This is a genomic window from Colwellia sp. 1_MG-2023, assembly GCF_030546755.1.
Taxonomy (GTDB): domain Bacteria; phylum Pseudomonadota; class Gammaproteobacteria; order Enterobacterales; family Alteromonadaceae; genus Thalassotalea_H.
This window is the reverse complement of sequence record NZ_JAUOPE010000004.1, coordinates 1-57,671: the sequence shown is the minus strand read 5'-3', so window position 1 is coordinate 57,671 and position 57,671 is coordinate 1. Positions and strand designations below refer to the sequence as shown.

Below are 57,671 nucleotides of genomic sequence, written 5' to 3'. Positions count from 1 at the left end.
TTATAATTTACGCAAATTAAGTACAATTGATCTGAGAACCGATTTTTTATTGCCTGGCAAAGGTAAAGAATTTATTGCTACTGCACGTATTATCAGAAGTGGTAGTAAAGTGGCTGTCGCTCGTATGGAATTGCATAACGAGAGAAATGACCATATCGCCTTTGGTACAGGTACATATATGATAGGATAAATGAACGCAGTGCAATTTAGTTTACGTCTCGTTTAGTAAGTTTTATTCACGCAAAAAGTCGTTATGCCTCTCCATCATGTTATTATTAAGAATGCTCGCTATTTTCGATAATATTTATGAACAACCAAGCTAATAATGACACGCGTAACGGCGTATTCAATGCAATTAGTGCTTATTTCCTTTGGGGATTAGCACCGATATATTTCAAGCTCATAAAAGAAGTTTCTCCCGATGAAATCATGATTCATCGCATTGTTTGGTCATGTCTTTTATTATTTATTTTTATCTTTTTATCTAAAAAGTTACCGGCGCTTATCTCGGTCATAAAGCAACCTAAACTATTACTTAAGCTTACCATTACTGCGACATTTCTAGGCGTTAATTGGTTTATGTTTATTTGGGCTGTTAATAATGATCACTTATTAGATGCCAGTTTAGGTTATTTTATTAATCCACTGTTTAGTGTTGCCTTGGCAGTAATATTTTTAGGCGAAAGATTACGGAAGTGGCAAATCATAGCCGTTGCATTAGCAATTATCGGAGTGTTAATACAATTGGTATACATAGGCTCTTTACCTATTATTTCGCTCGTTTTAGCGGGAACATTCGGGATATACGGCCTATTACGTAAAAAGTTATCGATTGACTCTTTTATCGGCTTACTCGTGGAGTCAGCCTTAATGCTGCCTTTAGCGTTATTTTATTGGCAATTTTTTGTCAGCAGCGACACCAGTAATATGTTCAGTAATACTATGTCTTTAAACTCGTTATTAATTTTTGCTGGGGTAGTGACTACAGCCCCACTACTTTGCTTTACTGCAGCAGCGAAACGCTTAACTTTATCAACCGTCGGTTTCTTCCAATATATCGGCCCGAGTATAATGTTTATTTTAGCAATCACTTATTATCATGAAGTACTTGTGGTAGAAAAGCTGATCACCTTTGTATTCATTTGGGCAGCACTATTTATTTATAGTATCGACTCACTAAAAGCGCATAAACAAAAGAAAAAACTAGCAGTTTTATAAAACGCAGAAACCTAAATTGAAATTATGATAAAGAAGCGATCATAGTTTGAGCACACTGTCATTGTTTCAATGTAGCGATTAAAAGTTGGATTTAATGACTATAAACTTTTAGCTAAGTGGAGATTACAATTTGATTTCTGCCATTCTCTTTTGCGCTATATAATGCAATGTCGGCTTGATTTAATTGATCTTCTAAACTTGAAACACTATTAAAAACAACACCAATACTTACCGTAAAATTAATGTAATGTTCATCGTGATTAAACTGTGCACTCGCTATTTTCTCACGAAAAACATCGAGTTGTTGATAAATTGCCGCTTGATCTGAACCTGGCAGCAAAATGGCAAACTCTTCACCACCAAAACGAGCTAACGAAGCTTCAGTTAAACATTTTTCCATATTTTCAGCTAACATTTTTAAAATATGATCACCTGCTTCATGGCCATATGTATCATTTACCGTTTTGAAAAAATCAATATCTATCATCGCCAAGCCGTAGGGAATCTTATTTTCAGCATAATAGGCGATAGATTTTCTCGCTTTCTTAAAAAAAGCACGTCTGTTGGGCAGTTCGGTTAAATAATCAGTATTCGCGGCTTTCTGAATTTTCACAATATTGTGCAAGTTTTCAACATGCTGGGTAATACGGCAATAAAATTCTTCAGGGCAAAATGGTTTACGGATAAAGTCATCTGCGCCATTTTTTATGATACGGGCAGAATAAGTCGCATTATCAGCCCCTGAAATGCCAATAACTGTCATTTGATCTCGGTTGTATACCTTTCTTATTTCATTGGTTAATTCAATACCGTCCATTCCTGGCATTTCAAGATCAGTGATCACCATTTTAATATCATTTTGTTTCTGGAGTATCTTTAACGCTTCAACACCACTTTCCGCTGCATAAACAGTAAAATTACGCCTTTTTAATAATTCAGATATATGATTTCTTGCTGTAACCGAATCATCAACGACAAGCACGCCAGTACCGATGTTAGCGCTTTGCCAATACAAAATGCGCTTTAAATACATAAAAGCTTGGCTATTTTCTTTTGGAATATAATCTATGACAGGTTGATCAAGAATTTTCTTACGAGTTTCATCATCCATCTTCCCGGTCATCACAACACCAGGAATACCATGTGAAAGTATTGTTGCAATTGCTTCACCATTTTCAGCATCAGGTAAAGCGTAATCTATAGTAGCGGCAAAGTATTCGGTATTACTTTGCATTAAGGTTTCAACTTCAGCGAGGCTTTCCGCGATGCTAACTTCATAACCCAAGGATTCACCTATTTTTTTAATGATGCTGACAATGGCTTTACTATCTTCAACCACTAAAAGTTTTTTTGACATACTACCTACATATTTTTATAACGCTTGTAAATTAGCATAGGCTACTACCAGCCATTTGCTACCTACCTCAGCAAAATTTACTTGAATTCGGCTTTGTGCCCCATTTCCTTCATAATTTAATACAACACCTTCACCAAACTTTTGATGAAGTACAGACTGCCCTAATTTAAAGCCCGAATTATCAAAAGACTCTAAGGTAATGGTATTGGCAAATCGTCCGGTACTTGCTGGCCTTGACACTTGGCTTTGTAGACGAATTTCGTCAACACAATCACTGGGTAATTCACGTAAAAATCGACTAGGTTTATGGTACTTTTCTTGTCCATATAAACGTCGACTCTCCGCATGGCATAAATACAGCTTTTCCATGGCACGTGTCATACCAACATAACATAAGCGTCGCTCTTCTTCTAATCGACCAATTTCTTCAACTGATTGCTGAGATGGAAACATCCCTTCTTCAAGCCCTGCGATAAATACCAGCTTAAACTCTAAGCCCTTAGCAGAATGCATGGTCATAAGTTGCACTGCAGGTTCATAATCATCGGCTTGCGACTCTCCTGACTCTAACGCTGCATGGGTTAAAAATCCAGTTAACTGACTTTGCTCATCTTCTAATTCTGGATCCATTTCAAAGGTTTGACATGCTGTAACTAGCTCATTTAAGTTTTCAATTCTTGCTTCAGCACGTTCACCTTTCTCAGCTTGATACATAGCTTTTAAGCCACTTTGCTGAATAACAAAATTAGCTTGTTGGTCTAAATCTAGATTGCCAGAATCATCTTCTAATTGATCAATTAAATCGACAAATGTTTGAATAACTTTAGCGCTGCGCCCTTTTAATTCGTTATTTTGTAACATGGTTTGACAAGCCTGCCACAAGGTTACTTCAAGACTTCGTGCGGCATCTCGTACTAAAGCAACCGTAGTATTACCAATACCACGAGTGGGTGTATTAATAATGCGCTCAAAAGCCGCATCATCATCTCGGTTATTGATCAAACGCAAGTAAGCTAAGGCATCTTTAATTTCTTGTCGTTCAAAAAATCGCAAACCACCATAAATGCGATAAGGTAATTTCGCTTGTAGTAAGGCTTCTTCTAATAAACGCGATTGAGCATTACTGCGATATAAAATAGCGACGTCATCTAAGGAGTCTTCACTGGAAGATAAATCTCTTTTTAACCATTCAGTGATTCTGCCAGAGATAAAACGTGCCTCATCGATTTCATTAAAGGCGGTGTAAACTGAAATTTTTTCGCCCGCATCATCTTTTGTCCATAAATCTTTGCCTAATCGCCCATTATTATTGGCAATTAGCTGGTTAGCTGCGGTTAGAATGTTCGCCGTAGAACGATAGTTTTGTTCCAAACGGATTGTTTGTGCATTGTCAAATTCTTTTAAAAAGCGTTGAATATTTTCAATTTTTGCACCGCGCCAGCCATAAATAGATTGATCATCATCACCAACAATCATCACCTTACTTTGCTCTCGGCCAAGCATATTTAACCATGCATATTGAATGGCATTGGTATCTTGAAATTCATCCACTAACACGTGTGAGAAACGCTGTTGATAATGCTGAAGTAGTGCTGGATTATTTAGCCATAATTCATGAGCACGCAATAACAATTCAGCAAAGTCGACTAACCCTGCGCGATCACAAGCGTCTTGGTAACCTTGATAAACCTTAACAAAGGTTTCTTCTGTGGGATCATAATGGGTTTCAATATGCTTTGGACGTAAGCCCTCATCTTTTTTACCGTTGATATACCATTGCATTTGCTTGGCAGGCCAACGTTTTTCATCTAAATTCAACGCGCGAATAATACGTTTCACTAATCTAAGTTGATCATCAGAATCTAGCACTTGGAACGATTGCGGTAAGTTTGCTTCTTGAAAATGCATACGCAGTAACCGATGAGCTAAGCCATGGAAGGTTCCTATCCACATACCGTGAATATTGCCGCCAACGGTTTGCTCTACCCTAGCGCGCATTTCGGCCGCGGCCTTATTCGTAAAAGTTACCGCTAAAATACTATGAGGAGAAGCATGCTCCACCTTCATTAACCATGCGATTCGTTGTACTAAAACACGAGTTTTACCACTGCCAGCGCCCGCTAAAACCAACATATTTTGCAAAGGTGCGGCAACGACATCACGTTGCTTGTCGTTTAATGCATCAAGTAATTCTGATACGTCCATAGGGTAAAAACTCGAAATAAAATTAAAAGAAAGTAGGCTAATTATATACTGGTTATCAGTCGCTGTAATTCAACAACATCAGTTAATTCAATTGTGGGCAATGATGTTATCGGTTGCCCCACATCATAACTTGACACCCAAGCTGTTTGACAGCCAAAGCGAATAGCGCCATATACATCATTCACGCCGCAGTCACCGACATGCAACAGTTGCTCTGGTTGTATATTAAATTGCTGACAAGTACGTTGAAACATATCGGCATCCGGTTTTTGTTTTAACTGTAACCCTTGATGTGCCCCAGCATGGTAAATGGCATCAAAATAATGATGAATACCTATAGCCTTAGTATCAACATTTCCGTTACTTATCGCGATTATCGGCCAGTGCTTTTTCAATTGTTCAAGTAAATGATGAACAGCGTTGGGTACGGTAAAATTGCTGCGCTGCTTTACAAAAAAATCGAGTGCTTGTTCTGCCATTTGCATAGCAACTCGCGATGAGAATCCTAATGATTGAATACCTAAAAAATAACTTTTTAAACGTAATTCACCAACATCATGAGTTAATTCAGGATTTAAACTTAATGCCTGTTCGCGAAAAACAAACCAAAAATGATAATCATAATCACCATCTGGTTTGGGTGGTAACTGCTTAGCAAAGTAGTCAATCATTTTGCCATCGGTTGCCATCATTACCGGATAGTTACTATATAGCGTGTCATCTAAATCAAAGCTGATCGCTTTAAATGGCGTGAGTCGACGATAGAAACGCATAAAGATAAAAGCTAACGTTAGGCAGTAAATAGATGTTGGTACAATAACTTAGCGACCAATTTTCTGAACTGGCTTAATAATAATGTGTCCATTCTTGGGTCAAAATGCTCCGCATCTTTACTACTTATCGCTAAAAAGCCAATCTCCTGTTGATGATGCTGAAGCTTGATCAAAACAACAGAGCCTTCGCATTGTTCTGAAAACACCAATTCTTGTTCGCTTTGTTGAATGCGACCAAAATAATATTCGTCTTTAGTTAAACGGTTTTGTAAAACACCACCGCAATCTTTATCAATTAAGCAATTGTGCGATAACGTTACTGGTTGATTTAACCATAATTTGAAATCAGATAACGATAATAACTCCGTTGTCGCCTGATATAAGCAATCAAGTAATTCATCGGCAGAATGACAATCCAACAAACGTAAGTAAAGATCGCTATACAAAGCAAATAATTGCTCATTTTGATTAGCAATTGCCATCAACTGAGTTATTTCTTCTTCTAAAGCGTGTACTTTTTGACGAAGTTGCTGTTGTTGACGTTCAACCAAAGATACAGTGCCTCGTTGATTGTCATTCAAACGTAAGCTCGTGACTAATGCAGGGTGACGATTAAAAAATTCAGGATTCTCTTCTAAAAAGCTCACAATAATATCGTCTGATAACGAAATTTCTTCAGTTTGTAGCAGTTGTTGATTGGCTAACATTTCAGCAGTGATTGCTTGTTCTTTTTCATTACTCATAATTGTATTTGTCCATCAAAAACATGTACGGCAGGTCCGGTCATCTTCACGGGGTTTCCTGGTCCTTTCCAATAAATACGTAATTTTCCGCCCGGTAGCTCTACGGTTACCTGCTTGGCTAATTTTTTCTGTGTTTGACCAATCACCACTGCTGCACAAGCGCCACTGCCGCAAGCTAATGTTTCAGCTGCACCACGTTCATAAACGCGTAATTTGACATAATCAGGAGAGACCACTTCCATAAAACCAACATTAACCCCTTTAGGAAAACGTTCATGGTTAGTTAATTTTGCCCCTAACTCATTCACCGGTGCGGTTAATACATCGTCAACAGTTAACACACAATGAGGGTTTCCCATTGAAACCGCACCACAAAGTACGGTGTCTTCTTCACTGCGAAGAATATAAGTGCCTTCAACCTTTTGCGCAGAAAATGGAATTTTCGCAGGTTCAAACTGAGGTACAGGCATAGTAACGGTGACGTTACCATCGCGTTCAATAAATAAGGTCATTTTACCGGCATGGGTAGAAACACGAATTTTGTTGCGGTTTATTAAGCCTTTCATACGAACAAAACGCGCAAAACAACGGGCGCCATTACCACATTGACTCACTTCACTACCGTCAGCATTAAAAATACGGTAATGAAAATCTAAATCGGGATCATAAGGCGGCTCAACGACTAATAATTGGTCGAAGCCGATCCCAAAGTTTCTATCCGCCAATTGGCGAATTTGATCATTGGGCAAATAAACATTTTGGGTAACATTATCTAATACTAAAAAGTCGTTACCTAACCCCTGCATTTTCGAAAAATTTACTAACATTTTTTTACTAACATTTAAGTTCTCTTTCACTACCTTCCTCAAAGGATTAAGGCAGTACGCTTTCACCTTGCCATAAGCTTTCAAGGGATTCTCGCTGACGGATCACATACGAATTTTCGCCATCAACCATAATTTCTGCAGCGCGTGGGCGACTATTATAATTAGAGCTCATAGTAAAACCATAAGCTCCTGATGAACGAATCGCTAATAAGTCACCGGCTTCTATGGCTAACTCACGTGCTTTTCCTAAAAAGTCACCCGTTTCACAAACTGGACCAACAATATCATATGTTTTTGCTGGCACTTTCGCTTGCGCTTGTACAGGAATTATTTTTTGCCACGCTTGGTACAAAGAAGGACGAATTAAATCATTCATCGCACCGTCAACAATGGCAAAATGACGATCTTGATTGGTTTTCAAAAACTCAACTTCTGTCACTAAAATGCCAGCATTCGCCATAATTGCACGACCGGGTTCATAGATCAGAGAAATATCTCGCCCTTCTAGTTTACTCGCTATCGCTTTCGCGTATTCATTAGGATGAGGCGGTTGTTCATTATCGTAACAAACCCCTAGGCCACCGCCTACATCAATGTGCGAAAGTTTAATGCCCTGTTCAGCTAAGTTATCAACCAATAAGAGTACGCGGTCTAGCGCGTCTAAAAATGGCTGAATTTCGGTTAATTGTGAACCGATATGGCTATCAATTCCTTTAACAGTAATATGTGAATATTTTGCGGCTTTCGCATAAATTTGATAAGCATCTTCAATACTCACACCAAACTTATTTTCTTTTAAACCTGTTGAAATATAAGGATGAGTACCGGCATCAACGTCTGGGTTTACCCGTAATGAAATAGGCGCTATTTTGTCTAATTGCTTCGCTACCGCTTGAATACGATCTAATTCAGCTTCTGATTCAACATTAAAACAATGAATGTTTTTCTCTAACGCGTAAGCAATTTCTGCTGATTTTTTACCAACGCCAGAAAATACCACTTTACTCGCATCGCCGCCTGCTTGCAGCACTCTCGCTAATTCACCTTTCGAAACAATATCAAATCCAGAGCCCAAGCGCGCCATAACATTTAACACCGCTAAGTTACTATTAGCTTTAACGGCATAACAAACTAAGTGAGGGCGTTCACCTGCCGCTTGGTCAAAAGCATGCCAATGACGCTCTATGGTTGCACGGGAATAAATATATAAAGGCGTGCCGTGTGTTTTCGCTAAATCGGTGACGCTACACTCTTCGGCATATAACTGGTTTTCGTTATAATTAAAAAAATCCACAACTACTGTTCCTGTTGATCGGTTTGACGGTTTTGGCTACTGGGTTCTATTGAACTATTCGCTTGTTTTTCAGAGGGTTGATATAATGGCCCAGACATACCACAACCGGATATATTCGCCAAAATCAATAAACAACCGAAAATAATTGAATTTTGTTTACGCATTTTTGATTAATTCGATTTTTTTCCCATGATAGACGTTTTATAATCCAATGACTATAGATTACAAGCTAAACCAAACTTATCGATAAAGTTTTTCTCAAAAGGGCGAATAAATGAACGATTCACAGTATAACATTATGGCCGAAGACTTATTATTAGCACTTGAAGAGGCTATTGAAGATTGTGGTGTCGACATTGACTATGAAGGCGTTGGCGGCATGTTAACATTAACCTTTAAAAACGCATCTAAAATCATCATCAATAAACAAGCACCTTTACACGAAATATGGGTGGCAACGAAGTTTAATGGCCATCATTTTCACTTTGAAAATGAGCAATGGATAGATAAACGTGGTGGTGATGAATTTTGGTCATTTATATCAGCAGCTGTCAGCACCCAAGCAGAAGCACAAATCACCCTTAGTGCAGAATAAGTAGGAAAAAACATGACTCAAACAACGGTACGCATTGCCACCAGAAAAAGTGCACTCGCGTTATGGCAAGCTGAATATGTTAAAGCCAAACTCGAACATTTCCATCCTGACATTCTGGTTGAATTGGTACCAATGACCACCAAAGGCGATGTCATTTTAGATACCCCTTTAGCGAAAGTTGGCGGTAAAGGGCTTTTTGTAAAAGAACTTGAAATCGCCATGTTAGAAAATCGTGCCGATATTGCCGTACATTCAATGAAAGATGTGCCGGTGGAGTTTCCAGAAGGTTTAGGTTTAGAAGTAATTTGTCCGCGAGAAGACCCTCGTGATGCCTTTATTTCAAACACAATTAACAGTTTTGCTGAATTACCCCAAGGCGCAATAGTTGGCACCTCGAGTTTACGTCGTCAATGCCAAATAAAAGCCTTACGTCCTGATCTAGACATTCGTGACTTACGTGGCAATGTTAATACCCGTTTAGCAAAATTAGATAATGGTGAATACGATGCCATTATTTTAGCGGCAGCAGGCATGATCCGCTTAAAAATGCCTGAACGTATTCAAGAATTTATTGAGCCTGAAGTCATGTTACCTGCCAATGGCCAAGGTGCGGTAGGCATTGAGTGTCGAACCCATGATGACACAATCAAAGCATTACTTGCGCCACTCGGTTGTGAAACAACTCGTATTCGCGTATTAGCTGAACGCGCAATGAATCGTGCTTTAGAAGGCGGTTGCCAAGTGCCCATTGGCAGTTATGCGGTAATAGAAAACAAGCAGGTTTATTTACGTGGCTTAGTAGGTGCGGTAGATGGCTCAAAAATAATTACGGACAATGTCACTGGCGCCACTGACAATGCTGAACAATTAGGCCTTACACTTGCAGAAAAGTTATTAGCGCAAGGCGCCGATGTGATTTTAAAACAGGTTTACGAGCAGCAATAAATGTCAAAACCGTTAAAGGTAGCGATCACAAGACCACAACAACAAGGCCTAGCTTTACAACAAGCGCTGCTCGAGGTTGGTATATCATCAATATGCCAACCGCTATTTGATTACCGTTTAAATATCACTGAGTCAGCCATCGCGGGGCAAGTTGAAAAACTTCAGCCGAGTATGGTAATTTTTATTAGTGCAGCGGCGGTAGAATTTGCCAATCAGGCCTCTCCTTTAACAACTTGGTTGGATAGCAAACAGCTGATTGTCGCTGTCGGTAAAAATACGTTAACGGCATTAGCCGCGTTAGGTATTCAAGCGATTTGTCCTGATATCCATAACAGTGAAGGTATTTTAGCTTTACCTCAATGCGCGCCAGATCAAATCAGGCAACATTATAAAAATATTCTAATTGTTAGAGGCGATGGCGGCCGAGAATTTTTGGCTGAACAACTCCACGTAAGCGGCGCTCATGTTGAGTATTTAGAGAGTTATCGCCGCGAATGGTTAGCACTTACCCCACAAAACTTTAACCTTTGGCAGCAGCAAAATATTAATACTATTATTATTACCAGTAACGCTTTATTAAAACGTGTAGTAGAATTAATAGACATTACTGATAATTACTGGCAAAACACATGCTTATGGCTAGTAGTAAGTGAACGTATTGCACAAACTGCCCAACAACTGGGCTTAAAAAATATTGTGAATGCGAACAGTGCAAATAATCAATCAATACTCTCAACCTTGCTGAATATGGAATCCAAGAATGACTGACACCAACAAACCAGAAGACAGTAAAAATTCAGCAAAAGCCTCATCCCCTTCCGATGAAAGTACACAAGAGAAATTAGCTAAAATTGCTGCGAGTCTCGAAAATACCCCTGACTCTAGCAAAGCCGACGCTTCTTCAAGTACGGCCACTGATAAACATTCAGCCACTGTAGCAAAAAATAGCAAAACATCGACGACCACTCGCAATATGAAACCGACTCAAAAGCACGAAAATAAAATCTCTAAAACCGCAATAGTTGCTTTATTAATAGCAATAATCGCTCTCTTAGGTATTGGCGGCCTGCATTATTTCCATGATATGCAAAATAAAACTCAAAATGATGCTTTAGCACAGCAGTTAATTGCGTTAAATGCTGAAAGTGAACAACGTATCAATCGATTGATTTCAGAGCAAAAATCAACCTTTGAAACGCAAGTTAACCATAAACTTAACGCTATCACTGAGCAAAGCGAACAACGCATTGCACAACTTACAACGCAACTCGATGCATTAAAACAAAATCAGCCAAGTGATTGGCTTATTCATGAAGCGGAGTATTTAATTCGTATTGCAAGTAGAACTATTTGGTTAGAGCATGACACAACGGCAGCAATCAATTTATTAGAAGATGCCGACGCTCGTATTAAAGAGTTAAACAACCCTGAATTTTTACCGATACGCCAGCTTATTCGTGAAGATACTGTCGCCTTAAAACTGATGCCGACGTTAAACACGGAAGAAGTAATCTTGTCATTATTAGCATTAAGCAAACAAATCCCGCAATTAAGTTTTGCGATGGCAAAAATTCCAGACAGTAACGAACAAAATCAAAGTTTAGAATTATCTGAAGATACAGCTGACTGGCAAAGTAATTTAGCGAAAACCTGGCAACGATTTTTGGCAGATTTTATTACGGTTCGCCGCAGAGAAGGTAATGTTGAACCTTTGATGTCGGCAAGAAATCAGCAACATTTAAAAGAAAACTTAGCGTTAAAAATTCAACAAGCACAATGGGCTGCCAGTGAAGAAAAGGCGCTATTATATAGCGAAACCTTAGCGGATATTTCACAATGGTTGAGTGAATATTTTGATATGGGACACCTTGAAACGGCTAAATTTTATCAGAGCATTCAAATGCTCAAAGATGAAACGATCAGTTATGCTTATCCAAGCAAATTAAGTTCTTTAGGTGCGATTCGCCAAATTATCGCAAATAAATCGCAGCCAAGCATTATAGAAAATGAGCTTAAAGAGAGCGAAAAAAATAGCTCTCAACAAACCACTATTTCTGAAGAGGAGATAAATGAGCCGGTTCCTGAAAAACCTCTCAACAGCAAAGAGCAACAACCTAGTCAACAAACGCCTAAAACACAAAGCACCCCTAAACAAAAAACTATTTTAGAGGATGCCTAATGAAACGGATTATTCTACTTATAGTATTGTTTTTTGCTGCGATCGCTATCAGCCCAATGTTAATTGGTGAAAAAGGTTATATTTTAATCGCACTTGGAAACATAACGATTGAGTCTACCGTTGTCACTGCAACCTTAATGTTAATCACATTATTTATTGTCTTGCTGATCGCAATTAGGCTGTTACGAGGAGGGTTAAATTTAAGCTTAGGAGCATGGAATAAATTTGCTTTTGCTAGCCAACGTCGTGCATTAAGAAATTTAAAAAAGGGTATCGCCGCTTATATCCTTGGAGATAATCAACAAGCAGAGCATTTGCTAGTTAAGAGCGCCGAGCCAAGTCACTTTGAACAAATTGCCTATTTGTTAGCTGCCAGTGCCGCCGACAAACAAGGGCTAACAGCCAACACCAAGCACTACCTCGCTCAGTTAGCAGAAAATCAAGAGAATCTGAAAGATGTTGGCTTAGAATCAATATTAGTAACGATTCAACTGCTTATTAACAATGAAGAATTCAGCCAAGCTCGTCAGTTAATTGATAGCCATCATAAACATATTGGTCATGATGATAGATTACTCGCGCAGGAAATTACCTTAAGCCTGATTGAAAATCGCTTTAGTTATGTAGTTGAGCAATTAATTGCCGCAAGAAAAAGTAAAATCATCACCAATGACACCATTGAAAAATGGGAAGCCGCCGCGTTTTATGGTGTATTCAATGAGCAAATACAGCAACATGACAGCGAAGCACTCAATGCTTATTGGAACAATCTCAGCAGAAAAATAAAACAACGCGAACAGGTCGTTTTTGCCTATTGTCGTGTATTAGCTGCACACCAAATAATTCAACCATTAAGTAAAATTTTACTGCCCGTTATCAAAAAAGGCGCAAATGAACAGCTACTTAAACAAATGCGAAGTTTACCTTTAACTTCGTCAGATGAATTGATCAAAACGGTACAAAAACACTTACACCAAGATCAACACAATGCAAAATGGCTAAGTTGCTTAGCGCATTTAGCAGCTAATTCACAACAATGGTCCATGGCTGAAAAAGCGTTTAATTCACTCGTACATTTAGAAGGTGAGCAATACGATAGGGTTGATTTAATTGCCTTTGCTCACGTGCTTGAAAAACAAAATGAATTAACAAAAGCCATTGAAGTGTTAAATAAACTAGTCGTAAAAAACAACTAGCTTAGGTTTCCATATTTATTCTCGTGAGATCGCAAGTGAGTTATTTACACCGATAAACAACTCACTTGTTTTCCCGTTCGATTCTATTGCTTAAAGTAACCAAAACTCTTATTTAATAAACGCTTACATATCATTAAATGATAATAAATTAAACGACCATTAAATAAGAGTCTTGCCCTTTGTAACTGCCTTTATGCTTTTCTTTACGCTGAAAAGAGCCTTTACCTTTTTTCGCTTTAACAACTTGTAACTTATACATTTTTGACGTCACGATAGCGGCTAAAAAGTTATCTTTAATTGAGCCACGCCCAACATCTGTTTGACTTGTTAACGTAGAATTATTACTACGTTTCCCCTTGTTTTTACTCATTTTATTTTCCTTTTTCAACAAAATTTTGTCAGTAGTTAATTACCGCCTAAAAGGCCGGCACGTTTGATTAGAGAATCAATACTTTTATCAATGTCAAAAAAGCTTCGCAACCTATAGACGTAGTAATCACAGTATTAATATCTACAAATATAACCGGAATATTATGAGGGCGAATATCGGCTTTTACTAGCTAAACGACTAAAATTTATTTTATGCGAAAAAAAGCCACCTATGAATAGTGGCTTAATATGCTAAATTTTTGTTCCAACGCCAATCAAATATAGGCGAAGGCATCACCATACAAATGATTGATATTTGCTCCGCGTGCAATAAAGTCATCGCGAACTGCGCCTACCATATCAAATCGGCCGGCAATATAAATATCATAATCACCTAGGTTATCAATATCTTTCATTACGACTTTATGCACCATACCGATTCTACCTTGCCAATCATCATGAGGCGTTTCAACAACAGGATTAAATTTTCCGTGAGGTAAGGTATTAATCGTTGCAGTTGTTTTATCTAGCTCATAACAAGCGCTTGGGTCACGTAATCCCCAATAAACCAGGATTTCTCTGGTTGATTCTTGTTTAGCTAAATACTCAAACATTGACTTTATATAAGAAAATCCTGTGCCGCCGGCAATTAATAATGCTGGTCGTTCACTGTCAGTAATTAAGGCAGCATTTCCTAGAGGCATTTCGATAGTAACATGAGAGTTTTCTTTAATACGCTCAATTACTTGCATTGGATAACTATCAGCACCAAAAGCACCAATTTGTAATTCAATCAGCTCATCACCTGGCGAACTAGCGATAGAAAATGGTCTTTTATCTTCATCGCTCATGACAAAATTCAAGTATTGTCCCGGTAAAAAAGCAACTTGTTCAGCCGGCTTTAATAACACTTTATAAACATATTCAGTTAATGCCGTTATTGACTGAACCTGACACTGTATTTCTTTCATTTATTAACCTATATATCACAGCTCAAAGCTGTTAAATTTTAAATATTTTGCGTTACTCAAAAATATTGAGTTCATTCCAAAGTTCATCTACTGCGTTTTTGACGCTTTCATCCATCACTATGGGCTCTCCCCATTCTCGATTTGTTTCACCCGGCCATTTATTGGTCGCATCCATTCCCATTTTTGAACCAAGTCCTGAAACTGGCGAGGCAAAATCTAAATAATCAATTGGGGTATTTTCAATTAATACAGTGTCTCTACTAGGATCCATGCGAGTGGTCATCGCCCAAATGACATCTTTCCAATCACGGGCGTTCACATCGTCATCACACACGATAACAAACTTAGTATACATAAACTGACGAAGGAATGACCAAACGCCCATCATCACTCTTTTCGCATGTCCCGCGTATTGCTTCTTAATAGTGACCACAGCTAAACGATATGAACATCCCTCTGGTGGCAAATAAAAATCCTGAATCTCTGGGAATTGTTTTTGCAAAATTGGCACAAACACTTCGTTAAGTGCAACACCTAAAATTGCCGGCTCATCAGGCGGACGACCTGTATAAGTGCTGTGATAAATAGGGTCTTTTCGTTGCGTGATATGCGTCACTGTCATGACTGGAAAATCATCTACTTCATTATAGTAACCGGTATGATCGCCATATGGACCTTCAGGTGCCATTTCATTAGGGTTAATATAGCCTTCTAAAATAATCTCAGCCGTTGCCGGTACTTCTAAATCATTACTAATACATTTCGCGACTTCTGTTTTCGCACCTCTTAGCAAACCCGCAAAAGCATATTCTGAAAGCGTATCAGGTACAGGGGTTACTGCACCTAAAATGGTTGCAGGATCAGCTCCTAAGGCTACAGAAACCGGATAATTTTCACCGGGGTTTTCTTTTTTAAATTCTTGAAAGTCTAACGCGCCACCACGATGTGATAACCAGCGCATAATTATTTTGTTTTTGGCAATTAATTGTTGACGATAAATACCTAAGTTTTGACGCTCTTTATGAGGACCACGTGTTACCGTTAACCCCCACGTAATAAGAGGAGCAACATCACCTGGCCAACATTTTTGAATCGGTAACTTAGTTAAATCAACGTCATCACCACTAAATACTTGCTGCTGGCAAAGCGGCTTTTTAATGACTTTTACCGGCATATTGAGCACTTGCTTATACAAAGGCAACTTATCCATTGCATCACGAAAGCCCTTTGGAGGCTCAGGCTCTTTAAGGGTTGCTAGTAACTTACCAACATCTCGAAGGGCATTTACATCTTCTTGCCCCATAGCTAATGCAACCCGTTCAGGCGTACCAAATAGATTAGTAAGCACGGGCACACCACTTGGTTCGCCATGCTCATTTACCGGATTTTCGAATAACAGCGCAGGACCTTCTTGACGTAAGGTTCGATCACTGATCTCCGTCATCACTAAATGAGTAGATATTGGTTGTGTAATACGCTTTAACTGGCCCAATTTTTCGAGCTGGGCGATAAAATCTCTTAAATCACTGTATTTCATTATCGTTTTTACTGAGAATTTTTCGTTATTATACTGATATGTACATTAAAGACATCATTATTAGCTGAACTTAAGTCACTCTAATAATCAGAACGTTGTGTAATCCTTTGATATGCTGATGTTATTTTATTAACAACCTCATTATCTGTTTGATTACTTAAGGCAAAATATAGTGACGTTGATAGTTCTTCTAAATGATAAAACGGTTTTATTTGTTGGCAATCAACTTTCAAATGTAAGCATGACAATTGAAAACTTGAATAGTTTGTTGGAAATAAATCAATTCGTCCAAGTTTTAACATATTAATACTTTGTGATGGCTTACTAACGCTATACAAGTTTTTAAAACCTTGCGAGATTAAATACTGCTCAGTAGCACTATCGCGTATAACACCAATTTTGAGTTTTTTGAGTGACTCCAAAGTAACTGGCGAAGGTAAGGTTAACGACTCCATACCCACCAAATAAAAATTTAAACGTAATACACTACCTATCCATTGAAATTGCTTCTCTCGCTGATCAGTTCTGGCTAACGAGTAAATTAACGTGTTTGGTTGAGTTAATGCAATTTTATAAGCTCTTGCCCAAGGCAGCATTTCTATTGAATACTCCAGTTTGGCTTCTTCAAGCACAGCTTTAACTAAATCAGTTGCTGGGCCTAATATAATGCCCTGTTCAATATATTGAATGGGGTAAGAATCTTCTGTGACTACTTTAATAATAAGTGGATTATCAAAAGTTGATTGGCTTAGTGGTTCTTGTGCGAAGACAAAAATAGCGCTTAATTGAATAAACAACAGAAAAATACAACTCAAAAAATTCCGCAGCATGCCCAACACCACTAGCAAAGATTGTAAAAACCACATTCTACAATATCTACGGCTATTTGTCGTATAAAAAACGAGCGACAGGCTTTAAAGTCTTCATATTTTCAGCAAAAAAAAGCGTTAGTTTTTCAACTAACGCTTTTATCATTGCTTTATCAGTAAAACTGATTACTTACGTTTCATCGAATCAAAGAAATCGTTATTAGTTTTTGTCATGGCAAGTTTATCAATCATAAACTCCATGGCGTCAATTTCACCCATTTCATGAACAATTTTGCGTAATATCCACATTTTTTGCAGTTCATCTGGCTTAGTTAATTTCTCTTCGCGACGCGTGCCACTGCGGTTAAAATGAATAGCAGGGAAAACACGCTTCTCAGCAATTTTACGAGAAAGGTGTAATTCCATATTACCGGTACCTTTAAATTCTTCGTAAATAACTTCATCCATTTTAGAACCAGTATCTACTAGGGCTGTGGCGATAATGGTTAAGCTTCCACCTTCTTCAATGTTACGCGCCGCACCAAAGAATCGCTTCGGACGATGCAAAGCATTCGCATCAACACCACCGGTTAATATCTTACCTGATGAAGGGATCACCGTATTATATGCACGCGCTAAACGAGTGATTGAATCAAGTAAGATAACCACATCTTTTTTATGCTCAACTAAACGTTTCGCTTTTTCAATCACCATTTCTGCGACTTGAACGTGACGGTTGGCAGGCTCATCAAATGTTGAAGCAACCACTTCACCTTTCACCAAACGTTGCATCTCGGTCACTTCTTCAGGACGCTCATCAATCAGCAACACCATTAACTCACATTCAGGGTGATTATAAGCAATACTTTGCGCAATGTTTTGTAGTAAAAGTGTTTTACCTGCTTTTGGTGGCGCAACAATTAAACCACGTTGACCTTTACCAATAGGAGAAGCTAAATCCAATACTCGAGCAGTAATATCTTCAGTAGAACCGTTACCGCGTTCCATTGTTACTCGTTGATTTGGATGAATTGGTGTTAAGTTTTCGAAAAGAATTTTATTGCGAGAGTTTTCAGGTTTATCAAAGTTAACTTCATTCACTTTTAATAAGGCAAAATAACGTTCGCCATCTTTCGGGGGACGAATCTTTCCGTGAATCGTATCACCGGTGCGCATACTGAAACGGCGAATTTGGCTTGGTGATACATAAATATCATCTGGACCGGCTAAGTATGATGAATCTGCAGATCGTAAAAAGCCGAAACCATCTTGAAGGATTTCAAGTACACCACCACCAAAAATATCTTCGCCGCTTTTAGCATGGGCTTTTAATATAGCAAAAATAATATCTTGTTTACGATTACGAGCAAGATGCTCAAGTTTCATTGATTCAGCTAATTTTACAAGTTCACTGATGGATTTTTCTTTGAGTTCGGTAAGATTCATATTAGAGGTTCTTAGATGTTTAACGTTGTTTGAGTTTGCCAATTTGGCATAGTTTTAATGGATAGAATTTGAATTTAGAAATGTTATTTTTCCGTTGAGATATAAAGTTAGCACTAAATATCCAATAGGTAAAGTAACAAAATATTTCTTTGGTTATTTAATAATCAAAAGCCGTTTAACAAAAAGACCCGTATCAAACGAGCCTTTTTATCATTATAAGTTGTTATCGATAAACTCTTTTAATTGAGTTTTTGATAAAGCACCAACTTTGGTATCGGCTACAACGCCATCTTTAAACAATAAAAGCGTTGGGATACCACGAATACCATATTTAGGTGGTGTTGCCTCGTTTTGATCAATGTTTAATTTACCAACAGTCACTTGACCTGCATATTCGTCTGCAATGTCATTTAATAAAGGCGCAATCATTTTACATGGACCACACCATTCAGCCCAAAAATCAACCAAAACTAAGCCTGATGCGGTTAATACATCAGCTTCAAAGCTGTCATCTGATAACTGAACAATTTTATCGCTCATTTTTCTCTCCGTTAATGGTGGCATTTATCGCCAAACTGAGCAGGATTATACCCGCAACAAAATGAATTACCAATAGTCTTGCACTATTCACATAATCTATCACGCTTTTGATAGTTTTTTCATGATCAAAAACTACATTTGTTAAAATTTATACAATCGCATTATCGAGATAGTATTTATTAACCAGATAACCTGTTAAGCTTAGCGCCATGAATAATACACACTTATCAGATACAAAGTTCACAGAGCTTAATTTAGCACCTCAAGTCGTTGCCGGATTAAATGCCATGGGCTTTGAACAATGCACAACCATACAAGCAAAATCTTTACCTGTATTACTTGAAGGCAAAGATATCGCCGGACAAGCGCAAACAGGCGAAGGTAAAACTATTGCCTTTTTAGCAGCAACCTTTCACCACTTATTGCAAAAAACAGCCAAAGTTGAAAAACAGCCAAGAGCCTTAATAATGGCACCAACTCGAGAGCTTGCCATTCAAATTCATCGCGATGCTCTAGAAATGGCTAAAAGTACTGGCCTTCGCTTAGGCGTTGTTTATGGCGGTGAAGGTTATGACAGCCAACGTCAAGAATTGGAAGCAGGCGTCGATATTTTAATCGGCACATGTGGTCGATTACTCGATTATATGAAGCAAGGCATATACAACTTAAAGCACATCGAAGTTGTCGTGCTAGATGAAGCCGATCGCATGTTCGATTTAGGCTTTATCAAAGATATTCGTTATATGTTTAATCGTATGCCAGCGGCAACAGAACGATTAAGTATGTTGTTTTCTGCCACCTTGTCATTTCGTGTCAAAGAGCTTGCCTTTGAACATATGAATGACCCTGTAAGTGTGGAAGTTGAACCTGAGCAAAAAACCAACTTGCGTATCTCAGAAGAGCTTTTTTATCCTTCTAACGAAGATAAAATGAATTTGCTGCAAACGCTTATTGAAGAAGACTGGCCAGAAAAAGCCATTATTTTTGCCAATACCAAACATAGCTGTGAAAATATTCATGCGCATTTAGACGCAGATAAAGTCCGTGTTGGGCTACTAACGGGCGATGTAGTTCAAAAACGTCGTCTAAAAATATTAGAGCAATTTACCAATGGTCAACTTGATGTATTAGTGGCGACAGACGTTGCTGCACGTGGTTTACATATTCCACAAGTGACGCATGTATTTAACTATGACTTGCCTGATGACTGTGAAGATTATGTGCATCGGATTGGTCGTACTGGCCGAGCGGGTGCAACCGGTCATGCTATTAGTTTTGCTTGTGAAGAATATGTGTTCAATTTACCCGCTATTGAAACCTATATCGAGCACACCTTACCGGTCAGTAAATATGATCATGAATCATTAATTACTGACTTCCCGAAACCTAAGCCTCGCCAACGTCGCCATAAACCACATAATGGTGGTCAAAACCGTGGTAGAACAGGTGGCAATCGCAACCGTAGATAACATTTAGGTGTAGCGTTGATTAGCAATAACCCTACAGATTCACCTTTGTATGCCATCATAGATTTAGGCTCAAACAGCTTTCATATGATGATCACCCGACAACTTGCTGACAGTGTGCAAGTTGTCGACAAGGTTAAAAGAAAAGTTCGTTTAGCGGCAGGACTAAACAGTGACAATATTTTAAGTGAAGAAGCGATGGCACGCGGCTTAGAATGTTTAAGTTTTTTTGCCGAACGCTTACAAGACATTCCCACAGAAAATGTTCGCATTGTCGCAACCGCCACCCTGAGACTTGCTCAAAACAGCCAAGATTTTATCCATCGAGCTAATAAAGTACTTGGTCAAGCAATTAAACTCATATCAGGTGAGCAAGAAGCTGAATTAATTTACCTTGGTGTTGCACATACCAGTTGTTGCCAAGAAAAACGCTTTGTCATTGATATAGGTGGCGCCAGTACCGAACTGGTTGTTGGCACAGGATTTCAACCTCAAAAAATAACTAGCCTTGATATTGGCTGCGTCACCTTTAATCGTCAATTTTTTGCTGATGGTTTATTAACACAAGTAAACTTCGACCAAGCAATTGCCGCCGCCAAGAAAATCTTATTGCCATTAATAGCCCCTTATTCATCGATAGGCTGGCAAAGCGTATTGGGTGGTTCAGGTACCATGCAAGCCCTAGCTGAAGTATTACTGTTTCAAAACAGACCCAGCATTATTTCTTATCACTTTCTCAAAGAAATTCAGCAGCAACTTATTGCAAATCAGTCAGTCAATAATATCAATATTGCGGGCTTAACTAGCGAAAGAACGCCAGTTATTGCTAGCGGTCTGTCGATATTAATCGCCATTTTTGAAAGTTTTGCTATTGAGCAATTGCAACTTTCTTGTGGCGCGTTACGTGAAGGCCTTCTGTATGAAATGCTGCCATGTAATAAAAAAGTGAGTATTAGAAAACGTACCGCCCTTTCATTAATGCATCGATACCATGTTGACGAACAACACGCGTATCGTGTCAAAGCACAAGTAGCATCACTGTTTCAAAGCTTATCTCCTGCATGGCAATTACATAAAGATAATAGCTATGAGTTGTTACTGATCAGCTGCGACTTACATGAAATAGGCTTATTATTAGAGTTTAAGCATCACCAAAAACATAGTGCTTATATAATTGAAAATGCTGAATTACCAGGATTTGATCAAGCGGATCGTCAATTGCTGAAAGCCTTTGTTAAACTCTATAAAGGCGATATTGATGTCAGCTTATTAAAACAATCCGTCACTGACCCTCAAACCGCCAGCTACTTATTGGCGATATTGCGCTTATCTATTATTTTATGTCGCTTAAGAAAAGATGATGTTTTACCGCATTATCAATCATCAGTGGACGAAAATAACCAGATAAATTTATGCTTACCGAAAGATTGGTTAGCAGAGCACCCTTTAATTGCTGATGAGCTTGTGGCGGAAGAAAAACACTTAGCCATGTTAGGACTAAGCGTTAATATTCAATGTAATATTTAGCATAGAAACGCGTTTTTATTTCTATGATAAAAATGTTTGATAAGCTTCATTTTCCGTTTCTTCTTGCCATTGATAGCCGAGATCTTTTAAGTGATTAAAAAAATCTAACTGCTCATCATTCGCAACTTCAAAGCCGGCTAATACTTGGCCAAAAGCGGCACCATGGTTTCGATAATGAAATAAACTGATATTCCAATGCTCGCCTAAGGTATCAAGAAATTTTTCAAGCGCTCCTGGATATTCAGGAAACTGAAAACGAAAAATACGTTCTTGGCTATCAGTCGGATTTAACCCACCAACCATGTATCTTACATGTAATTTGGCTAATTCGTTTTCAGTTAGATCCGTCGCCTGATAACTTTGCTCTGCTAACGAAGTTAACAATTGATCGCGTTCTTGCTCACCACCGGTTCTAACGCCAACAAAAATATTGGCGCTATTTTCTTTATTTTCTGCCGTATGACGATAATTAAATTCGGTGATCACGCGTCCATTTAATGCATGACAGAACTTACGGAAACTGCCTTTTTCTTCAGGAATAGTCACGGCTAACACCGCTTCTTTTTGTTCACCTAATTCACAACGCTCAGAGACATACCGTAATGTATGAAAATTCATGTTTGCGCCAGAAAGAATCGCCACTAATGACTCTTCACCCTCACTGGTTTTACAATATTTCTGTAAGCCAGCTAACGAGAGCGCACCCGCAGGTTCGGCAATAACACGAGTCTGTTCAAAAATATCTTTTATCGAGGCACAAATTTCATCGGTGTTTACTGTGATCACTTCATCACAATATTGTTGAATTAAACTGAAGGTATGCGTACCAATTCGTTTTACCGCAACACCATCAGCAAACAATCCAACTTGCGCTAAATCAACAGGTTTTCCAGCCGACAAAGCCGCTTGTAAACAAGCAGAATCTTCCGCTTCAACGCCAATCACCTTAATATTCGGTTGAAGTTGCTTAAGATAAACAGCCATGCCAGCCAATAAGCCACCACCGCCAACAGGCACAAATACCACATCAGTTTTCGGTTGTTGTTGCAGTAATTCTTTAGCAACAGTGCCTTGTCCAGCAATCACATCTTTATCGTCAAACGGATGAATAATGGTTTTATTTTCACGTTCGGCATATTCAACTGAAGCCGCTTGTGCTTCATTAAAACTCTTGCCAACTAATCGAACATCCGCGCCAAAACGGCGAACATTATCCACTTTAATATCTGGTGTAGTAATAGGCATGACAATGGTCGCTTTTATGCCTAACTTATGCGCGGCAAGGGCTAAACCTTGCGCATGATTACCCGCAGATGCCGCAATAACCCCATGAATACATTGAGCTTCTTCTAAATTAGCAAGCTTATTATAAGCACCACGTAATTTAAATGAATGAACCGGTTGTTGGTCTTCTCTTTTTAAGAAAATTTGATTACCTAAACGAGAGGAGAGTTTGGTTAAAGGAGTTAAATCTGTCTCAACCGCAACATCATATACAGGAGCTAATAAAATGCGACGAAGGTATTCAAGCCCTTCGCCTTGCATTGCTTGACTTTCAGCTTCAGTCATTCGACTCTTCACCATCAAGTAAAGCACGATTGCGCACCGCACCTTTATCGGCACTAGTGGCTAACATCGCATAGTTTTTAAGTGCGTAACTGATCGGGCGCTCACGGTTAACCGGCTTCCAAGCATCTTTACCTTTAGCATTCATCGCTTCACGTCGAGCCGTCAATTCTTCATCAGAAACCGCCAATTTAATGGAACGATTAGGAATATCAATTTCAATAATATCGCCTTGCTCTACTAAAGCGATTGTACCACCACTTCCAGCTTCAGGGGAAACGTGACCAATCGATAAACCTGAAGTACCACCAGAAAAACGACCATCGGTTAAGAGTGCACAAGCTTTCCCTAATCCCATCGATTTAAGGTAAGTGGTTGGATACAACATTTCTTGCATACCAGGGCCACCTTTTGGCCCCTCGTAACGAATAACAACCACTTCACCTGCGACAACTTTTCCATCCAAAATACCGGCAACCGCAGCATCTTGGCTTTCAAAAATATGAGCAGGACCTGTGAATGTTAGGTTGTCATCACTCACACCCGCAGTTTTAACCACACAACCATCGACGGCAATATTACCTGAAAGTACCGCTAAGCCGCCTTCAGTAGAAAAAGCATTTTCAATATTGCGAATACAACCATTTTCACGATCGTCATCTAAGGTATCCCAACGACAATCTTGACTAAAGGCTTTAGTCGTTCGAATGCCCGCAGGACCAGCACGGTAGAATTTTTTAACGTCTTCATCGTCCGTTACTTTGATATCATATTTAGCAATGACATCAGCAAGTGAAGTACCTAAAATATTCGGTACATCAGTATTTAACAAGTTAGCACGTGCCAACTCACCTAAAATACCAATTACACCACCAGCGCGATGTACATCTTCCATATGATATTTTGGAGTTGAAGGAGCAACTTTACATAATTGCGGGACAATGCGTGATAACTTGTCCATGTCTTCCATGGTGTAATCAACTTCTGCTTCTTGGGCCGTCGCTAACAAATGCAAAATAGTATTGGTTGAGCCACCCATAGCGATGTCTAAACACATGGCATTGTGTAAAGCTTCTTTACTCGCAATATTTCGCGGTAAAGCTGATTCGTCATTATCTTGATAATAACGTTTAGTTAATTCAACAATTTGCTTACCCGCTTTTAAAAATAATTGTTCACGATCGGCATGGGTCGCTAGCATTGAACCGTTACCCGGAAGGGCTAATCCTAATGCTTCTGCTAAACAATTCATCGAGTTTGCTGTGAACATGCCTGAACATGAGCCACACGTTGGGCATGCTGAACGTTCAACTTTGTCTGAATCTTCATCGGAAACGGTTGGATCCGCACCTTTGATCATGGCATCAACTAAATCGAGTTTAATAATTTGATCAGAAAGCTTAGTTTTACCCGCTTCCATTGGGCCACCTGATACGAAAATAACCGGAATATTTAAACGCATTGCCGCCATTAACATGCCCGGAGTAATTTTGTCACAGTTTGAAATACACACCATGGCATCGGCACAATGGGCATTAACCATGTATTCCACTGAGTCAGCAATTAAATCGCGAGAGGGTAAACTATACAACATACCGCTATGGCCCATAGCGATACCGTCATCAACAGCAATAGTATTAAATTCTTTGGCGACGCCGCCTGCTTCTTCAATAGCACCAGCGACTAACTGCCCCATATCTTTTAGATGGACATGACCAGGCACAAATTGAGTAAATGAATTAACTACAGCAACAATAGGTTTGCCAAAATCGCCGTCAGTCATACCTGTAGCGCGCCATAATGCACGAGCGCCTGCCATATTACGGCCTTGAGTAGAAGTTGCTGATCTTAATTTAGGCATGATTTATATCCTGATTGATGAAGTTGAAAAATTTTATTTTGAAAAAAGCCATTTAGCTGCTTTAAAAATAAAACTCATTTTTATCTGTATATTTGGTTGCTAAATAGTGAAATTGTTCACGTGTACAGCATGATGTTTCAATACACGTGAACGATATTAATTGACGTTATTTAACCGCGTCTAACCAGCCTTCTGGAATTTCGGTAGAACCATCAAAAATGCCAAAAAAGGCTTCTTGAATCGCTTTCGTAACGGGTCCTCTAGAGCCTGTACCAACAGCAATACCATCAACGGTTTTTACTGGCACAACTTCAGTCGCAGTACCTGTCATAAAAAATTCATCCGCTAAGTATAATGACTCACGAGAAATAGGCTCTTCTCGCACTTCATAGCCAAGGTTTCTAGCAAGCTGCATCACAGTATCGCGTGTTAATCCAGGAAGAATTGAAGCCGTACTAAATGGGGTGTAAATAACGCCATTGCGTACTAAAAATAAGTTTTGACCTGCCCCTTCACTAACCATGTTATTAATATCTAACGCGATACCTTCGGTATAACCGTGGCGACCTGCTTCCATAGAAATCAATTGTGATGATAAGTAATTACCACCCGCTTTAGCAGCAGTAGGCATAGTATTAGGCGCTAAACGGTTCCAACTTGAAACACCAACATCAACACCATTTTCAATAGCATCTGCTCCTAAGTATGCTTCCCAGCTAAATGCCGCAACCATTAAATCAGCTTTTGCATCCGTTGGTGGACGTAAACCCATGCCAACATCACCAAGAAACGCTAAGGGTCTCAAATAAGCAGAATCTAACTTGTTTTCTGCTACCGCATCTTTACACGCCTGAACAACTTCTTCATGCGTGTAAGGAATATTCATACGATACACTTTTGCCGAATCAAATAAGCGTTTGATGTGTTCGTCTAAGCGAAAAATACAAGTACCTTTGTGAGTTTTATATGCACGGATCCCTTCAAATACAGAAGAACCGTAATGTAACGCATGGCTCATTACATGAACTGTTGCGTTTTTCCAAGGCATGAGTTCACCGTTAAACCAGATGAGTTCAGCATTTACTTTTGCCATTTTAATTTCCTAATTTATATTTCTATGAGAATACTTTACGATTTACCTGAAAATATTCTTTTTTGTTTTTTAAGTGCGTGTTTTCAACGCAAGTATTATAACGTGTAAATCAATAAATTACTGCGCTACCACGTCGTCTATTTTTACTTCTTTGATATCGATCAGTTTATTAATTTGATCAACCAAAAGCGTGATTGAGCGCTCACTTCTAACCATTAAGATTATGGTTCCTATATGAGTGCCAGTATTAACCTTGGCATTTATGCCATCAATTAAAAAACCGCGATAGCGTGTAACTTGTAAAATACGCTCTAAAACAACCTGCTTATCATCAGCTTTGATGGTTAATTGATATTGATTCATTAGATACTCTCCATCATTTGATCATTGGCGGTATTAGGTGGCACTAAAGGCCAAACATTGTCTTGAGCATCAATTTTTACTTGCAATAAGTATGGGCCATCGTGCTCAAGCATCTCTTCTACGGCAGCTGAAACTTCACTTTTTTTAGTAATTTGTTTGGCTTTAATATCAAAGGCAGTCGCTAACATAATAAAATCAGGATTATCAGAAAGATCCGTTTCACTTAAACGACCGTTAAAGAATAAGTCTTGCCACTGACGAACCATACCTAACTTGGCGTTATCAATGAGTAATATTTTCACGGGTAATTGAAAACGTTTTATCGTTGATAATTCTTGAACATTCATCATAAATGAACCATCACCCGAAACAGCAATAATACAATCAGTAGGTCGGCTAACTTGCGCGCCAATAGCTGCAGGAATACCAAAGCCCATGGTTCCCATACCGCCACTGGTCAAAAAGTTGCTTGGGTCATTAAAAAGCATATGCTGAGCAGCCCACATTTGATGTTGGCCTACATCGGTTGTAACACAAGCATTTTTCGGCATTTTGTCACTGATTTCTTTCAACACTGCAGGCGCAAAAATATTTTCACCCGGATGATCATATCGCCACGCGTTATCTTGCTTCATTTTTTGACATTCTTGTTGCCAATCAGCAATAGAAAGCGGGATTGCTAACGCCGGTAAATTAATTTTTAAATCACCTAATATGGCAGCATCGGCCGCTCTACGTTTATTAATTTCAGCGGTATCAATATCAAAATGGATAATTTTAGCATGTGGCGCAAATTCATTTAATTTACCCGTGACACGGTCATCAAAACGAGCGCCAACAGCGATTAATAAATCACACTCTTGTACCGCAATATTAGACGCTTTAGTGCCATGCATACCAAGCATACCTAGGTAATTTTCATCATCAGGATCAATAGCACCTAGGCCTTTTAACGTAGACACACTCGGAATTTTTGTTGTTTCAGAAAACGCTCTTAATTCGTCGATTGCATTGGCCATGCCAACGCCACCACCCACGTACAAAATAGGTTTTTTTGCTTTACTTAACAGCGCGATTGCACTGCCAACATTGGCTGGTGGTAATTTTACTTTATTGCGTAATTGAGAAAAATCTTCAAGACTGTTCGTTACTTCAGCTAACTGAACATCTTTAGGAATATCAACCAAAACAGGTCCTTGGCGACCTTCAAGGGCGATAGCAAATGCTTTATGCAAAACTTTCGGTAAATCATTAACATTCGTCACTTGGAAAGAGTGTTTCGTACAAGCTAATGACAAACCAAACACATCAATTTCTTGGAAAGCATCTGACCCCATAGCAGAAGTAGGTACTTGACCCGTTATGGCGACAATTGGGATTGAATCAGCTAAAGCATCAGCAAGACCGGTAATTAAATTAGTAGCGCCGGGGCCAGAAGTGGCTAGGCATACACCCACTTTTCCAGAGGCTCGTGCATAACCAACCGCAGAAAAAGCAGCTCCTTGTTCATGACGACAGAGAAAGTGTTGCACGTCACTGTCGTACAACGCATCATAAATCGGCATAATGGCCCCACCTGGGTAGCCAAAAACATGCTCAACACCATGCTGCTGCAAAACATTGAATAAAACTGAACCGCCTGTTTGTTTTTTCTCGGTTGTCATTTGCTTAGTAAAACTATTCAACAATTATTCATCTTAATCGATTGATAAAAATGGTAAAAGTTAACTAGTATTCTCCTTTATTAAAAAATTATTTCGCTGATTTACTTGGTTATATGAAATGTCACTATTTGCATTTCCAATTAAGCAAAAACCCCTCGGTCCTTTCGGAGCGAGGGGTTTGTTAATACTCTTAGCTTTATTTTAGCTCAACAAACGACCTCGCAGTGATTGAATAATCACGACGACGAGAATGTTAATAATGACTGAGCTAATTGTTTGCATATTTATTCATTAAACCTAAATAAAACTAATAAATTTGTTGGCGATTTCCAGCCTATTTAAATTAGTACCATAGCTCTAATTCATTGTGCAAGCTTTTTTACTGACCTTTTTATTATGCTATTAAATTTTTTGTTATATGGGCACCTGACTAAACATATTTCAATTCGCAAAAAAACAGATTTATAACTACACTTCGAAAACCTAAGGATGATAAATAAATGGATTTATATGTCACTTGCCTGTGTTTTTTCTCGTGCGCGTGTTGGTTTAGAGTCACCGCTTGTCACCGTTGAAGTTCATTTAGCCAATGGTTTACCAGCATTTAATATTGTTGGTTTGCCAGAAACGACCGTACGCGAAGCGAAAGATCGCGTGCGAAGTGCCATCATCAATTGTGGATATGAATTCCCCGCCAAACGAATCACCATTAATTTAGCGCCGGCAGATTTACCTAAAGAAGGCGGCCGGTTTGATTTACCTATCGCTGTAGGCATTTTAGCCGCTTCAGAACAAATTCCTCATCAAGAATTATTAAACTATGAATTTGCCGGAGAACTTGCCCTTTCCGGTGAGTTGCGGGAAGTGATTGGCGAAATCCCCATGGCGATGGCATGTGAGAAAAGCCATCGAACCTTAATCATTCCGGTGCAAAATGCAGAGCAAGCAAGTTGGGTGAAAGAAGCAAAAATTTTTGCCCTTAGCCATTTAACCGAATTATATCCTCACTTATTAAAACAACAATCATTACCTATGGTTACCGCAAAAACACCACAACAAAGTGAGACGCAATCTAAGTTAGATATTTGTGATGTTATTGGCCAGCCATTAGCCAAAAGAGCCCTAGAAATCGCAGCATCTGGTGGTCACAACTTGTTATTCATTGGGCCTCCAGGCACAGGAAAAACCATGTTAGCTAGCAGATTACCTGGCATTTTACCGCCGATGACAGAAGACGAAGCGTTAGAAATTGCTGCCATTCAGTCCATTAGCCAACAAGTGATCAATGAACAATCATGGCACACACGCCCCTTTCGAGCCCCGCATCATACCGCCTCTTCTGCCGCACTGGTTGGAGGTGGCAGTCAACCACAACCGGGAGAAATTTCGCTAGCTCATCACGGCGTGCTTTTTCTCGATGAATTACCAGAATTTGAACGAAAAGTATTGGATGTACTGCGCGAACCTTTGGAGTCTGGGGAAGTCACTATTTCTCGTGCTTTGCATAAACAAACCTATCCGGCAAAGTTTCAACTTGTCGCCGCGATGAACCCGAGCCCAACCGGATTTTATAATGATCGCCGCAGTACACCAGAGCAAGTGTTGCGTTATTTAAATCGTTTATCCGGGCCATTTCTTGATCGCATTGATATTCAAATTGAAGTCACCCGTTTACCGAAAGGCATGTGGAGTAAAAATTCTGAAACCAATGAAACTACAGCACAAATACGTCAACGCGTTAAAACGTGTCGTGATATTCAATTGCAAAGACAAGCTAAACCCAACGCACAATTAGCCAGTGCTGAAGTGAGAAAGTTTTGCCAATTGTCAGAAGAAGATAATGAATTTTTAGAATTAGCGGTCGAAAAACTAGGCTTATCAACACGCGCTCATCATAAAATTTTAAAAATTGCCCGAACGCTCGCTGACCTTGAAAACGATGAGAACATTCAACGCCAACAACTTATCGAAGCCTTGTCGTATCGTGCAATGGACAGAATATTACGCCATCTTACCGAAGCAGTTTCGGTATAAAAATTATTAACTTGGGTTAGTAATCGCGGCTAAAAATGCTTGAATCAATGCATGCTCTTTATTTTGATTTAACGAGCAAATTCCTAACTCAAAAGGTTCTATTTCACCGACATTTGCCAAGTATTGCACGCGATCTTTTACCGGACTATTCTCCACAACCACATTGGGCGCAACTCCAACGCCACAGCCTAACGCCACCATACTGACCAAAGCTTCGTGCCCCGAAACCGTCGCATAAATATTAGGTTTGCCTTGTTGCCGACGACGAAACCAATAATCAAATCGTTTTCGAGCAACACCATGCTCTGGCAAGATCATCGGCACTTCATGCCAAAGTATCGTTTGTTTTTTCACTAACTGCTGCACTTGGCAAGTCATGGTTGGTGCAATCACCGAAAGTGGAATTTTTGCCAGCGGCTGAAAATGAAACAACCGAGAAATATTTTCTGGCTTTACAGCAATGGCCAAATCAACCGAATGTTGCTGTACTTGTTCAAAGGCGTCAGCAGCGTCACCGGTTGTGAGCATAATTTCAACTAAAGGATGTTGCTGCCTAAAACGCTCAAGCAATGGCGGCAAGTGACTATACGCGGCTGTTACTGAACAATAAATATGAAGTTTTCCTTGCAACTGCTCTTGTCCTTGGTTCAATGAAAGTTGTAACAATTGCCATTGTTCAAGTTGCTGCTCAGCATACTGTTGAAACTGTTTCCCGGACTCAGTTAAGACAACGGTGCGATTGTCTCGATGTAACAATGAGGTACCCACTTCGTCTTCAAGTCTTTGAATTGCACGGCTTAACGTTGACGTGCTGACATGATTTGCTTCCGCTGTTCTACCAAAATGTAAATGTTGCGCAAGGTGAACAAACATTTTTAGTGACTTAAGGTCCATGAAAAACTCTTTTTAAACTCATGAATAACTTTTATGTTGCGTATTTTGCAACGTTATAGTGCAAATATATCATTTTAAGCAACACAAGTCTTGCGTTATCATCGCCTCATCGTCAGAGATCGCTGACAACTAAATTAACTTTATTGGCTAAGGCTTTTCGAAACAGAACTGCCAAGCACCAGTAAAAAGGAATCAATATGAGCAATTATTTTAATACGTTAAGTTTACGTGAAAAACTAGAGCAATTAGGCAAGTGTCGTTTTATGAAACGTGAAGAGTTCAGCGATGGCTGCAACTTCATTAAAGATTGGAACATCGTGATTGTTGGTTGTGGCGCTCAAGGTTTAAACCAAGGTTTAAACATGCGCGATTCTGGTTTAAATATTTCTTATGCATTACGTGATGCAGCAATTGCTGAAAAACGTCAATCTTGGCAGTGGGCGACTGAAAACGGTTTTACGGTTGGTACATACGAAGAATTAATTCCTCAAGCGGATTTAGTTTTAAACTTAACGCCTGATAAGCAACATACTTCTGCTGTAACAGCAGTTATGCCGCACATGAAGCAAGGCTCTACATTGGCTTACTCGCATGGTTTCAACATCGTTGAAGAAGGTATGCAAATTCGTTCTGACATCACAGTTGTAATGGTAGCACCTAAATGCCCAGGTACTGAAGTACGTGAAGAATACAAGCGTGGTTTTGGTGTACCAACACTTATCGCTGTTCACCCAGAAAACGACCCACAAGGTAACGGTTTAGCGATTGCTAAAGCCTATGCTTCTGCAACTGGTGGTGACCGTGCTGGTGTACTTGAATCATCTTTCATCGCTGAAGTTAAGTCTGACTTAATGGGTGAGCAAACTATTTTATGTGGCATGTTACAAACAGCGGCCGTTTTAGGTCACAAGCAATTAGTGGCGCAAGGTATTGATGCGGCTTACGCACGTAAGTTATTACAATACGGTATCGAGACGGTTACTGAAGGTTTGAAGCATGGCGGTATCACTAACATGATGGACCGTTTATCAAACCCTGCAAAAATTAAAGCGTTTGATATGTCTGAAGAGTTAAAGGTAATTCTACGTCCATTATTTGAAAAGCATATGGATGACATCATCGAAGGTCACTTCTCTGCCACTATGATGGAAGATTGGGCGAACGATGATGCTAACTTATTAAAGTGGCGTGAAGAAACTGCTGAGTCTTCTTTCGAACAGGCACCAGATTGTGATGTAGAAATTACTGAGCAAGAATACTACGACAAAGGTATTTTCGTGGTAGCTATGGTGAAAGCAGGTGTTGAATTAGCGTTTGAAGCTATGGTTGCTGCCGGCATTATTGAAGAGTCTGCTTATTATGAGTCACTGCACGAAACACCATTAATCGCTAACTGTATCGCCCGTAACAAATTATACGAAATGAACGTTGTTATCTCTGATACGGCTGAATACGGTAACTACTTATTTACTCATGCTGCACAACCATTATTGGCTGAATATGCAAGTAAGTTAACGCTTGAAGAATTAGGTGAAGGCTTAAAAGCAACCTCTAACGGTGTTGATAACGTTCGTTTAATTGAAGTCAATGAAGCGATTCGTAGTCACGGTGTAGAAAGCGTAGGTAAAACATTACGTGGCTACATGACTGACATGAAAAAAATTGTTGAGTCAAACCTGTAACTTTACCTGAAATCAGGTTGACGAAAAAAACGCACCTGACCTATCTCTAATCCGATAGGTCAAAAGCCGATATTAGTACTCTCTCTGGCGCTGATATCGGTTTTTTATTGCCAGAAATTTAAGAATTTAGGAGTTAAGCATGTCTCAATTTAATAATGTCACTATTGATGTCGCCGCCAATGTATATTTTGATGGCAAGGTAACTAGCCGCAAAGTAACTTTTGCCGATGGTAGTTTTAAAACATTAGGTATTATGATGGTGGGTGAGTATGAATTTGGCACAGAAGCCGCAGAATTAATGGAAATAACCGCTGGTGACATTTCAATTTTATTACCAAACAGTGATGAGTGGTTAGATATTAAAGGTGGCGAGTCATTTAACGTACCGGCCAATGCCAGCTTTAAAGTGAAAGTGAAATCATTAACTGATTATTGCTGTTCATATCTGTAGTAATTGAAGCTCTATTCGTTGCGAACTACTGTTATAAAGTGATAGCTCGCAACGAAATTATACTAACTTATTAGTGCTTACCTGCTTACCTGCTTACCTGCTTACCTGCTTACCTGCTTACCTGCTTACCACTCTATTACGACCTTCTTCTTTTGCTTGATAAAGTAAATTATCGGCTTCTGCTATTGCTTCATCGAGATTTTTTTGTTCCTGACAGCTCACCACGCCAATACTAACCGTTAATTCGATAGGCGCAATTTCGGCAAAATATGCCTCGTTAATATCAGCCCTAATTTGCTCAGCGATTTCACAAGCTTGTTCTTGATTAGCATGTTTTAAGACCACTAAAAATTCATCGCCACCTAATCTCCCGATAAAAGAATTTTTCGGCAGGTTTGCTTGGCACTTTTCAACCACCAACTTAATGGCTAAGTCACCGGCATAATGCCCTTTAGTATCATTAATGCTTTTAAAGTTATCGATATCAAACAACAAAATTGATACGTCATACTTTTTTAATCGCATATCTTTCAAAGCATGCTCACCTTTTTCAAAAAGAAAGCGACGATTAAACACCCCAGTTAAATAATCTACTCGTGCATGATGTTTAAAGTACTGTCTCGTTTTATAAAGATAAAAACTGAACGCTGAAATACCTAAAAACAATATCAAGGCGAATACTAAAAACAGATATATAGTGTGTTTATCTGACTGGGCTTTTTCAATATTTAAATGTTGTATTTCAATGGTTTTCTCAAGAAGTTTTTTATCTAACTCCGATATATTTTGAGAATTCAACAATGCAGTACTCTGTACCGCATGCTTTATAAATAAACGTCGTTCATTCTTTTCATGATCAATTTGTTGGTACATTTTCGCAATTGCTGCTGAATAATCGCCTTGTTGGTATGCAGCAAAAGCATTCACCAAATTAGATTTGATTTGATGTTCAGGAAATTTAGTTTTCAACTGAGTGAATAAGCGATGGGCTTTATCAATTTCATCTAATCGAAAATAATTAGAGATATTCACTTCATAAGCACTCTTAACAAAGAAGCGCTCTTGCGTATTTTCTTGCTCAATTAATGCCTTCGAAAAAGCATTCGCACTTTGTTTAATGTCACCTTTCGCTAACGCTAAAAGTCCCGAGTTGTAATGTGCAAAGAACAAGAAATCTTGAAAGGTTTTTTGTTCTTCAGCTAGCATAAACATTTCGTCAACATGCTGTTGAGCCTTATCAAACTCACGCATATAAATCGCATTATGAGTTAAACTATGCAACATATTGAACATATCTTGATAATCGTTAACCAACGACCATTGACGATAAGCATTTAATAAATACTCGTAAGCTTTGGCATACAACTGATTCCTGCTATATATCAACCCTGACGCGTTATAAATCATCGCATGGGTGTTAGCTGATAACTTATGTTGCTTGGCAAGCTTTAGCGCCTGGTCTAATAAAGATAAACCCGTTGAAAAATTAGCTTTATCATTTTGAAAACAAAAAGCATATTGCACATTTGCTCTCACCTGCAAATCCACAGAAATTGTTTCATCTAACGAGTTATATGCTAGCGCTCTATCCGGGCAATATTTTTCAGTGTCGTATGTTTGTAAATAAATAATGTAGGAGCGTTGAATTAAAGCATTAATGTATAGCTCGCGGTGTGAATCAATTGTCGATTCAAGTGCTTTAATCGCGCGATTATAAACACCGAATGCCTTTTCTAATCTACTATTTTCCTCTAAGGCTAAACCAAGCGCTAACCAATATTCGGCTTTAATTGATAAGTCTTGATCTAGATAAATATCTTTATTTTCTTGTAAATAAGTCAAACGCGTTTGTGCATTCTCTAAGCCCGCGAGTAGCGTTTTTAATTGTTCCCCTTCAGTTGCATGAAGTTTACTGATGAAAACGCAAAAAAATAATGAGAAAAAAACTACTTTCATTGAACACTCAATAGTTGATTGATATTAAATAGGAAAATTTATACGTCATAAAATGCTTATGCAGATATTAACAAATATATAAATGGATAATAGAGAAATTAAACAAAAAACGAATTCGATATGACGTTTAATCATCGTTACGCTATGATCATGAATACAAAAAATATCTCAGAAACACTCATGAAATTGACCAAAACAACCCAGAAACTTGATAACAACATTTGTAAAGCGCTCACCATAGCGTGTGAAAATTCAAAACACAAAATTGACGGATTTTGTTAGTTAACCCATCGTGCAAATTATACAAACTTTCCTGCAAGTCTCATTGTCACTTGCGTGTTTGAAACTGAAAATGATATTGAAGAAATGAAAGCACAGAATCTAGCGAAAGGCTTTCAGCAAGACATTCAAAAACAACTACTTAAAATTGGCGTGATTATCAAAAATGTCAATCAGAGTATTCATTTTGATAGCGAAGAAGCATGTCAAAAATCACATGCCGGGCAATGGGACAGAAGGCTAGCCATCAATACCAGCAAACAAAAACCATACAACAATAAACGCCGCATGCATTAACTTCACAGTATCATCTAATAAAGCAATTCCCTGCTATAGACTTTACTTAACCCTATTTAAATTGGCGTAAAATACCGATTCAACGATGCGATTTCTTCGCTGGTTCAACGAGGGTAAAACTTTTATAATGCCGATAAATACAAAGTTAAGGTTACATGTGCAACAAGTTGATACGTTAATTATTGGTGCTGGTGCTGCGGGTTTAATGTGTGCTGCCACTGCTGGTTACAGAGGAAAGTCTGTCATCGTCGTAGATATGGGTAAAAAGCCCGGTCGTAAAATACTGATCAGCGGCGGTGGTCGATGTAATTTTACCAATGAACATGCTCGGCCTGAAAATTACCTTTGCAAAAACCCACATTTTATCAAGTCGGCTTTAAGTCGATATAGCTCACAAGATTTTATCGAGTTAGTAGAACGTCACGGTGTTGAATATCATCACAAAACCTTAGGACAACTCTTTTGTTCTGACAGCGCCCAAAACATTGTTGACGTATTAATGACTGAGTGCGAATGGGCGGGTGTTGAAGTAAAAATGCGCAATGAAGTCCTGTCAGTTGAACAACATCCAGAACATTTTATTGTTAAAACAACGGATGCTATTTTTCAATGTCAGTCTTTAGTGGTTGCATCAGGTGGCTTAACTATGCCCAAATTAGGTGCCACACCAATTGGTTTTAATATTGCGAAACAGTTTGGCCTGAATGTTTTACCTACTACGGCTGCCCTAGTGCCTTTTACTTTACATGACCACGATAAACAGCGCTTTGACGGTTTATCAGGGATCAGTATTCCAACTCAAATCACCAGTGAATGCGGTACTGAGTTTAGAGAAAATATATTGTTTACCCACCGCGGTTTATCAGGCCCCGCCATTTTACAAATTTCTTCCTTTTGGCAAGCAGGGCAAGCCGTAACGATTAATTTGTTACCCGATTCCTCCATTCAAGATCTTTTAAATGAATGGCGAGAGCAAAACTCGCAAAAGTCACTCAAGAATATGTTGAGTATGATCCTGCCAAAACGTTTTATCGAAGCTATGGTCAGCCAAGCTGAAATAATTGATAAATCAATCAATCAATTAACCAAAGATGACGTAAATCAGTTAACTAACTACCTACATCAATGGCAAATCAAACCCAATGGAACGGAAGGCTATCGTACAGCAGAAGTCACTTTGGGCGGGGTTGATACCGATGAATTATCTTCAAAAACATTTGAAAGCAAAAAAGTGCCAAACTTATATTTTATTGGCGAAGTAATCGACGTTACGGGTTGGCTTGGAGGCTATAATTTTCAAGCTTGTTGGGCACAAGGGGTTGCCTGTGGACAAGCAATTTAACGCTTTAACTAAAAGCATCGTCTATCACTCAATAACTGCTTCGTCTATATTTCAGAGATAAAACTATAGTCAACGAACAAACCATGTCTCTGAAGATCGTTCCCTCGTTTATCATTCATTGATATAGTACCAAAATGCAATTTTTTCTAGAACTTCAAACCGAGAGACACGCAAACAATGTTTGATTGGATAATAGAGCAATTTTCCATTTCACCTGATAGTCCACTAATTTATGGCAGCTACAATAATGCCATGGTGATCTTATCTCTCGTGATTGCTATTTTAACCTCGTTCATGGGATTACAATTAGCCACTCAGTACCAACATAAAATTTCTCAACAAAGAAAACAATTGACGCTATTTATTGGCAGCCTTGCTTTAGGCGGCGGTATTTGGTCGATGCATTTTATCGGCATGTTAGCCTTTGATTTATGTACTATCATCGATTACAACGTTTCGTTAACACTCATTTCAATTTTACCCGGAGTTTGTGCATCTTGGGTCGCTTTAAACCATTTACAACAGCGTAAAACGGGCTTCAAACCACTATTAATTGAAGGAACATTGGTGGGAGCTGGTATCGGAACAATGCATTATACCGGTATGGCATCGATGCAAATGGCTCCCCTACTTCGTTATGACCTTAAGCTATTTTTGCTTTCTATTCTTGTTGCAGTGTCATTAGCAATGCTTTCTTTATGGACTCGAGAAGGGCTATTAAGAGTGTGGCAAAAACAAAAAGATTGGCAAGCAAATTTAATCGCCAGTGTTGTTATGGGGTTTGCTATTGCAGGAATGCATTACACAGGAATGGCAGCAGCTCGTTTTGTTAAACCGCCAGGTCTTGAATTAAGTACACAAACCAATGAAATGTCATTTTACCTTGCCTTCATTGTTTCCATTACCACCATAGTGATCATCACTTTAGTTTTAGGTATCAATTTAATCTATAGATACAGAGATATTTCTCGCCACGCTCGTATTAATGAACATCGTTTACGTGCCATGATGAATACCGCCGTTGATGCGATAATAACCATTAATCATAAAGGAATTATTGAAAGTATTAACCAAGCCACCCAAACAATGCTTGGCTGGTCAGAAAAAGAACTTATTGGTAATAATATTAAAATGTTAGTGCCAAACCCGCACCAAAAAGATCATGACCATTATATACAAAAGTTTCTGCAAACAGGTAAAGCCAAAATCATTGGCTCAAGTAGAGAAGTGGAAGCACTCCATAAAGATGGCAGTTTAGTCGCCATTAAGCTTTCAGTTGGTCATGTTGAACTTGGCAATGATAATTTCTTTGTAGGATTTATGACTGACATTCGTCAACGCATTGAAATGGAGCAAGCACTTAAAGAAAATGAAGAAAAATTCAGATCATTAATCAGTAATATCCCGGGTATCGCTTACCGTTGTTTAGATCAATATAACTGGCCAATATTGTTTATTAGTGATGCAGTAGAAGGTATTACGGGTTACCCGGCGAGTGATTTTTTACCTCCTAATAAAAAGCGCGAATTTTCTGATTTATATCACCCTGATGATAAAGATCAGATAATTAATAACCCGTTAATCAAAGGCATGTTTAACATTGAGTATCGCATTATTACCAAAACCGGCGAAACTCGTTGGATGATGGAATTTGGAAATCACATTACTGATGAAAAAAGTGGTGAAGCTTGGTTAGACGGCTTCATTATGGATATTACGGAACGGCGAAATATCGAGCAGGAATTAAGAGTAGCGAAAGAAAAAGCAGAGCAAGCGGCAGAATCTAGAGCGGCTTTTATGGCTAATATGAGTCACGAAATTCGCACACCTATGAATGCGATTATTGGTTTTAGCGATATACTCTTAGAAAGTAGCTTATCATCAGATCAGCTCAAACACATGAATACCATTAATAATTCTGCCAAATCACTCTTACATTTATTAAATGACATTTTAGATACCGCAAAACTTGATAAAGGAAAATTAGATCTTGAATTAAGAAGATTTTCACTTATCGAAGAAGTTGATGCGGTTATTTCTACTTTGTGGTTACAAGCTCGCAATAAAAACCTTGAGCTTACTGCTAATGTCTCTCACAAACTCAGTAATTTTTATTTAGGCAGTCCAGAGCGAATTCGACAAGTATTGACTAATTTAATTGGCAATGCCGTTAAGTTTACAGAAACAGGTAAGGTGACTGTTTCTGTATTTCCGACTCAAGATAACAAGGTTAAGTTTCAAATAGAAGATACCGGTATAGGCATGAGTGCGGAACAATTACACACAGTATTTGATGCATTTACTCAAGCGGATGCCTCTATGAGTAGACGCTTTGGCGGCACTGGTTTAGGCACAACAATTAGTAAACAACTTGTTGAGCTAATGAAGGGCGAAATTAATGCGCAAAGTACGTTAGGGGTTGGCACAAGGTTCGAATTTGAAATTCCATTACCCAGTATTGAGTCTGAAGAAGAGTCTCAAGCGATAGAAAAAATAACTTTACCGGCGCTTAAAATTCTTGTTGTCGATGATATTCAGCAAAACATAGATTTACTGACATTGATTTTAGAAAGAGACGGTCATCAAGTAGTAACAGCTCGAGATGGGAAACAAGCACTTGTTAGAATGGCTGACTGTAAAGAAATCGATGTAGTATTAATGGATATTCAAATGCCAGTATTAGACGGTTTAAATGCAACGATTGAGCGTAGAAAATACGAAACGCAAAATAGCCTGCCTCAACTACCGATTATAGCGTTAACAGCCAGTGTTTTATTAGATGATAAACTCGCAGCTGAAAAAGCAGGTATGCAAGGTTTTGCTAACAAGCCCATCGATTTTACCTTGTTAAGTCAAGAAATTGCTCGCGTATTAAATATTAAAGTAACTCCGATTAAAATGGCCACTGAAACGCAGAAAAACGATCAGTTAATGGATGAAAATAAAGGTGTAGCTTTATGGGGTAGCATTGACGAATATTACCAGCAAATACACATTTTCATTACTAACCAAAGTGATGATATTGAAAAGTTAAATACGGCAATAACTCAAGCCGATTGGTCTACCGTAACGACTATTAGTCATGCCTTAAAAGGAATTTGTGGAAATTTGGCATTAAGTCAATTACAACGCTTATTTGCACAATTAGAATCTTTAATTAATAGTCACCCTAACCAGTGCGAAGCAATTTTTAAGAAAATTAATGACGCATTTCAGCAATTAAATTTAAAAATTTCACAGTGGGCCACTAACAGAAATAAAGGGGTAAAAACGGACACTATTGATACCGATGTATTACTTACTTTATTAAATGCCTTAAGTGAAACTGCTAAAGAAAATGAAGCTGAAGAAACGCTATTAGCGCAATTATACGAATATACTGATACTCATATAAATGCCTCTCGGTATGCGAATGATATAAACAAAATATATAATGCATTTAATGATTTTGAATTTGAACAAGCATTAGAGCATATTATTTTGCTCATCCAACGTATAGAAAGTAAGGGGTAATACGATGGACAATCAACAAGCAACCATTTTAATTGTCGATGATGAGCCTGCTAATTTACGAGTATTGAAGCAAATACTACAAAATGATTATCGGTTAGTTTTCGCCAAAAGTGGCAATGAAGCAATTCGATTAGCCAATAGTAAAATGCCAGACCTGATATTGTTAGATATTATGATGCCCGATATAACCGGTTTGGAAGTCTGCTCACAATTAAAAGCAAACCCTAGCACGATCAAAATACCCATTATTTTTGTCACGGCTTTAAATGATCAGACTGATGAAGCACAAGGCCTAGAATTAGGTGCTGTAGACTACATTACTAAACCCGTATCAGCACCTGTGGTTAAAGCGAGAGTCGCCACTCATTTATCGCTCGTGCAAGCCGATGAGCTTAGACGAACACGCTTACAAATTATCCAACGGTTAGGTCATGCTGCTGAATACAAAGATAATGAAACCGGTATGCATGTTATGCGAATGAGCCATTACTCAAAAGTAATTGCTTTAGCATCTGGATTCTCTATACAACAAGCAGACGATTTACTGCATGCTGCGCCAATGCATGATTTAGGAAAAATAGGAATTCCTGACAGTATTATGCTTAAACCTGGCAAGCTTACTGTAGAAGAGTTTGAGATTATGAAAACTCATCCAACGATTGGCGCAAACATCCTCGGAGATGATGACTCAGACCTCATCACTCTCGCCAAAGTCGTAGCCTTAACCCACCATGAAAAATGGGACGGTACAGGTTATCCCAATGGTTTAGCTGGTGAAGATATTCCTATTGAAGGCCGCATTGTTGCCTTGGCTGACGTTTTTGATGCATTAACAAGTGTTAGACCTTATAAAGAAGCTTGGTCAATAGAAAAAGCCATGAACTTTATTAAAGAGCAAAGCGGTGTGCATTTTGATCCCGATCTTGTACAACTTTTTGAAGATAATATTGACGAGATTTTAGCGATCAAAAACCGTTGGCAAGATGATTAACCTTACTCAAGCGCTGATATAAATGAATAGTCATATCGTTTAGGGCGCGTTGATCTTACGCGATGATTTTTATTTTGAACAAAATTCAACCTCGAAAGATCAACACGCCCTTATAAACCCTTGTCGTCCATACATGCTTTAAAAATATAACTTATTCACATTATTCAACATCCAGAACAATTCAATGGTAATTCGTTAGGAATATCAATGCTAATTGGTATAATGACAGAGCTTTTGCTTCGTTGTAGCTGGTTTGTTATCGTGAACTTTCAATCGCGTAGTGTTTCATCTTTTAGTTAATAACGTTGGTTTATTTGTAGGTATTAGAGCTTTATGACCCATATTTTAGTTGTAGATAATCGCGCAGATATCCGCATGAGTTTGTCACTTTTGCTTGAATCACATCATTATCAAATTGTTGAAGCCGATAATCCACAAACTGCTCAACTTAAGCTAAAAGAACAAAAAATCTCTTTAATCATTTTAGATATGAATGGCCATTTAGATGCTACCACTGAGCAAGAAAGTTTGCGTTTTTTAGCTTGGCTTAAAAGTAACAATATTTCTATTCCCGTTATTATTATGTCAACTTGGCACAATGTTGAGCTGGTTAAACAAGCAATACAACTTGGTGTAAAAAACATTATTGAAAAACCTTGGCGTAATCAACAGTTATTACACATGGTTGAACAACAGCTTTCTTTAGCTTCCTTACAATTAGAAAACGATAAATTTAAGCAACAATTAAAGCCGAGTACCGCTGAACTATATCAATGGCGTTCAGCTTGTATGCTACAACTTCAAGATGAAATAAAAGCATTAACAAACAGTAAGGCAAATATTTTACTGACCGGAGATAGTGGCTCGGGTAAAAGTGAATTCGCGCGTCAAATCCATCAACAATGCTCAGAAAAACAACATGCATGGGTTGCTGTCGATGTAGCAGCCATCGATCATTCTCTTTTTGATAAAGAAATGTTTGGTGACAACATCAGTACGTTCACTGAAAAGCAGAACCAACATTTAGGCTATCTATCTTTAGCCGATCAAGGAACATTATTTGTTCATGGGATTGAACTTCTCCCGTTGAATCACCAAAAAAAATTCCTTCAAACAATCATAAATAACGAACCTAAAACCTCTAATATCAGTTATAGCCATGATATTAATTGTCGAATAATCAGTAGCACCAATGTCGATTTATCGTCGTTAATGACAAACAATAAATTTCACAAAGATCTTTATAAATGTATCAGTGCCGAAATATTGCATCTGCCGCCGCTTCAAGAAAGGGAACAAGATATTATCCCACTAGCACAGTTTTTTATTGCTAAGTTTAGCCAAAAATATCAACGTGATTATTGTGAATTAACCCAAGGTGCTCAACAAGCGCTTTGCCATTATCATTGGCCTGGAAATATTCGAGAATTAAGCCAGCTTGTCGAAAGGGCTGTGTTATTAAATAACAACCAAGCAATTGATATTGAGGATCTAAGATTAACCGCAAATAATCCTAACGTCGAATTGCCGTTAATGACGTTACGAGAGGCAGAAATTAACTTAATTCAAAAAGCACTTTTGCAAACCGACAACAATATTCCTAAAGCCGCTAAAATATTAGGGTTAACTAAATCTTCAATGTATCGCAGAGTTGAGAAATACGATCTTGCTTAAAATTAATTCATTAGAGAAATTCTTATCGATAAAGTTATTTCTATTAGCCCTACCCAGCTTAATTTTTTTAGGCTTATACCAGTGGCAATTAGGTTTACATTGGCAATGGATTATCGTTTCTAGCTTTGCACTTTTATTGTTTATTATTTGGTTTATTGCCGTGATAAAGTTTCGCGTAATGCGTGCCTTTACCCGCGCAGAATTACATATAGACGCCATTAAACAAGAAAACTACAACCAATTTGCTAAGTCTTCTTTTTCACAAGGTAAAGTAAAAACTTTTCATCAACAACTCAATCAACTTAGCGAATCTTTACAAGAGAAAGAAAGCAATGTTGATCAGCATACTCTTCATATTAATCAATTGATTAAAAACCTTGATTCCCCGGTTTTAATTTTTAATCACAAGCAGCAATTAATCTATGCAAACCATGCGTTTGCAAATTTGTATCAACAATCTTGGCAAATGTATCGCCATGCTTCTCCTGAGCAATTAGCTCTTAGTTTTGATGGCTCAACTTGGCATTCTCGTTTTAGCGATCAAAAGTGGCAAATAAAGCACTGTCAAACGAATGAAAATGAACATGGCTATCAATTATTAATGTTTATTGATATTTCTTTGGCAGTTCAAACAGGGCAATTACATGCTTGGCAGAAAATTATCCATATATTAAGCAATGAAGTGAGAAATTCCTTAACTCCTGTTTCATCTCTCTCGGAAACTCTCGCCAGTAAAAGCCTTATCGAAAATGATAAAAAGGCTTTAGAAATTATCACTGAACGCAGTCATCATCTACAAACTTATGTTGACCGTTATTCTATGCTTTTTCCTATTAACGAGATATTGAGACAAGACGTTTCCCTTCAAGCATTATCTGATTCTTTAAGTCATGCTTGCCAAAACCTAACTATTTTGTTCGACTTTTCCATCCAGACCATTTATGTTGACCTTTCATTGTTTGAACAAGTTTTTCTAAATTTACTTAATAATTCACAAGAAGCTGAAGCCAGAAATGTTCAAGTAAATTTTTCAGAACACGAACAACATTTAATTATTGAAGTGATAGATGATGGACATGGATTTGATAACCTAGACAATTTATTTATTCCTTTGTATTCCACAAAATTAAATGGTCAAGGTGTCGGATTAAGCTTTTGTAAAAATGTAATTGAACAACACCAAGGTGTTATTGAAATTCACAATAATGAAGAAAAAGGTGCTACCATTATGATAATTCTTCCCCTGCATTTAGCGGTGAATTAATCGTGTATTTAACTAAGTTCGAAAATGGGAATTTTCGGTTCGAAATCGGACAAAAATAAGAGAAATCGCCTTAACAACCTGTTTAATATACAATAATTATTTAATTCAACAATGCCGTAATGGTGTTTTTTTGAACAACAAACGTGGAGAAAGGTAACAGAATTTAAATTTTTAACATAAAAAACAACCCGCTTTACAGCAATAAAAAAGGTTAAAAACCAATAAAAAAATTGGCTATATGTTCAATAAAATCATTATCAACCAAGATTATACTTAAGGAATAAATATGAATTTAATCACAAAATCTACCTTCGTTTGTACTTTACTGTTAACCGCAACTTTAGCTACTGCTGAGACGGCAAAATCAGAAAAGCATGCCAAACAAGCAACAGAATTGCGCCAATCAGTGTTTTCATTAATAAGAAGTAATATGGGACCATTGGGCGGTATGGCAAAAGGGAAAGTTGCCTTTGATATTGAAGCAATTGAAAAGCATGCCTTACGCATTAATCAACTTTCTTATATGATCGCCGATTATACTCGCACAGACACTTCAAAGTTTTCTGTCAAAACAGAAGCCTTAGATAAAGTGTGGCAAGAAAAAGATTTATTTGCTGAAAAAATTGCAGACTTGAACAAATCTTCTGCGCATTTAATGGCAGTAGCAAAAACAGGCAATGAAGGCGAAATTAAAAAAGCTATTGGTGGCGTTGGAAAGACTTGTGGCGGGTGCCACGATGTCTTTAAAAAAGATTAATTATATTGTTAGCGCTGAGGCGTGTTACTTTCGCCTCAGCTTAACTCAATTTACCACACCCAATCACCAAACCATTCAACACATATATCAATAATAGTATTCTTCAATCACTGGTGCATTGATAACGACTAACCAGTAAACAAAACAGACAACTGCAATAGCAACAATTAGGGCTATAAATAATTTTGAATGTTTAATTGCATGTTTAGCATCATCATTGTTTAATGATTTTTTGCCCGTAAACATTGGTTTAATCAAGTTTTGTTTTTTGACGATTAAGTAATATAAAACCGCTAAAATATGAATTGCAGATAATGTCGCAATAATATTAAAGCCATTGCTATGAACCGTTTTTAGTATTTTTTCAAGTTCGCTGGTTAATACACTATTGTATGGGCCTGCTGAAAAAATATCATCACTGATAAATAACCCGCTTGTCGCTTGAACTAGTACGGCAAATAATATAAAAATCACCATTAAACTACCTAATGGATTATGGCCGATATAGTTTTTAACTTTACCAATTCTCAATTGTTGAATGTAACTTTTTATTTGCTTAGGCCGAGGGATAAAATTAATAAATTTAGCATGGGTAGTACCAACAAACCCCCAAAGTATTCTAAAAATAGTCAAACCTAAGGCGGTATATCCAAGTTTGATATGAACCTCAATCAAACCATTATCTTGATCTGATGTGTACCAAAGAGCGAGCAGCACGCCGACAAAACACCAGTGAAAAATTCTGACGGGTAAATCCCAAATAAGTTGTTGTTTAGCCATAATTACCATCTCAAAAAGTTACATATAAACTCTATGCTTTAATGAAGGGATTTTATAGTTGTTTTCGGTAAATGGTTAATTTTTCGCGTTATGACTAAAAATCTTTAGCAAGTTTTAAGAGCTAAACAAATTTTTGCACCACGACAATAAACCGGTTGATGGTTCAAGGGTATTATCATAGCTCTGTTCTAGTACTTTTAATCTTAATGAATAAGTGCCACCATGATCCCAAGGCCACCATAATGCCACAAGAGCGGGTGTTGAGTCTTGAGCAGGCACGGCAAGAATTTTTTGGTTTTTGCTCAATTTAGCTAAATCACCCAATTGCTTTTTCAATGCTTTAGGCATTTTTTTAACCGTTTTACTATGCCATTCATCAGTTAAGCTAACTTTTAGTTTTTCAAAGACAACGTCAGATTTGTTTTGGGCAAACTCACTCAACATAACCGCCATTTTATCTTCATATTTCCAAGGAATATTATCCCCAAGCGAGTGCCTAAGTTCGGCAGTTATACTTTCTATTTGATTTGACGAGTACAAAATTGAACCCTTGATTGTTCATTAAAGTGATCGATTGAGTAACAAGCGATTCGCTGTTACCCAATCATATACTATAAATTTATTTATCAAAACTACTGACTATTAAAGCGATAAAGATTCAGCATCTGAATCATTTTCTGCTTTATCTTTTCCCAGCCAATCAATTAAAAAATTGCTATGTTCTTCTAACAATAATTCATCATCTAATTTAGAGATTTTTAAACTTGGATCGCTGATAAAACCAATTTGTTTTTTAACCGTTTCACCACGTTGTATATATTCAATCGTCGTCACATCACCTGGAGAAAACTGTGCTAAGGCTTTGTCCCATAGATCATTATTGCGAATAGTTCTTCGGCCAAGCTTAACAATTTGATCGCCTCGTTCTACTCCAGCACGATATAACGGGCTACCCACTAAAATCGTGTTGCTCACCATTGCATCTTCGCCACGGAAGTTAAAACTTACTTTACCAAGAAATGCACTTTCATCATCTTTTTGCTCTAACTTTAAACCTGCAGGAGCTAACAAGGCGGCATAATCTGGTTTTGTTTGACCATAAATATGCTCAGCAAAAAACTTATCGGTAAAGCGTTGATCACCAGTAATTTTTAACAAAGTATTACGCGCATCTTCACGTGAATATGGCGTTTCTGTTTTGCCAAAATCAAGCCATAATTGGCGCATATAATCGTCTAAAGACTTGCCAGGAAAGTGTTTTCTTAACGATAGATCTAATGCCAGACCCATGACTTCACCATAATAATAATAACTGAAAAAGATATTATGATAATTCGTTCTATCTTTTGATACACCTGCATCGGTGAAGGTAGCAAATTGACTCGCTCCTTCAGGAGTTGAATATAATCGACCACGCGCGTTATAGGCTTTATTAATATTGCTTGCCACTTTATCTAGGTATTTTTCTTCATCCCACTCTTGGCTTCTTTTCAAAATTAAACTGCCATAATAGTTAGTAAAACCTTCCGCTAACCATAAGCTCGGTGTCATATTTGCTCCACTATAGTTAAATGGCTCTAACTCTTGTGGGCGTATACGTTCAACGTTCCAAGCATGAAAAAACTCATGTGATAAGGTGCCTAATTGGCTAAATTCAGCTTCGTCTAATGAAGCGGTATTAGTGATTATTGTAGAATTGCGATGCTCCATACCATCACCGCTAACATGAGGAAGATAACAAGCAATGAAGGTATATTCTCCATAATCAAAGATCGGCAACTCACCAAACACTTTGATTTGCTCAGCAACAACCGCCTTCGCTTTTTCAGTGTATTTATCTAAGTCTTCTGCAGTTCCATTATGGTGTACTGCTAAATTGATGGTTTGATTTTTCCCAGCAGAATTTACTTGCCAACTACGTACTTGATGATCACTCAATTCCGTTGGGCTATCTAAAAAGTATTGTAGGTTTGGCGCTGAGAATTGATAAGTTCCCCCTGCTTGTGGTAACTGAGTCGCTACTTTCCAGCGAGGATCGAAGGGACGAAATTCTATTTTAATCGCTCTTTCTTCGTGATTGGTTGCCCATACAAAACTGGCAGGCATATTTAAATGAGCATGTGTACGGTCAATTTGATTGTAAGTACCATCTCCTCTATCACCAAATAAGGTGTAATTTATCGTTACTTCACCATCATGGCCGGCAATATGCCATTGATATGGGTTAGGTCGGGTAATTTCTAGTGGTTGGCCAACACTATTTACGGCACGAACGTTATAAACATTTTTAATAAACTCATGCATCGCATAACGACCCGGCGATGAACGACTCATTTGTACTTCTAGCACTTGATTTTCAATACCGGTAAATGTGGCTGAAACCTCTGCTTCATGATGCACAGCGTTATCAAACGATACTTGATAAATAGTTTCTCCATCGGCGAATGCCAAATAACTGGCTAATGCTAATGACCATGTTAAACAGCGGGTAATTTGCTTCCTCATTTTCAATCCTATGAGTTAAATTATTAAGAGTTTGCTAAAGTGTAAATTCTATTGTCTATTGAATACAATTATTTTTTAAACTTTATTATCTGAAGATCAGCTCGATTTAATCGACAAAACTTGAAATATTGCCTTTTATGATAAAAACTTAATGTCAGAATAAATAATGTTTAATAAAGATTGTAGATAAAATGACAAATGATGCCACCTTAGAAGCTGTACCGCCAATTTCGGTGTTACATCGTGAAATACCAGCATTAGCAGGTATCAATAAATATCAACATCACCAAGCACAATGTATATATGTTCATAGCGGGGTGCTCGCTATTATTACTGAACAAGGTCGATATTTCATTCCCCCTAAACAAGCAATTGTTATTCCTGCTGAGCTTTCGCATGAGTTACTCGCTAAAACTGCCGTTAAACTTAGTATATTTCATTTTAATACAGAAGAAGCTAAAGAGTTATCAACAACCACACAAGTCCTCGTGGTTGATTCTTTATTATCGGCATTAATCACCGAAAGTTTGAAAATATCAAATGAATATCTATGGCAATCTACTGATGGACGATTATTGCGACTTGTTCGTGATAAATTAGCTCAAGCAAGTAAATTAGATACGTTTTTACCTTACCCAAAAGATAATCGGTTGACCAATATAACCGAACGCTTGCTTAAACATCCATCCCTGAAAAGCGACTTAAACTTTTGGGGGAAATTCGTTAATGCTTCACCTCGTACTTTAAGCCGTATTTTCAAAAAAGAAACCAATATCACATATAGTGAATGGCGCCAACGCTTGAATATTCAAATTGCTATTAAACACTTATCACTTGATGATAGCATCAATAGCATAGCTGAGCTTTTAGGATATGAATCAAGCTCTGCATTTATTTATATGTTTAGAAAGCAAATGGGTGTTTCTCCTAGCCAATTCTTAAAAAACCAATATTAAACAATAAGTTAAGAAAAGAAGATATATGCAAACATTTACAAGAATATCGATAATTTTATTTCTGTTTTTTAGTGCTAACAGTCTCGCTGACACCCACTATGCTGGAGATAAGAGCCAAGCGGCTGCCGTAGAAAAAGCAGTAAACTATTACCTTGAAGGAAGTTTACTAGGCGACCCTAAGGTAGTGGCAAAAGCATTTCACCCTGATGCAAAAGTACAAGGTATTCTTAAAGGAGAGCATAAAGTTTTTGACTTAAAAACATTTCTTGGCTTTTTTAGTACTGACAAACCAGGAAAGCATTCTGTTCATATTATTTCCGTTGATATTGAAGAAAGCGCCGCCAGTGTTCGTGCCGAATGGGATATGGGCACGTGGAAATACGTAGATTACCTTTCTTTGCTTAAAAATAAAGGTGAATGGAAAATTGTAAATAAAATATTTACTGTTGTGCAAAAATAACGAAAGGCTAATATTAACCGTTAAGTAACTTCTTTGATATTAGCTTTAGAAAGATCAATAGTCAGATTATATTTTTCGATACAAGCTTGGCAAATACATGATTTATTTACGTATTTGTCACTCACTTGGGCAATTAACTCTGCTGGTACTTTTTCTTTTGTACACCAGCAAGGCTCAGCTTTGTTAACACCACACTTGTTTGCTGTTTGGCATAACGGACAAATTGAACTATCAACTAAGTCAGCCATACTAAGTGAATTCAGCTACCGAATCGCGCATGATCAAGCTAGGTTCAAATAATTGCTGTATATTATGCTGTTCTTGCTGATAAACGTCTTTCAGTACTAATTTAGCGGCCATCGAGCCCATTTTATTCACAGGGTTATCCACTGTGGTTAGTTTAGGATATAAATGCGGAGCAAAGACGACATTATCAAAACCAATCACGGATAAGTCTTCTGGCATGTGTAAATTGTGCTCGCGCGCGTAAGTCATCGCACCTGAAGCCATTTCATCATTGGCACACACTAACGCTGAAAACTCAGCTTTTTCTTGTAAGAAATACCGTAAACCTGCAATACCGCCTTGCTCTTTAAATTCAGCTTCAAAAATTAACTTTTCGTTTAAAGCAATATTATTTTCAGACAAAGCCCGTTTATGACCTTGTAATCGAGCAATAGCGTCCGCTTTATACTGCGGACCGGCAAGATAAGCAATGTTACGATGGCCTTTTTCAATCAATGATTGAGTCGCAATATAACCACCTAATTCATTGTCTAAGCTAATACAGTTATCTGGCAGTCCTTCAACATGGCGACTAATAAGATAAATTGGTGTTTTGCCTTTGCTCAACTCTACTAAATATTCATCAGAAACCGCCTCGACATGCAAAATAATTGCGTCGCAATTTCGGCTGATCAAAAACTCAATACCGTCTTTTTCTTTATCTTCTTCACTGTGGCCGGTAGTAATAATCACGTGCTTTCCTGCTGCGCGTAATTCAGTTTCCACACCACTCATCATTTGTCCAAAAAAGGGACCATGAATTTCAGATACTAACAAGCCGATACAATTACTACGATTAGACGCTAAGGACTGAGCAATTGAATTAGGACGATAATCTAACTCTTTCATCGCAGAAAGCACACGATTACGCGTTTTTTCGCTGACTCGAGCATTACCATTCATCACTCGAGAAACTGTCGCAAGTGATACTTTGGCTAATTCAGAAACTTCATAAATAGTTGCCATATTTTCCCTATCGGAACATTGCCCTTGTCAGTACTTAAATAAAAGAGTCACAATATATAGTGTTAATTGCGAACAGTAAAAATTAAATACCCAATTTTACACAAATTATTAAGCCGTAGCTGCTCTTCTTTGAACAAGTTCATCACTGACTTGTTGGTTCAATTGCGTAGTTAACGGATAAAACAACATTAAGGCCGCGCCAGCAAAGGCAAAAGCAGCGGGGATCCAACTCATTAATAATTGCATACCTGGTAATGAAGCTTCTATGGTGGTTGGATCCATCCCGTTATACCCATATCCTGCAAGTACTACAAGCACTAATGCGCCAGCGAAGCCACCACCGGTTTTTTGTACGAACGTGCCTGCTGAATACACTAAACCAGTAGCGCGTCGTCCATTTTTCCATTCAGAATAATCCGCCGAATCACCAAGCATAGTAAAAAACAATGTTGGCATCATTGCCGCAAAAAACTCTGCCGCGCAGCCAAGTGTAAAGATGAAAACAACATCACCCTGTGGCGCCCAATATAATGCTCCCGTTAATAATCCACTGAGTACTAATGCAACAATAAATAACTTAATTTTTCCTAACCAGTTTGCCAAATAACTTGTACACAATGCACCGGCAATTGAGACAATTAATAACGCGACAAAGTATTTACCCGCCATTAATTCATCGGCAACATGATATTTAAAATAGTAGGCGATCACGCCATATTTAATGCCATTAAACATCATGGTTAAAAATCCCATTCCTAGCAAGATCAACCAAGGTTTATTGGTAAGTAAATCCACCATATCACGCTGTGTACCTGTCATATTTTCTGTTGATTGACTGGTTAAACGTTTGATGACGATATACATACCTGTCATGACAACAAAGAAAAATATTCCGCTATACAGCTCACGATAATAAAAGAACAAAGTCATGGCTAATAATGGCATGACGATAAAGGGTAGATTTTTCGATAAGTCGAGTAATTCTGTTTTTAAACAAGATGTTGTATCTATTGTAGGTGTAATACGTTCTTTCGTTGAAGCAAAAGTTATCACCATTAAACCAATCAATAATCCGGCAAATAAATACATAGTGTATTGATAACCAACGGCATCATCACCCTTACCAAAGTAAGCAACCAAGTCAGGTAAAAAGCCCATCACTAACAATCCACCAGCAAAAGCACCAGCAAACCTAAACCCTGACAAACTAGTTCGTTCAGTATCACTAGGTGTCATCACGCCCATCAATGCTGAATAGGGAACATTATTGATGGTATAGGCGAGGGTTAAACCAATATAAGTGACGTAGGCATATATTAATTTACCGTTTTCAGAAAGGTCGGGCGTAGTAAAACATAACACCATAAACAAACCTAAAAAGGGTGCTGACCAGAGAATCCACGGGCGAAATTTTCCCCATTTAGTATCAGTTCTATCGGCGATCATGCCCATAATGATGTCAGTAACACCATCAGACAGTCGTACGACTAAAAACAGCATAGCAGCGGCGGCGGCAGTTAAACCGAAAGTGTCGGTATAAAACACCGCTAAATATGCTAATGCACCTCGCCATACTAAGTTTGCTGCCGCGTCACCTGTTGCGTAACCAACTTTTTCAACCACCGAAAGCTTATGCATTGTTTATCCTTTTTTATAATTATTTAATTTAGAATTTCATCTTACTTTACAATCAACTACGCTCACTTAATAATTTTTTATAAGCTAAGCCACTGGCTTTTACTGTACGTACTTGTGTTTGATAATCAACATAAACGATACCAAAACGTTTTAAATAACCTTCAGCCCACTCAAAGTTATCCATCAAACTCCAAGCGAAATATCCTTGTACATTAACACCTTGGCTAATCGCATCATTCACCGCATTTAAATGTTGGTTGTAATAGTTGATACGACGTACATCATTTACCACACCAGACTCAATTTCGTCATCAATAGATGCACCATTTTCAGTGATGTAGACTGGCGGTAAATTATATCGAGTATTTAAATCGACTAATAAGTCAGTAAAAGCCTGCGGATAAATTTCCCAACCAATATCGGTGCGTTCAACACCTTCAACAATAATCTCTTCAAACATTTCTGTTGGATGAGCTTGATATCTTGCACGGGTGTAGAAGTTAATGCCTAAAAAGTCCATCGGTTGAGAAATAATTTCCATATCATTTTCATGAATGTCTGGGCGATTTTCTTCAGGTAATTCATTGATTAATTCTGGATATTCACCATCAAAAATAGGCTTTGAATACCAGTAATTAAAATATTCGTTCGCTTTTTTAGTTGCTTCTTGATCAGCAACAGAGTCAGACATAGCGTAACCGGGGGTAAAATTGAGCACAATCCCATTTAAAGTGTTTGGACTAAATTCTTTCAATACTTGCATGGCTAAACCATGCGCTAATAATAAATGATGCGCCGCTTTTTTGCCGTATTCTTTGCCAACCAAACCAGGCGCATGTATACCAGCTTCATAACCTAAATAAGCACTACAGAAAGGTTCATTAAGCGTCGCATATGCATGCACTCTATCACCAAACGCTTTAACAACATGCTTAGTATATTCTTGAAATTTATAGGCTGTTTCACGATTTAACCAACCGCCATCGTCTTCAAGGTATTGTGGTAAATCCCAATGATATAAAGTGACAAAAGGTTTAATTCCTTTTGCATTTAATTCATCAAGCAAATCAATATAAAATTTCATACCTTGTTGATTAACTGTACCGTCTTGTTTTATTACACGTGGCCATGAAATAGATAAGCGATAAGCGTCAACGCCAAATGAGCTGATCAGCTCAACATCGTCTTGCCAACGATTAAAATGATCACAAGCTACATCACCATTTGAACCGTCTTCTATTTTTCCTGCTGTCGCACAAAAAGTGTCCCAAATACAAGGTAACCGGTGTTCAACTCCACCTTCAATTTGAAATGACGCTGTTGCCACTCCGTATAAAAATGATGATGAAAGCATCGGTGAATTTTTTGGTAGAGAAAAAGCCATATTATCTCAAGTTTCCTTTTCAGCAATTAAACAAGGTTTTTACGTGTTTTGTATAAACATACGTATGTATTTTGTTGCACTTTTATTTTAACGTGGTATAAATGAAAGCGCTTACATTTTACAATATTAGATGGAATTAAATAAAAGATCAACAGCTAATTAATAATGAGATAGTCTATGTTCTAATCTCATTAAGTGTAAGGAGCTTTTGATTTTTCGAGATTGTTTTTGCAGCAGTTTTTTCAGCATTGATCCAAGGCAGTGCCTTTGTCGTGTGGTTGCCCACATAATAAAGCGATAACGCCAAAGCAATGTTCAACAAACGCTGTCCGATGGATTTGGGTAAAAGCGCTTTATTCTGTGTTGAGTAGTATTTGTTTAGAATTCTAGGTTGCATACTACTCGCCGTGATTAATACGCTTTTATTACGAACAAAACTTAACCGCGAAAGATCAACTGCACCTATTAACAAATAATAATTAAACCAACAAAAAGTTATATTAATTAGGAGAAATTATGGCGGCTGGTATCGCTGGGGTAGCGCAAGAAAACAACAATCATAGTGAAGGTGGTAACTATACGTTTGCCTTAACTTCACTCACTTCTTTATTTTTCATGTGGGGTTTTATCACCTGCCTGAATGATATTTTAATTCCTCATTTAAAAGGCATATTCGATCTATCATACAGCCAAGCAATGTTAGTTCAGTTTTGCTTTTTTGGTGCTTATTTCATTGTTTCATTACCTGCTGGTACATTAATCAAAAGAATCGGTTACCAAAAAGGTATAGTGTTAGGTTTAATTATTGCCGCAGCGGGATGTATGACCTTCTACCCTGCCGCTTCAATGCAAAGTTATCCGGTATTTTTATTTGCTTTATTTATTCTTGCTAGTGGCATCACCATTTTACAAGTTTCAGCAAACCCTTATGTGAGTATTCTTGGCAAGCCAGAAACCGCTTCATCGCGCTTATCATTAACTCAAGCATTTAATTCATTAGGTACGACAATCGCGCCATTCTTTGGTGCTTTGTTAATTCTTAATGAAGCCACTGAAGTAATGACAGCAGCGCAAGAAGCTGAATCAGTTCAAATGCCTTATTTGTTTTTAGCCGGCATGTTACTTGTTTTAGCGGCTATCTTTGCTTATTTAAAATTACCAACAATTAAAGAACATACCCCAGAGGTAGCTGATATCACTGGTAGTGCATGGCAATACAACCATTTAGTTTTAGGTGCTATCGGTATCTTTGTTTATGTAGGCGCTGAGGTTGCTATTGGAAGTTTACTCGTAAACCTCTTTGCCGAACCTAGTATTGCAGCCATGGAAGAATCTGTTGCGGCTAAATACATCGCCTATTATTGGGGGGGCGCTATGGTAGGTCGTTTTATTGGCGCAGCCGTTATGCAAAAAATTTCTGCCGGTAAAGTGCTTGCTTTTAATGCCGCGGCGGCCATTGTTTTATTATTAATTACTATCTTATCTTCTGGCGCAATTGTTATGTGGGCGGTATTAGCAATTGGATTATTTAATTCCATCATGTTTCCAACTATATTCACCCTCGCGATAAATGGTCTTAAACAACACACTAGCCAAGGCTCTGGCATTTTATGTTTAGCAATTGTTGGTGGTGCCATTATTCCTTATATTCAAGGATTACTCGCTGATTCTATCGGCCTACAATTGTCTTTTGCTCTACCAATACTTTGCTATTTATTTATTATGCATTACGGATTGAAAGGGTGTAAATTTAAACAAAAATAATCATTGCCACTAATAAAATTTAAGGCACAGTTATATTAATAACCGTGCCTTTTTTATCTCGCTAATTCACAAACTTCGTTGACGATTTGTTATTGGCAAAATGACATTGAATACGCTGCTTTCAAATCAAATACAGCCCTACCACTAAGGTTTTAGTTAAAGCTCTACAACGCATATCAACACTCTTAAATAATGTATCCATACTTGTTATGAACCCCGCTCATTTACTTAATCAAAAGATAATAAAACATAAAATACCTCAGCCCAAAATCTATAAGTAGTAGCTTGGCAATTGAGGTTTTACAAGGTAGGAACTCGTTGGTAATTGAAGGATTAGATCTATGGTACGTTGAGTCTTTAATTTTATTATTACAAGCCAAGTAATAACAGACATCAAAGAGTTAGTACGATAAAAAAAACGCCGCAATAAATGCGGCGTTTTAGCAACAAAGTAACTATCTAAGGGGGATTAGAAAGTTACACGAGCACCCACTGTCCAACGAGCTTCATAGATGTTTTGGAAAGCTTTTTGCTTCTCAAATTCAATGTAAGTTTGTTGAATTTCTTCCGTAATGTTCGAACCGTTAATATAGAAACTAACTGTTTCGTTGAAGTCATACGTTGCATTAATATCAAGTTGAGAGTAATCATCTTGGTATAACGCTTGATTACCTGTCGCACCATTACCTGCAGTCATTAAACGAGGACTACGAGAGTTCCAAGCTACACGAGCTGAGAAGGTATCGTTTTCATACCAAACAACCGCGTTGTAAGTGTCTTTTGACATACCACCAAATGGTAAATCTTTACCATTAATATCTTTAGCTTCTTGAGAGCTATCAGCATACGTATAGTTTAAGTCCATACCTACATTAGCTAATACGCTGTCTTCACCTAAGAAGTCACTAAAAGCAACTTTACCGCCAACTTCGTAACCAGATACATCACCACCAACACCTTGAATGTTCGCAGTAAATGGATGTGGACCACGACGAACACCATCTGAATCAGGCTCATCAATAAATACGGTTGAAGACTCTGTAAAGCTTGCAATGTCGATACCGTAAGTTGAGATGAAGAACATTGATGCATCACCCGCATACCACTCAGCAGAAAGTGAGTAGTTCTCTGAGCGCCATGGATCTAACTCAGGGTTACCGTTTAACGTACCGTTTTGTACACGCATACAGTTACAGTCATTATTAAATACTGACCCAACTACTTTACCTGCGCCCCACTGATCTAAGTTCAACGC

Annotated in this window: 51 protein-coding genes (1 of these 51 running past the window's edge); 22 read left to right on the top strand and 29 right to left on the bottom strand. The window is 38.1% G+C overall.

Going from position 1 to position 57,671, the window contains the following annotated elements; translation table 11 throughout:
* Both Q4493_RS05680 and rarD read left to right on the top strand, forming a co-directional pair.
* A protein-coding gene (locus Q4493_RS05680; protein WP_303450124.1) for a thioesterase family protein crosses the window boundary here: on the top strand, positions 1–190 show its 3' portion. It extends 266 nt beyond the left edge of the window; only the last 190 of its 456 coding nucleotides appear in the window; the start codon falls outside the window, past its left edge; the stop codon is at positions 188–190.
* Positions 191–306: 116 nt separating this feature from the next.
* Positions 307–1,218: an EamA family transporter RarD gene (gene rarD, locus Q4493_RS05675; protein WP_303450121.1), complete on the top strand. Its 912-nt coding sequence runs from the start codon at positions 307–309 to the stop codon at positions 1,216–1,218.
* 112 nt (positions 1,219–1,330) lie between these two features.
* Here the strand turns inward: rarD and Q4493_RS05670 are convergent, their stop codons facing one another.
* Genes Q4493_RS05670 through Q4493_RS05640 form a run of 7 tightly spaced genes read right to left on the bottom strand, consistent with a single transcriptional unit; the run spans position 1,331 to position 8,581 of the window.
* The gene (locus tag Q4493_RS05670; protein WP_303450118.1) at positions 1,331–2,575 is read right to left on the bottom strand and encodes a response regulator; all 1,245 of its coding nucleotides are present in this window, start codon (positions 2,573–2,575) and stop codon (positions 1,331–1,333) included.
* Positions 2,576–2,590: 15 nt separating this feature from the next.
* On the bottom strand, positions 2,591–4,780 hold the full coding sequence (gene uvrD / locus Q4493_RS05665) for a DNA helicase II (RefSeq protein WP_303450115.1): 2,190 nt from the start codon (positions 4,778–4,780) through the stop codon (positions 2,591–2,593).
* A 41-nt stretch (positions 4,781–4,821) separates the two neighbouring features.
* Positions 4,822–5,553, bottom strand: a complete 732-nt coding sequence (locus Q4493_RS05660; protein WP_303450112.1) for an HAD-IA family hydrolase — start codon at positions 5,551–5,553, stop codon at positions 4,822–4,824.
* 17 nt (positions 5,554–5,570) lie between these two features.
* Positions 5,571–6,296, bottom strand: a complete 726-nt coding sequence (locus Q4493_RS05655) for a DUF484 family protein (RefSeq protein ID WP_303450110.1) — start codon at positions 6,294–6,296, stop codon at positions 5,571–5,573.
* Positions 6,293–7,123: a diaminopimelate epimerase gene (gene dapF / locus Q4493_RS05650; protein WP_303450761.1), complete on the bottom strand. Its 831-nt coding sequence runs from the start codon at positions 7,121–7,123 to the stop codon at positions 6,293–6,295. The genes Q4493_RS05655 and dapF overlap by 4 nt, the downstream gene beginning before the upstream one ends.
* Positions 7,124–7,169: 46 nt before the next feature.
* Entirely contained in the window at positions 7,170–8,417 is a 1,248-nt protein-coding gene (lysA, locus tag Q4493_RS05645) for a diaminopimelate decarboxylase (protein ID WP_303450108.1), read from the bottom strand.
* Between the two features lie 2 nt (positions 8,418–8,419).
* A complete protein-coding gene (locus tag Q4493_RS05640) occupies positions 8,420–8,581 on the bottom strand; it encodes a lipoprotein (protein ID WP_303450106.1) in 162 nt (53 codons plus the stop codon).
* Positions 8,582–8,691: 110 nt separating this feature from the next.
* Between Q4493_RS05640 and cyaY the strand changes: the two genes are divergently transcribed.
* The 5 genes from cyaY to Q4493_RS05615 are packed head-to-tail and all read left to right on the top strand — an operon-like array spanning position 8,692 to position 13,332.
* On the top strand, positions 8,692–9,012 hold the full coding sequence (gene cyaY / locus Q4493_RS05635) for an iron donor protein CyaY (protein WP_303450103.1): 321 nt from the start codon (positions 8,692–8,694) through the stop codon (positions 9,010–9,012).
* Between the two features lie 12 nt (positions 9,013–9,024).
* On the top strand, positions 9,025–9,957 hold the full coding sequence (hemC, locus tag Q4493_RS05630; protein ID WP_303450101.1) for a hydroxymethylbilane synthase: 933 nt from the start codon (positions 9,025–9,027) through the stop codon (positions 9,955–9,957).
* Entirely contained in the window at positions 9,958–10,725 is a 768-nt protein-coding gene (locus Q4493_RS05625) for a uroporphyrinogen-III synthase (RefSeq protein WP_303450099.1), read from the top strand.
* Positions 10,718–12,136, top strand: a complete 1,419-nt coding sequence (locus Q4493_RS05620) for a uroporphyrinogen-III C-methyltransferase (RefSeq protein WP_303450095.1) — start codon at positions 10,718–10,720, stop codon at positions 12,134–12,136. Before Q4493_RS05625 ends, Q4493_RS05620 begins: the two co-directional genes overlap by 8 nt.
* The gene (locus Q4493_RS05615; RefSeq protein ID WP_303450093.1) at positions 12,136–13,332 is read left to right on the top strand and encodes a heme biosynthesis HemY N-terminal domain-containing protein; all 1,197 of its coding nucleotides are present in this window, start codon (positions 12,136–12,138) and stop codon (positions 13,330–13,332) included. The genes Q4493_RS05620 and Q4493_RS05615 overlap by 1 nt, the downstream gene beginning before the upstream one ends.
* Before the next feature lie 148 nt (positions 13,333–13,480).
* Here the strand turns inward: Q4493_RS05615 and arfA are convergent, their stop codons facing one another.
* The 6 genes from arfA to trxA all read right to left on the bottom strand — a co-directional run bounded on the left by arfA (position 13,481) and on the right by trxA (position 19,004).
* Positions 13,481–13,702 carry an alternative ribosome rescue factor ArfA gene (gene arfA, locus Q4493_RS05610; protein WP_303450091.1) on the bottom strand — a complete coding sequence of 74 codons (222 nt, stop codon included), beginning with the start codon at positions 13,700–13,702 and terminating at the stop codon, positions 13,481–13,483.
* A gap of 274 nt (positions 13,703–13,976) precedes the next feature.
* Positions 13,977–14,672, bottom strand: coding sequence for an NAD(P)H-flavin reductase (fre, locus tag Q4493_RS05605; RefSeq protein ID WP_303450089.1), 696 nt, complete (start codon positions 14,670–14,672; stop codon positions 13,977–13,979).
* Between the two features lie 52 nt (positions 14,673–14,724).
* Positions 14,725–16,209, bottom strand: a complete 1,485-nt coding sequence (gene ubiD / locus Q4493_RS05600) for a 4-hydroxy-3-polyprenylbenzoate decarboxylase (RefSeq protein WP_303450087.1) — start codon at positions 16,207–16,209, stop codon at positions 14,725–14,727.
* Between the two features lie 80 nt (positions 16,210–16,289).
* Positions 16,290–17,039: an ABC transporter substrate-binding protein gene (locus Q4493_RS05595; protein ID WP_303450084.1), complete on the bottom strand. Its 750-nt coding sequence runs from the start codon at positions 17,037–17,039 to the stop codon at positions 16,290–16,292.
* A gap of 165 nt (positions 17,040–17,204) precedes the next feature.
* Positions 17,205–18,464 carry a transcription termination factor Rho gene (gene rho / locus Q4493_RS05590; protein ID WP_303450080.1) on the bottom strand — a complete coding sequence of 420 codons (1,260 nt, stop codon included), beginning with the start codon at positions 18,462–18,464 and terminating at the stop codon, positions 17,205–17,207.
* A 213-nt stretch (positions 18,465–18,677) separates the two neighbouring features.
* Positions 18,678–19,004 carry a thioredoxin TrxA gene (gene trxA, locus Q4493_RS05585; protein WP_303450078.1) on the bottom strand — a complete coding sequence of 109 codons (327 nt, stop codon included), beginning with the start codon at positions 19,002–19,004 and terminating at the stop codon, positions 18,678–18,680.
* 209 nt (positions 19,005–19,213) lie between these two features.
* On the opposite strand from trxA, the gene rhlB reads away from it, so the two are divergent.
* Complete coding sequence (rhlB, locus tag Q4493_RS05580) at positions 19,214–20,473, top strand: ATP-dependent RNA helicase RhlB (RefSeq protein ID WP_303450076.1); 1,260 nt, start codon at positions 19,214–19,216, stop codon at positions 20,471–20,473.
* 15 nt (positions 20,474–20,488) lie between these two features.
* Positions 20,489–21,997 (top strand): guanosine-5'-triphosphate,3'-diphosphate pyrophosphatase, encoded by a 1,509-nt coding sequence (locus tag Q4493_RS05575; protein WP_303450073.1) that lies wholly within the window; start codon positions 20,489–20,491, stop codon positions 21,995–21,997.
* Positions 21,998–22,018: 21 nt separating this feature from the next.
* Here the strand turns inward: Q4493_RS05575 and ilvA are convergent, their stop codons facing one another.
* From ilvA to ilvG, 5 genes are all read right to left on the bottom strand, one after another.
* Positions 22,019–23,566: a threonine ammonia-lyase, biosynthetic gene (ilvA, locus tag Q4493_RS05570; RefSeq protein WP_303450071.1), complete on the bottom strand. Its 1,548-nt coding sequence runs from the start codon at positions 23,564–23,566 to the stop codon at positions 22,019–22,021.
* Positions 23,559–25,424 (bottom strand): dihydroxy-acid dehydratase, encoded by a 1,866-nt coding sequence (ilvD, locus tag Q4493_RS05565; RefSeq protein ID WP_303450067.1) that lies wholly within the window; start codon positions 25,422–25,424, stop codon positions 23,559–23,561. Before ilvD ends, ilvA begins: the two co-directional genes overlap by 8 nt.
* A 166-nt stretch (positions 25,425–25,590) precedes the next feature.
* Complete coding sequence (locus tag Q4493_RS05560; RefSeq protein ID WP_303450065.1) at positions 25,591–26,517, bottom strand: branched-chain amino acid transaminase; 927 nt, start codon at positions 26,515–26,517, stop codon at positions 25,591–25,593.
* A 117-nt stretch (positions 26,518–26,634) separates the two neighbouring features.
* On the bottom strand, positions 26,635–26,880 hold the full coding sequence (ilvM, locus tag Q4493_RS05555; protein WP_303450063.1) for an acetolactate synthase 2 small subunit: 246 nt from the start codon (positions 26,878–26,880) through the stop codon (positions 26,635–26,637).
* Positions 26,880–28,544 carry an acetolactate synthase 2 catalytic subunit gene (gene ilvG, locus Q4493_RS05550; protein WP_303450759.1) on the bottom strand — a complete coding sequence of 555 codons (1,665 nt, stop codon included), beginning with the start codon at positions 28,542–28,544 and terminating at the stop codon, positions 26,880–26,882. Before ilvG ends, ilvM begins: the two co-directional genes overlap by 1 nt.
* Before the next feature lie 510 nt (positions 28,545–29,054).
* On the opposite strand from ilvG, the gene Q4493_RS05545 reads away from it, so the two are divergent.
* Entirely contained in the window at positions 29,055–30,578 is a 1,524-nt protein-coding gene (locus tag Q4493_RS05545; RefSeq protein WP_303450060.1) for a YifB family Mg chelatase-like AAA ATPase, read from the top strand.
* 6 nt (positions 30,579–30,584) lie between these two features.
* Here the strand turns inward: Q4493_RS05545 and ilvY are convergent, their stop codons facing one another.
* The gene (ilvY, locus tag Q4493_RS05540) at positions 30,585–31,472 is read right to left on the bottom strand and encodes an HTH-type transcriptional activator IlvY (RefSeq protein WP_303450058.1); all 888 of its coding nucleotides are present in this window, start codon (positions 31,470–31,472) and stop codon (positions 30,585–30,587) included.
* A gap of 197 nt (positions 31,473–31,669) precedes the next feature.
* Between ilvY and ilvC the strand changes: the two genes are divergently transcribed.
* Complete coding sequence (ilvC, locus tag Q4493_RS05535) at positions 31,670–33,154, top strand: ketol-acid reductoisomerase (RefSeq protein WP_303450056.1); 1,485 nt, start codon at positions 31,670–31,672, stop codon at positions 33,152–33,154.
* A gap of 139 nt (positions 33,155–33,293) precedes the next feature.
* Complete coding sequence (locus tag Q4493_RS05530; protein ID WP_303450054.1) at positions 33,294–33,605, top strand: pyrimidine/purine nucleoside phosphorylase; 312 nt, start codon at positions 33,294–33,296, stop codon at positions 33,603–33,605.
* Between the two features lie 117 nt (positions 33,606–33,722).
* Here Q4493_RS05530 and Q4493_RS05525 read toward each other — a convergent pair whose 3' ends face one another.
* Positions 33,723–35,561, bottom strand: coding sequence for a GGDEF domain-containing protein (locus tag Q4493_RS05525; protein WP_303450052.1), 1,839 nt, complete (start codon positions 35,559–35,561; stop codon positions 33,723–33,725).
* Positions 35,562–35,897: 336 nt separating this feature from the next.
* Here Q4493_RS05525 and Q4493_RS05520 point away from each other — a divergent pair, with 336 nt between their 5' ends.
* The 7 genes from Q4493_RS05520 to Q4493_RS05490 all read left to right on the top strand — a co-directional run bounded on the left by Q4493_RS05520 (position 35,898) and on the right by Q4493_RS05490 (position 45,678).
* Positions 35,898–36,137 (top strand): hypothetical protein, encoded by a 240-nt coding sequence (locus Q4493_RS05520; RefSeq protein ID WP_303450050.1) that lies wholly within the window; start codon positions 35,898–35,900, stop codon positions 36,135–36,137.
* Positions 36,138–36,294: 157 nt separating this feature from the next.
* Positions 36,295–37,479: an NAD(P)/FAD-dependent oxidoreductase gene (locus Q4493_RS05515; protein ID WP_303450756.1), complete on the top strand. Its 1,185-nt coding sequence runs from the start codon at positions 36,295–36,297 to the stop codon at positions 37,477–37,479.
* 177 nt (positions 37,480–37,656) lie between these two features.
* Positions 37,657–40,992, top strand: a complete 3,336-nt coding sequence (locus tag Q4493_RS05510; RefSeq protein WP_303450047.1) for an MHYT domain-containing protein — start codon at positions 37,657–37,659, stop codon at positions 40,990–40,992.
* 4 nt (positions 40,993–40,996) lie between these two features.
* Positions 40,997–41,983 carry a two-component system response regulator gene (locus Q4493_RS05505; protein ID WP_303450045.1) on the top strand — a complete coding sequence of 329 codons (987 nt, stop codon included), beginning with the start codon at positions 40,997–40,999 and terminating at the stop codon, positions 41,981–41,983.
* A gap of 333 nt (positions 41,984–42,316) precedes the next feature.
* Positions 42,317–43,657: a sigma-54 dependent transcriptional regulator gene (locus Q4493_RS05500; RefSeq protein WP_303450042.1), complete on the top strand. Its 1,341-nt coding sequence runs from the start codon at positions 42,317–42,319 to the stop codon at positions 43,655–43,657.
* The gene (locus Q4493_RS05495) at positions 43,650–44,921 is read left to right on the top strand and encodes a PAS domain-containing sensor histidine kinase (protein ID WP_303450040.1); all 1,272 of its coding nucleotides are present in this window, start codon (positions 43,650–43,652) and stop codon (positions 44,919–44,921) included. The genes Q4493_RS05500 and Q4493_RS05495 overlap by 8 nt, the downstream gene beginning before the upstream one ends.
* 286 nt (positions 44,922–45,207) lie before the next feature.
* Complete coding sequence (locus tag Q4493_RS05490; protein ID WP_303450037.1) at positions 45,208–45,678, top strand: cytochrome c; 471 nt, start codon at positions 45,208–45,210, stop codon at positions 45,676–45,678.
* A gap of 87 nt (positions 45,679–45,765) precedes the next feature.
* Here Q4493_RS05490 and Q4493_RS05485 read toward each other — a convergent pair whose 3' ends face one another.
* The 3 genes from Q4493_RS05485 to Q4493_RS05475 form a co-directional block, all read right to left on the bottom strand.
* Positions 45,766–46,458 (bottom strand): cytochrome b/b6 domain-containing protein, encoded by a 693-nt coding sequence (locus Q4493_RS05485; protein ID WP_303450035.1) that lies wholly within the window; start codon positions 46,456–46,458, stop codon positions 45,766–45,768.
* Positions 46,459–46,572: 114 nt separating this feature from the next.
* Positions 46,573–46,998, bottom strand: coding sequence for a hypothetical protein (locus Q4493_RS05480; RefSeq protein ID WP_303450033.1), 426 nt, complete (start codon positions 46,996–46,998; stop codon positions 46,573–46,575).
* A gap of 102 nt (positions 46,999–47,100) precedes the next feature.
* Positions 47,101–48,963, bottom strand: coding sequence for a M61 family metallopeptidase (locus Q4493_RS05475; protein ID WP_303450030.1), 1,863 nt, complete (start codon positions 48,961–48,963; stop codon positions 47,101–47,103).
* Between the two features lie 191 nt (positions 48,964–49,154).
* On the opposite strand from Q4493_RS05475, the gene Q4493_RS05470 reads away from it, so the two are divergent.
* On the top strand, positions 49,155–49,919 hold the full coding sequence (locus Q4493_RS05470; protein ID WP_303450028.1) for an AraC family transcriptional regulator: 765 nt from the start codon (positions 49,155–49,157) through the stop codon (positions 49,917–49,919).
* A 25-nt stretch (positions 49,920–49,944) separates the two neighbouring features.
* Positions 49,945–50,379 (top strand): nuclear transport factor 2 family protein, encoded by a 435-nt coding sequence (locus Q4493_RS05465; RefSeq protein ID WP_303450025.1) that lies wholly within the window; start codon positions 49,945–49,947, stop codon positions 50,377–50,379.
* Positions 50,380–50,399: 20 nt separating this feature from the next.
* Here Q4493_RS05465 and Q4493_RS05460 read toward each other — a convergent pair whose 3' ends face one another.
* From Q4493_RS05460 to Q4493_RS05440, 5 genes are all read right to left on the bottom strand, one after another.
* Complete coding sequence (locus tag Q4493_RS05460) at positions 50,400–50,627, bottom strand: cysteine-rich CWC family protein (protein WP_303450023.1); 228 nt, start codon at positions 50,625–50,627, stop codon at positions 50,400–50,402.
* Position 50,628: 1 nt separating this feature from the next.
* Complete coding sequence (locus Q4493_RS05455) at positions 50,629–51,630, bottom strand: LacI family DNA-binding transcriptional regulator (protein ID WP_303450021.1); 1,002 nt, start codon at positions 51,628–51,630, stop codon at positions 50,629–50,631.
* Between the two features lie 108 nt (positions 51,631–51,738).
* Positions 51,739–53,268: an MFS transporter gene (locus Q4493_RS05450; protein ID WP_303450019.1), complete on the bottom strand. Its 1,530-nt coding sequence runs from the start codon at positions 53,266–53,268 to the stop codon at positions 51,739–51,741.
* Between the two features lie 52 nt (positions 53,269–53,320).
* Positions 53,321–54,652: a GH1 family beta-glucosidase gene (locus tag Q4493_RS05445; protein WP_303450017.1), complete on the bottom strand. Its 1,332-nt coding sequence runs from the start codon at positions 54,650–54,652 to the stop codon at positions 53,321–53,323.
* Positions 54,653–54,827: 175 nt separating this feature from the next.
* Complete coding sequence (locus Q4493_RS05440; protein WP_303450015.1) at positions 54,828–55,049, bottom strand: hypothetical protein; 222 nt, start codon at positions 55,047–55,049, stop codon at positions 54,828–54,830.
* Between the two features lie 119 nt (positions 55,050–55,168).
* Between Q4493_RS05440 and Q4493_RS05435 the strand changes: the two genes are divergently transcribed.
* On the top strand, positions 55,169–56,416 hold the full coding sequence (locus tag Q4493_RS05435) for a sugar MFS transporter (RefSeq protein ID WP_303450012.1): 1,248 nt from the start codon (positions 55,169–55,171) through the stop codon (positions 56,414–56,416).
* A gap of 469 nt (positions 56,417–56,885) precedes the next feature.
* On the opposite strand, the gene Q4493_RS05430 is transcribed toward Q4493_RS05435, so the two are convergent.
* Positions 56,886–57,671: TonB-dependent receptor (locus Q4493_RS05430; RefSeq protein WP_303450011.1), on the bottom strand; the 786-nt coding region annotated here is incomplete at its 5' end.

Bases quoted from the DNA above. Each gene is read 5' to 3' on its own strand.
- rarD (WP_303450121.1), top strand. From the start codon at position 307: ATGAACAACCAAGCTAATAATGACACGCGTAACGGCGTATTCAATGCA.
- Q4493_RS05670 (WP_303450118.1), bottom strand. From the start codon at position 2,575: ATGTCAAAAAAACTTTTAGTGGTTGAAGATAGTAAAGCCATTGTCAGC.
- uvrD (WP_303450115.1), bottom strand. From the start codon at position 4,780: ATGGACGTATCAGAATTACTTGATGCATTAAACGACAAGCAACGTGAT.
- Q4493_RS05660 (WP_303450112.1), bottom strand. From the start codon at position 5,553: ATGCGTTTCTATCGTCGACTCACGCCATTTAAAGCGATCAGCTTTGAT.
- Q4493_RS05655 (WP_303450110.1), bottom strand. From the start codon at position 6,296: ATGAGTAATGAAAAAGAACAAGCAATCACTGCTGAAATGTTAGCCAAT.
- dapF (WP_303450761.1), bottom strand. From the start codon at position 7,123: ATGTTAGTAAATTTTTCGAAAATGCAGGGGTTAGGTAACGACTTTTTA.
- Q4493_RS05640 (WP_303450106.1), bottom strand. From the start codon at position 8,581: ATGCGTAAACAAAATTCAATTATTTTCGGTTGTTTATTGATTTTGGCG.
- cyaY (WP_303450103.1), top strand. From the start codon at position 8,692: ATGAACGATTCACAGTATAACATTATGGCCGAAGACTTATTATTAGCA.
- hemC (WP_303450101.1), top strand. From the start codon at position 9,025: ATGACTCAAACAACGGTACGCATTGCCACCAGAAAAAGTGCACTCGCG.
- Q4493_RS05625 (WP_303450099.1), top strand. From the start codon at position 9,958: ATGTCAAAACCGTTAAAGGTAGCGATCACAAGACCACAACAACAAGGC.
- Q4493_RS05620 (WP_303450095.1), top strand. From the start codon at position 10,718: ATGACTGACACCAACAAACCAGAAGACAGTAAAAATTCAGCAAAAGCC.
- Q4493_RS05615 (WP_303450093.1), top strand. From the start codon at position 12,136: ATGAAACGGATTATTCTACTTATAGTATTGTTTTTTGCTGCGATCGCT.
- arfA (WP_303450091.1), bottom strand. From the start codon at position 13,702: ATGAGTAAAAACAAGGGGAAACGTAGTAATAATTCTACGTTAACAAGT.
- fre (WP_303450089.1), bottom strand. From the start codon at position 14,672: ATGAAAGAAATACAGTGTCAGGTTCAGTCAATAACGGCATTAACTGAA.
- ubiD (WP_303450087.1), bottom strand. From the start codon at position 16,209: ATGAAATACAGTGATTTAAGAGATTTTATCGCCCAGCTCGAAAAATTG.
- Q4493_RS05595 (WP_303450084.1), bottom strand. From the start codon at position 17,039: ATGCTGCGGAATTTTTTGAGTTGTATTTTTCTGTTGTTTATTCAATTA.
- rho (WP_303450080.1), bottom strand. From the start codon at position 18,464: ATGAATCTTACCGAACTCAAAGAAAAATCCATCAGTGAACTTGTAAAA.
- trxA (WP_303450078.1), bottom strand. From the start codon at position 19,004: ATGAGCGATAAAATTGTTCAGTTATCAGATGACAGCTTTGAAGCTGAT.
- rhlB (WP_303450076.1), top strand. From the start codon at position 19,214: ATGAATAATACACACTTATCAGATACAAAGTTCACAGAGCTTAATTTA.
- ilvA (WP_303450071.1), bottom strand. From the start codon at position 23,566: ATGACTGAAGCTGAAAGTCAAGCAATGCAAGGCGAAGGGCTTGAATAC.
- ilvD (WP_303450067.1), bottom strand. From the start codon at position 25,424: ATGCCTAAATTAAGATCAGCAACTTCTACTCAAGGCCGTAATATGGCA.
- Q4493_RS05560 (WP_303450065.1), bottom strand. From the start codon at position 26,517: ATGGCAAAAGTAAATGCTGAACTCATCTGGTTTAACGGTGAACTCATG.
- ilvM (WP_303450063.1), bottom strand. From the start codon at position 26,880: ATGAATCAATATCAATTAACCATCAAAGCTGATGATAAGCAGGTTGTT.
- ilvG (WP_303450759.1), bottom strand. From the start codon at position 28,544: ATGACAACCGAGAAAAAACAAACAGGCGGTTCAGTTTTATTCAATGTT.
- Q4493_RS05545 (WP_303450060.1), top strand. From the start codon at position 29,055: ATGTCACTTGCCTGTGTTTTTTCTCGTGCGCGTGTTGGTTTAGAGTCA.
- ilvY (WP_303450058.1), bottom strand. From the start codon at position 31,472: ATGGACCTTAAGTCACTAAAAATGTTTGTTCACCTTGCGCAACATTTA.
- ilvC (WP_303450056.1), top strand. From the start codon at position 31,670: ATGAGCAATTATTTTAATACGTTAAGTTTACGTGAAAAACTAGAGCAA.
- Q4493_RS05530 (WP_303450054.1), top strand. From the start codon at position 33,294: ATGTCTCAATTTAATAATGTCACTATTGATGTCGCCGCCAATGTATAT.
- Q4493_RS05525 (WP_303450052.1), bottom strand. From the start codon at position 35,561: ATGAAAGTAGTTTTTTTCTCATTATTTTTTTGCGTTTTCATCAGTAAA.
- Q4493_RS05510 (WP_303450047.1), top strand. From the start codon at position 37,657: ATGTTTGATTGGATAATAGAGCAATTTTCCATTTCACCTGATAGTCCA.
- Q4493_RS05505 (WP_303450045.1), top strand. From the start codon at position 40,997: ATGGACAATCAACAAGCAACCATTTTAATTGTCGATGATGAGCCTGCT.
- Q4493_RS05500 (WP_303450042.1), top strand. From the start codon at position 42,317: ATGACCCATATTTTAGTTGTAGATAATCGCGCAGATATCCGCATGAGT.
- Q4493_RS05490 (WP_303450037.1), top strand. From the start codon at position 45,208: ATGAATTTAATCACAAAATCTACCTTCGTTTGTACTTTACTGTTAACC.
- Q4493_RS05485 (WP_303450035.1), bottom strand. From the start codon at position 46,458: ATGGCTAAACAACAACTTATTTGGGATTTACCCGTCAGAATTTTTCAC.
- Q4493_RS05475 (WP_303450030.1), bottom strand. From the start codon at position 48,963: ATGAGGAAGCAAATTACCCGCTGTTTAACATGGTCATTAGCATTAGCC.
- Q4493_RS05470 (WP_303450028.1), top strand. From the start codon at position 49,155: ATGACAAATGATGCCACCTTAGAAGCTGTACCGCCAATTTCGGTGTTA.
- Q4493_RS05465 (WP_303450025.1), top strand. From the start codon at position 49,945: ATGCAAACATTTACAAGAATATCGATAATTTTATTTCTGTTTTTTAGT.
- Q4493_RS05460 (WP_303450023.1), bottom strand. From the start codon at position 50,627: ATGGCTGACTTAGTTGATAGTTCAATTTGTCCGTTATGCCAAACAGCA.
- Q4493_RS05455 (WP_303450021.1), bottom strand. From the start codon at position 51,630: ATGGCAACTATTTATGAAGTTTCTGAATTAGCCAAAGTATCACTTGCG.
- Q4493_RS05450 (WP_303450019.1), bottom strand. From the start codon at position 53,268: ATGCATAAGCTTTCGGTGGTTGAAAAAGTTGGTTACGCAACAGGTGAC.
- Q4493_RS05445 (WP_303450017.1), bottom strand. From the start codon at position 54,652: ATGGCTTTTTCTCTACCAAAAAATTCACCGATGCTTTCATCATCATTT.
- Q4493_RS05440 (WP_303450015.1), bottom strand. From the start codon at position 55,049: ATGCAACCTAGAATTCTAAACAAATACTACTCAACACAGAATAAAGCG.
- Q4493_RS05435 (WP_303450012.1), top strand. From the start codon at position 55,169: ATGGCGGCTGGTATCGCTGGGGTAGCGCAAGAAAACAACAATCATAGT.